Source organism: Ruegeria sp. SAZD011 (assembly GCF_059612545.1).
Window position 1 is genome coordinate 1 of the sequence record NZ_JBXWQU010000036.1, and the last position, 57671, is coordinate 57671.

51 protein-coding genes and 1 tRNA gene (1 of these 52 running past the window's edge) are annotated in these 57671 nt (G+C 62.4%); 29 read left to right on the forward strand and 23 right to left on the reverse strand.

Annotated elements, in window-relative coordinates; translation table 11 throughout:
- From AC2FLM_RS18230 to AC2FLM_RS18245, 4 genes are all read left to right on the forward strand, one after another.
- Positions 1-414: DUF3299 domain-containing protein (locus AC2FLM_RS18230; protein ID WP_496859400.1), on the forward strand; the 414-nt coding region annotated here is incomplete at its 5' end.
- A 616-nt stretch (positions 415-1030) separates the two neighbouring features.
- A complete protein-coding gene (locus AC2FLM_RS18235) occupies positions 1031-2467 on the forward strand; it encodes an FAD-binding oxidoreductase (RefSeq protein ID WP_234221935.1) in 1437 nt (478 codons plus the stop codon).
- A gap of 234 nt (positions 2468-2701) precedes the next feature.
- Positions 2702-6292, forward strand: a complete 3591-nt coding sequence (locus tag AC2FLM_RS18240; RefSeq protein WP_496859401.1) for an adenylate/guanylate cyclase domain-containing protein — start codon at positions 2702-2704, stop codon at positions 6290-6292.
- Positions 6293-6321: 29 nt separating this feature from the next.
- Complete coding sequence (locus AC2FLM_RS18245; protein ID WP_234145665.1) at positions 6322-6579, forward strand: DUF4242 domain-containing protein; 258 nt, start codon at positions 6322-6324, stop codon at positions 6577-6579.
- A 147-nt stretch (positions 6580-6726) separates the two neighbouring features.
- Here AC2FLM_RS18245 and AC2FLM_RS18250 read toward each other — a convergent pair whose 3' ends face one another.
- From AC2FLM_RS18250 to pdxR, 3 genes are all read right to left on the reverse strand, one after another.
- A complete protein-coding gene (locus AC2FLM_RS18250) occupies positions 6727-8226 on the reverse strand; it encodes an aldehyde dehydrogenase (RefSeq protein ID WP_496859402.1) in 1500 nt (499 codons plus the stop codon).
- Positions 8227-8242: 16 nt separating this feature from the next.
- The gene (locus AC2FLM_RS18255) at positions 8243-9415 is read right to left on the reverse strand and encodes an epoxide hydrolase family protein (protein WP_234145663.1); all 1173 of its coding nucleotides are present in this window, start codon (positions 9413-9415) and stop codon (positions 8243-8245) included.
- Positions 9416-9528: 113 nt separating this feature from the next.
- The gene (gene pdxR, locus AC2FLM_RS18260) at positions 9529-10992 is read right to left on the reverse strand and encodes a MocR-like pyridoxine biosynthesis transcription factor PdxR (protein WP_496859403.1); all 1464 of its coding nucleotides are present in this window, start codon (positions 10990-10992) and stop codon (positions 9529-9531) included.
- A gap of 172 nt (positions 10993-11164) precedes the next feature.
- Between pdxR and AC2FLM_RS18265 the strand changes: the two genes are divergently transcribed.
- The 15 genes from AC2FLM_RS18265 to AC2FLM_RS18335 all read left to right on the forward strand — a co-directional run bounded on the left by AC2FLM_RS18265 (position 11165) and on the right by AC2FLM_RS18335 (position 29225).
- The gene (locus AC2FLM_RS18265; RefSeq protein ID WP_496859404.1) at positions 11165-12208 is read left to right on the forward strand and encodes a TRAP transporter substrate-binding protein; all 1044 of its coding nucleotides are present in this window, start codon (positions 11165-11167) and stop codon (positions 12206-12208) included.
- 81 nt (positions 12209-12289) lie between these two features.
- Positions 12290-13579, forward strand: coding sequence for a TRAP transporter large permease (locus AC2FLM_RS18270; protein WP_496859405.1), 1290 nt, complete (start codon positions 12290-12292; stop codon positions 13577-13579).
- Between the two features lie 14 nt (positions 13580-13593).
- Positions 13594-14124: a TRAP transporter small permease gene (locus AC2FLM_RS18275; protein WP_496859406.1), complete on the forward strand. Its 531-nt coding sequence runs from the start codon at positions 13594-13596 to the stop codon at positions 14122-14124.
- Between the two features lie 401 nt (positions 14125-14525).
- A complete protein-coding gene (locus AC2FLM_RS18280; RefSeq protein ID WP_496859407.1) occupies positions 14526-15803 on the forward strand; it encodes an ABC transporter substrate-binding protein in 1278 nt (425 codons plus the stop codon).
- Between the two features lie 74 nt (positions 15804-15877).
- Entirely contained in the window at positions 15878-17002 is a 1125-nt protein-coding gene (locus AC2FLM_RS18285) for an iron-containing alcohol dehydrogenase (protein ID WP_496859433.1), read from the forward strand.
- Positions 17003-17091: 89 nt separating this feature from the next.
- A complete protein-coding gene (locus AC2FLM_RS18290) occupies positions 17092-17928 on the forward strand; it encodes a helix-turn-helix domain-containing protein (RefSeq protein WP_234145656.1) in 837 nt (278 codons plus the stop codon).
- A 124-nt stretch (positions 17929-18052) separates the two neighbouring features.
- The gene (locus AC2FLM_RS18295; RefSeq protein WP_234145655.1) at positions 18053-19066 is read left to right on the forward strand and encodes a branched-chain amino acid ABC transporter permease; all 1014 of its coding nucleotides are present in this window, start codon (positions 18053-18055) and stop codon (positions 19064-19066) included.
- 3 nt (positions 19067-19069) lie between these two features.
- Positions 19070-20155, forward strand: a complete 1086-nt coding sequence (locus tag AC2FLM_RS18300; protein WP_234145654.1) for a branched-chain amino acid ABC transporter permease — start codon at positions 19070-19072, stop codon at positions 20153-20155.
- Positions 20148-20945, forward strand: coding sequence for an ABC transporter ATP-binding protein (locus AC2FLM_RS18305; protein ID WP_496859408.1), 798 nt, complete (start codon positions 20148-20150; stop codon positions 20943-20945). Before AC2FLM_RS18300 ends, AC2FLM_RS18305 begins: the two co-directional genes overlap by 8 nt.
- Positions 20938-22995 carry an ATP-binding cassette domain-containing protein gene (locus tag AC2FLM_RS18310; protein WP_496859409.1) on the forward strand — a complete coding sequence of 686 codons (2058 nt, stop codon included), beginning with the start codon at positions 20938-20940 and terminating at the stop codon, positions 22993-22995. Before AC2FLM_RS18305 ends, AC2FLM_RS18310 begins: the two co-directional genes overlap by 8 nt.
- Before the next feature lie 72 nt (positions 22996-23067).
- Positions 23068-25932: a flotillin family protein gene (locus AC2FLM_RS18315; RefSeq protein WP_496859410.1), complete on the forward strand. Its 2865-nt coding sequence runs from the start codon at positions 23068-23070 to the stop codon at positions 25930-25932.
- Between the two features lie 2 nt (positions 25933-25934).
- A complete protein-coding gene (locus AC2FLM_RS18320) occupies positions 25935-26372 on the forward strand; it encodes an SRPBCC family protein (protein ID WP_234221924.1) in 438 nt (145 codons plus the stop codon).
- Entirely contained in the window at positions 26369-26824 is a 456-nt protein-coding gene (locus AC2FLM_RS18325) for an SRPBCC family protein (protein WP_496859411.1), read from the forward strand. The genes AC2FLM_RS18320 and AC2FLM_RS18325 overlap by 4 nt, the downstream gene beginning before the upstream one ends.
- Positions 26825-26855: 31 nt before the next feature.
- Positions 26856-27704 (forward strand): N-acyl homoserine lactonase family protein, encoded by an 849-nt coding sequence (locus AC2FLM_RS18330; RefSeq protein WP_496859412.1) that lies wholly within the window; start codon positions 26856-26858, stop codon positions 27702-27704.
- Between the two features lie 3 nt (positions 27705-27707).
- Positions 27708-29225 (forward strand): aldehyde dehydrogenase (NADP(+)), encoded by a 1518-nt coding sequence (locus AC2FLM_RS18335; RefSeq protein WP_496859413.1) that lies wholly within the window; start codon positions 27708-27710, stop codon positions 29223-29225.
- Between the two features lie 33 nt (positions 29226-29258).
- On the opposite strand, the gene AC2FLM_RS18340 is transcribed toward AC2FLM_RS18335, so the two are convergent.
- Entirely contained in the window at positions 29259-29585 is a 327-nt protein-coding gene (locus AC2FLM_RS18340) for a DUF1491 family protein (RefSeq protein WP_234221921.1), read from the reverse strand.
- Positions 29586-29643: 58 nt separating this feature from the next.
- Positions 29644-30549 (reverse strand): GTPase Era, encoded by a 906-nt coding sequence (era, locus tag AC2FLM_RS18345; protein WP_496859414.1) that lies wholly within the window; start codon positions 30547-30549, stop codon positions 29644-29646.
- 181 nt (positions 30550-30730) lie between these two features.
- On the opposite strand from era, the gene AC2FLM_RS18350 reads away from it, so the two are divergent.
- Positions 30731-32116, forward strand: a complete 1386-nt coding sequence (locus AC2FLM_RS18350) for a multicopper oxidase family protein (protein WP_496859415.1) — start codon at positions 30731-30733, stop codon at positions 32114-32116.
- A gap of 53 nt (positions 32117-32169) precedes the next feature.
- Here AC2FLM_RS18350 and AC2FLM_RS18355 read toward each other — a convergent pair whose 3' ends face one another.
- The 15 genes from AC2FLM_RS18355 to AC2FLM_RS18425 all read right to left on the reverse strand — a co-directional run bounded on the left by AC2FLM_RS18355 (position 32170) and on the right by AC2FLM_RS18425 (position 46552).
- The gene (locus AC2FLM_RS18355) at positions 32170-33864 is read right to left on the reverse strand and encodes an acyl-CoA dehydrogenase family protein (protein WP_496859416.1); all 1695 of its coding nucleotides are present in this window, start codon (positions 33862-33864) and stop codon (positions 32170-32172) included.
- A 123-nt stretch (positions 33865-33987) separates the two neighbouring features.
- Positions 33988-34551, reverse strand: a complete 564-nt coding sequence (locus tag AC2FLM_RS18360) for a hypothetical protein (RefSeq protein WP_496859417.1) — start codon at positions 34549-34551, stop codon at positions 33988-33990.
- Positions 34552-34559: 8 nt separating this feature from the next.
- Positions 34560-34853, reverse strand: coding sequence for a hypothetical protein (locus AC2FLM_RS18365; RefSeq protein ID WP_234145641.1), 294 nt, complete (start codon positions 34851-34853; stop codon positions 34560-34562).
- Positions 34854-35118: 265 nt separating this feature from the next.
- Positions 35119-35194, reverse strand: a tRNA-Val gene (locus tag AC2FLM_RS18370).
- Positions 35195-35257: 63 nt separating this feature from the next.
- The gene (gene modC / locus AC2FLM_RS18375; protein ID WP_496859418.1) at positions 35258-36337 is read right to left on the reverse strand and encodes a molybdenum ABC transporter ATP-binding protein; all 1080 of its coding nucleotides are present in this window, start codon (positions 36335-36337) and stop codon (positions 35258-35260) included.
- On the reverse strand, positions 36334-37026 hold the full coding sequence (gene modB / locus AC2FLM_RS18380) for a molybdate ABC transporter permease subunit (RefSeq protein ID WP_496859419.1): 693 nt from the start codon (positions 37024-37026) through the stop codon (positions 36334-36336). The genes modC and modB overlap by 4 nt, the downstream gene beginning before the upstream one ends.
- Before the next feature lie 3 nt (positions 37027-37029).
- Positions 37030-37779, reverse strand: a complete 750-nt coding sequence (gene modA / locus AC2FLM_RS18385; protein ID WP_496859420.1) for a molybdate ABC transporter substrate-binding protein — start codon at positions 37777-37779, stop codon at positions 37030-37032.
- Between the two features lie 65 nt (positions 37780-37844).
- Complete coding sequence (locus tag AC2FLM_RS18390) at positions 37845-38216, reverse strand: winged helix-turn-helix domain-containing protein (RefSeq protein ID WP_234167349.1); 372 nt, start codon at positions 38214-38216, stop codon at positions 37845-37847.
- Positions 38217-38297: 81 nt separating this feature from the next.
- Entirely contained in the window at positions 38298-39323 is a 1026-nt protein-coding gene (gene gap, locus AC2FLM_RS18395) for a type I glyceraldehyde-3-phosphate dehydrogenase (protein WP_234145636.1), read from the reverse strand.
- A 147-nt stretch (positions 39324-39470) separates the two neighbouring features.
- A complete protein-coding gene (locus tag AC2FLM_RS18400; RefSeq protein ID WP_496859421.1) occupies positions 39471-40457 on the reverse strand; it encodes an ABC transporter ATP-binding protein in 987 nt (328 codons plus the stop codon).
- Positions 40454-41449 (reverse strand): ABC transporter ATP-binding protein, encoded by a 996-nt coding sequence (locus AC2FLM_RS18405; RefSeq protein WP_234145634.1) that lies wholly within the window; start codon positions 41447-41449, stop codon positions 40454-40456. The genes AC2FLM_RS18400 and AC2FLM_RS18405 overlap by 4 nt, the downstream gene beginning before the upstream one ends.
- Positions 41446-42570 carry an ABC transporter permease gene (locus AC2FLM_RS18410; protein ID WP_234163931.1) on the reverse strand — a complete coding sequence of 375 codons (1125 nt, stop codon included), beginning with the start codon at positions 42568-42570 and terminating at the stop codon, positions 41446-41448. Before AC2FLM_RS18410 ends, AC2FLM_RS18405 begins: the two co-directional genes overlap by 4 nt.
- Positions 42571-42574: 4 nt before the next feature.
- Positions 42575-43579: an ABC transporter permease gene (locus AC2FLM_RS18415; protein WP_496859422.1), complete on the reverse strand. Its 1005-nt coding sequence runs from the start codon at positions 43577-43579 to the stop codon at positions 42575-42577.
- A gap of 61 nt (positions 43580-43640) precedes the next feature.
- Positions 43641-45680: an ABC transporter substrate-binding protein gene (locus tag AC2FLM_RS18420; protein ID WP_496859423.1), complete on the reverse strand. Its 2040-nt coding sequence runs from the start codon at positions 45678-45680 to the stop codon at positions 43641-43643.
- Complete coding sequence (locus AC2FLM_RS18425) at positions 45677-46552, reverse strand: DeoR/GlpR family DNA-binding transcription regulator (protein ID WP_234145632.1); 876 nt, start codon at positions 46550-46552, stop codon at positions 45677-45679. Before AC2FLM_RS18425 ends, AC2FLM_RS18420 begins: the two co-directional genes overlap by 4 nt.
- 236 nt (positions 46553-46788) lie before the next feature.
- On the opposite strand from AC2FLM_RS18425, the gene AC2FLM_RS18430 reads away from it, so the two are divergent.
- A complete protein-coding gene (locus AC2FLM_RS18430; protein ID WP_234221905.1) occupies positions 46789-48156 on the forward strand; it encodes an FAD-dependent oxidoreductase in 1368 nt (455 codons plus the stop codon).
- A gap of 51 nt (positions 48157-48207) precedes the next feature.
- On the opposite strand, the gene AC2FLM_RS18435 is transcribed toward AC2FLM_RS18430, so the two are convergent.
- Positions 48208-49806, reverse strand: a complete 1599-nt coding sequence (locus tag AC2FLM_RS18435) for a phosphoenolpyruvate carboxykinase (RefSeq protein ID WP_234221904.1) — start codon at positions 49804-49806, stop codon at positions 48208-48210.
- 338 nt (positions 49807-50144) lie between these two features.
- On the opposite strand from AC2FLM_RS18435, the gene AC2FLM_RS18440 reads away from it, so the two are divergent.
- Genes AC2FLM_RS18440 through AC2FLM_RS18470 form a run of 7 tightly spaced genes read left to right on the forward strand, consistent with a single transcriptional unit; the run spans position 50145 to position 55546 of the window.
- Positions 50145-50849 carry a response regulator transcription factor gene (locus tag AC2FLM_RS18440; protein ID WP_234221903.1) on the forward strand — a complete coding sequence of 235 codons (705 nt, stop codon included), beginning with the start codon at positions 50145-50147 and terminating at the stop codon, positions 50847-50849.
- A gap of 33 nt (positions 50850-50882) precedes the next feature.
- Positions 50883-52592, forward strand: a complete 1710-nt coding sequence (locus AC2FLM_RS18445; RefSeq protein ID WP_496859424.1) for a sensor N-terminal transmembrane domain-containing protein — start codon at positions 50883-50885, stop codon at positions 52590-52592.
- Positions 52593-52596: 4 nt separating this feature from the next.
- On the forward strand, positions 52597-53067 hold the full coding sequence (locus AC2FLM_RS18450) for an HPr kinase/phosphatase C-terminal domain-containing protein (RefSeq protein ID WP_234221901.1): 471 nt from the start codon (positions 52597-52599) through the stop codon (positions 53065-53067).
- Positions 53064-53945 (forward strand): RNase adapter RapZ, encoded by an 882-nt coding sequence (rapZ, locus tag AC2FLM_RS18455; protein WP_496859425.1) that lies wholly within the window; start codon positions 53064-53066, stop codon positions 53943-53945. The genes AC2FLM_RS18450 and rapZ overlap by 4 nt, the downstream gene beginning before the upstream one ends.
- Complete coding sequence (locus tag AC2FLM_RS18460; RefSeq protein WP_234221899.1) at positions 53942-54334, forward strand: PTS sugar transporter subunit IIA; 393 nt, start codon at positions 53942-53944, stop codon at positions 54332-54334. Before rapZ ends, AC2FLM_RS18460 begins: the two co-directional genes overlap by 4 nt.
- A gap of 16 nt (positions 54335-54350) precedes the next feature.
- Positions 54351-54620, forward strand: a complete 270-nt coding sequence (locus AC2FLM_RS18465) for an HPr family phosphocarrier protein (RefSeq protein ID WP_011046465.1) — start codon at positions 54351-54353, stop codon at positions 54618-54620.
- 41 nt (positions 54621-54661) lie between these two features.
- Positions 54662-55546, forward strand: a complete 885-nt coding sequence (locus AC2FLM_RS18470) for a lysophospholipid acyltransferase family protein (RefSeq protein ID WP_496859426.1) — start codon at positions 54662-54664, stop codon at positions 55544-55546.
- 92 nt (positions 55547-55638) lie between these two features.
- Here the strand turns inward: AC2FLM_RS18470 and AC2FLM_RS18475 are convergent, their stop codons facing one another.
- Entirely contained in the window at positions 55639-56514 is an 876-nt protein-coding gene (locus AC2FLM_RS18475) for a 3-hydroxybutyryl-CoA dehydrogenase (protein ID WP_234140777.1), read from the reverse strand.
- Positions 56515-56682: 168 nt separating this feature from the next.
- On the opposite strand from AC2FLM_RS18475, the gene AC2FLM_RS18480 reads away from it, so the two are divergent.
- Positions 56683-57513, forward strand: coding sequence for a DUF6473 family protein (locus AC2FLM_RS18480; protein WP_496859427.1), 831 nt, complete (start codon positions 56683-56685; stop codon positions 57511-57513).
- A 60-nt stretch (positions 57514-57573) separates the two neighbouring features.
- Here the strand turns inward: AC2FLM_RS18480 and AC2FLM_RS18485 are convergent, their stop codons facing one another.
- Positions 57574-57671, reverse strand: partial view of an electron transfer flavoprotein subunit alpha/FixB family protein gene (locus tag AC2FLM_RS18485; protein WP_496859428.1) — the 3' end only. It continues 832 nt past the right edge of the window; the window shows 98 of its 930 coding nt (coding positions 833-930); the start codon falls outside the window, past its right edge; it ends in the stop codon at positions 57574-57576.

The window sequence follows — 57671 nt, forward strand, 5'->3', positions numbered from 1 at the left end:
AAACAACTGGCCAAGGACGGCCTCGATGTCGACGGGTTGTTCGCCGCGCGCCTCGCGATCATGAAACAACGCGAAGCCGCGGCCTCGGCGGTGAACGAAGACCTCGTTGGCACCAGTGTCCGCCTGCCTGGCTATGTTCTGCCCCTGGAATTCAAGGACCGCAAGGTCGTCGAGTTTCTTCTCGTGCCGACGGTGGGCGCCTGTATCCACACCCCGCCACCCCCCGCCAACCAGATCGTCCATGTGGTGTATCCCGAGGGCATCGAGGTTAGCGGTCTCTTCACCCCGGTATGGATCACCGGGACCATGGTCGCCCAGAGTTCGGTTCAGACGGTTGGCTATGTCGACGGACAGGCTCCGGTTTCTGTCAGCTATTCGATGCAGCCGCTGCTGGTCGAGGATTATAGTGGTTGAGGGTCTACTAGGCTCCGGGCGGTGAACACAAAAGGCAACTGGTTGTGGGGGGCCGACCTGTCCGCCTGGTGCTCCTTCAGGATACCAACGATCCGCGCTTCGCTGAAACGGCTTCTCTTCATCCTCAGTCTCCTCAGTTGGAGAACGGGCTACCCTCGAATCGAGGACATTTCAGGGGAGCAGGTCACCTACCTGCTGCCTCTCTTTATGAATGCGGGACCGGAACGGGGGCAGGTCAGGACACCAGTCCCTTCTTCCGAGGCAATCACGCGCGGTCCGGTGCAGTTTGTCAGGCCCTGGGGGGCTGCTCGGTGCGATGCCATATCGCGAATCTACCGGAACACAGCCCCTGACCGCATCAACGAGCTACCAGTATTAGGTATCGAGTTCCCGCACGACAATCGTCTCGGTTGCAAAGAGGGTACCGGCCCCTCAACGCGGGACGCATCGGATAAACTCTATCTTACAGGAGCTTGCGGGCCGTTTTCCGCGCCGGCTCACCAATCCCGGACCGCGTCGCGTCGAGTGTGACCAACCTGACAGAAGCAGGGGAGAGAACTGTGTTACGTTACGTCAGGGGTGGCTTGCCGTCACCTCGAGGGTGGAGGAAAGTAAGATGACCAAGATCAACACAATGGACAACGGTAGCGTGCCAGTTGACGAGGCTCTGATCGCGGAACTGGAGGCGTCATTGCGGGGTGGCGTTTCGAGGCCCGGGACCCCCGGCTATGAGAACGCCCGGACCATCTGGAACGCGATGGTTGACCGCAATCCGGGGCTGGTCATCCACGCGCGAGGGGCCAGCGATGTGCAGCATGCCGTGAAGTTTGCCCGCAAGCACGACCTCGTGATGTCCATACGGTCCGGCGGTCACCAGATTGCTGGTCATGCGGTTGTGGATGGCGCCTTGCTGCTTGATCTTTCCGGGATGACATCGGTCGGTGTCGATCCCCTTGCCAAGACCGCGCGCGTCGAACCCGGCGCCCTGCTGAGCGACGTCGACAAGGAAACTCAGGCCTATGGCCTGATCCTTCCGGTGGGGATCAACTCGACCACGGGGATTGCCGGTTTGACCTTGGGCGGCGGCTTTGGCTGGACGACGCGCAAGTTCGGCATGACCATCGACAACCTGTTGTCGGCCGAAGTTGTCACGGCAGATGGCGACATCATCACCTGTAGCAACAGCCATAATGCGGATCTCTTCTGGGCGTTGCGGGGGGGCGGCGGCAATTTCGGCGTTGTGACCGCCTTTCATTTCAGACTGCACGCGCTTGGACCCGAGGTGATGTCAGGGCTCATCGTGCACCCGATCTCGGAAGCAATCTCGCTCCTGAATGAACTGCCTGCGATCACGGATACCGCAGATGATGGGCTGACCATATGGACGGTGATGCGCAAGGCGCCCCCGCTGCCCTTCCTCCCCGAAGAGTGGCATGGCAAGGAGGTTCTGATTTTCGCGGCCTGTTATGCAGGGGATATGGCCGAAGGTGAAAAGGCGATGGCGGGCCTGCGTTCTCTGGGCAATCCGATCGTCGATGTCATCGGCCCGCATCCCTTTGTAGGTTGGCAGGCCGCGTTTGATCCGTTGCTGACCCCGGGCGAGCGGAACTATTGGAAAAGTCACGATTTCGCAAGTTTGTCACCCGAGGCGATCGAGGTACTGGTCGCTGCCATTGGCGATCTGCCGGACCCGCAATCCGAAGTGTTCATCGCGCATGTCGGTGGGGCGATGGCACGTGTCGCGCCGGGTGAAACGGCCTATCCGGAACGATCTGCGCATTTCATCATGAACGTGCATACCCGCTGGAGCACTGCGGACAAGGACGATTTCTGCATCGGCTGGGCGCGCAAGCTGTTCGACGACATGCGGCCCTATTCGACGGGCAGTGCCTATGTGAACTTCATGCCAGAGGACGAGGTCGACCGTGTCGACAACGTCTATGGCGCCAACATGCAACGATTGTCCGAGGTCAAGGCCAAGTACGACCCCGACAATTTCTTTCGCTGCAATCACAATATTCGTCCTTCGGAAAACGTCGAGGCAGCAGAATAGCCTGCCCCTTTCCAAGCTCGGCAACTCCGGACGCCGATGCTGCCGGGCTTTCCGGGATTTGGCGTCGACCCACGGGTCGGCGCCGCTTTGGTCCACCCCGGACGCAGAAGACGGGTGCGATCTGCCGGGGCCTCTCTCCGGCGGGCCTTATTTTTTGTCCTGGCGTGTCGGGTGCTGTTGCGGAGGAAACCTGTCGTCTTGATCGGGGATCAGTAAATCAGCATGGTATCTGGCATGGATCTTGAGATCGACAAATGGCTGACCGGTCTGGGCTTGAGCCAGTACATTGATGCGTTTCGCGAGAACGATGTCGACAGTAGGATCGTGCCGCTTCTGACCAACGATGATCTGAAGGAGCTGGGCGTCAGCCTGGGGCATCGAAAACTGATCCTTGCCGCGATCCAGGGACTGTCGAACACATCCGCGACCCCCAAGACCCCTTCTGCTGAGGCAGGAGGTGATACAGGCGCGAGCGAAACCGGGGTCTCAGGCAGCGGTGCCGACACCACCGACAAGCCGACCAGCGTGGCGGCTGCCGAGCGTCGGCACCTGACGGTACTCTTTACGGACCTCGTCGGCTCGACCGAGCTGACCAATCGCCTCGACCCTGAAGACATGCGCGCCCTGCTGCAACGATACCAGGACGCGGTCGCGGGAGCGGCCAGTCGATATGGCGGATATGTTGCCAAATATCTGGGCGACGGGTTGCTGATCTTCTTCGGATGGCCGCGTGCCTACGAAGACCATGCGGTACGCGCGATCAAGGCCGGTCTGGATGCGGTTCAGCGGGTGAGCGAACAGCACACCCCGGACGGGCAGCTCTTGTCCATTCGTATTGGCGTTGCCAGCGGCGAGGTCGTCGTTGGCGATACCATAGGCGAGAACACCTATGAGGAAGGCGCGATGACAGGGCCGACCCTGAACCTTGCCGCGCGCATACAGGAACACGCGCCCCCCAATACCATCGTCTTGCCCGAAGAGGGCACCGAGGCGTCTCTGCACCATATCTTCGAGTTCGAGCGGCTTGGCGAAAAGCATCTGAAGGGTTTCTCTTCACCGCGTGCCCTCTTGCAGGTCAAGGCCGAGCGCAATGCAGAGAGCCGGTTTCGCGCAGCCCATGGCGAAGACCTGTCCAGCATTCTCGTAGGGCGCACGCTTGAAACCGGGATACTCAAACAAGCATGGCAGCACGCGAAGGGTGGCAAGGGCGAAGTCGTCCTGCTCTCGGGTGAAGCCGGGATCGGCAAGTCGCGGATCACCGAAGATTTCCTGTCGGACAGCGCTATTCGCGAACAGGCCGATATCATCCGGCTGAACTGTTCTCCTTACCTGACCGGCAGTCCGTTCCATCCCGTTACCGAACGCATTTCACGGGACGCGGGTATCGCCCCCGACTTCGACGATGACCGGATACTGGAACATGTAAGTGCGATGCTGGAGGCAAGACCGGGACTGGATTGGCAAAAGGTGCTGCCGGTGTTCGCGGCGTTGGTGGCACCACGCAGCAAGGTCGCGCGGGATGTGCTGGCGATGTCGCCGCAAGAGCAACGGGACCTCACCATTCAGACACTGATCAACACGGTGAAGGTCCGGTCCAATGTGCGACCGGTCATCCTGTTTGTCGAGGATGCACATTGGATCGATGCCTCTACCAACGCGCTTCTTGATCGTTTCAAGGAGATTTGCTTTGACCTGCCCCTGATGATCCTGATCACGCATCGGCCGGAATGGTCCCTTGATCGGACCGAGGGCGACGCGCATGTCCAGACGCTCCAGTTGCGCCGGTTCGAAGCGGATCAGGTCGCGGAACTGGTTCGGAACGTCTCGGGGCGGGAACCCGACCGGGAACTGATCGAAATCATCATCGAAAAGACCGACGGTGTGCCGCTTTTTGTCGAGGAACTGACCCGCGCGATCGGGGCCTCTGGCGGCACCGGGAAGCTGTCTGTCCCGTCGTCGCTGAAGGGGGCGCTGATGGCGCGGCTGGATGCGGTTTCGCAGGATGCAAAACAGGTCGCCTTGGCCGGGTCGGTGATCGGTCGTGAATTCGAACCTGCGCTGCTGACCGCCTCGATGGACGACACGCAGATCGACATACCTGCCTGTCTTCAGGAATTGCGCAGATCGGGGCTGATCTTCGAAAGCGGCCACAGTCGCGGGAATTACGTGTTCCGACATGCTCTGATCCGCGATACCGCCTATCAGTCGATGCTTGCCGCGACCCGTCGGCAGCAGCATGCGCGGGTGGCCAAGGCATTGTCGCAATTGCGATATGCAGAGATCGAGCGCCAGCCGGAACTGGTCGCCCGCCATTTCACCGAAGCGGAAGACTGGCCGTCTGCCTTTGAACGGTGGCGATCCGCAACCGAACTGGCATTGGCCCGTTCGGCAAGCCGCGAGGCGATGTCGAACGCCAAAGAAACCCTGAAAGCGGCGCGGCACCTCGGCGGAGACGACACCGAAGAAGTCATCCGGGCAAAGATCCTGATCGGGCGCAGCTATGACAGCGCCGGTCACCTGCCCGATTGCATCGCGATCCTCGAAGAGGCCTGGAACACGTCGCGGGCGATCCGGCATCCCGAGCTTGCCGCCGACGCCGCGAACCACTTCGCAGATACGGCGATGATGGCCAGCGACAAGCATGACAAGGCGATCCTTTTCTGCAACCAGGCACTTCGGGACCTGCCGGAACAGGACGAAAGACGCCGTGTCGGGCTGATGAGCCAACTTGCCCGTGCCTATATGTTCACCGGAGATTTCGAGAAGAGTGGCACATTCGGACGCGAAGCCATGGAACTTGCCGCCCAACTTGGTGACCACAAGGCTCAGTTCTCGGTGATGATGGCGCGCTATGGTTCGCCCTTTGTCGCTCGCAGCAAGATCGAAAAGAACCATTGGCGCGACAACCTCAAGGCCATGCGCCGCGTCGCCGAGAAGCTGGGGAACATTGATCAAGGGCGCGACCGTACGCTGAGCTTGTTTGTGGGCGCCGAGATGGTGGACCGACAGTTGCTGGATCACTCGCTGGAATTGCTGACAGAGATCTCGGAGAAGGAAAATCACCTCCAACTCTATTGGGTGCAGGTGCATGCCCGCGCGATGGTCGCGATCCTGGATGGTGATTTCGAGTTGGCGGAGCGATATGCGAACGAGGCGGTGAAGATCGGTCGCCATACCCACGGCGAACATGTCGAAGGCGTCTTTGGCGTGCAGATGTTCACCATTCGCCGCGAACAAAGCCGGCTTCACGAAGTGGCGCCGGTCATGAAGCGCCTGATGTCGGAAAGACCGGAAGACACGACATGGCAACCCGGCTTCGGGGTCATCGCCGCTGAGCTGGGCTTCACGGATGCGGCAGAGCGCATTCTGAATGACCTCGCCCAAACCGGGTTCGAACTGCCGCATGATGCGATGTATTCGACAACTCTTGCGTATCTTGCGGATATTTGCGTGGCGGTCGGGCAGGAGGAGCATGCCCAGACCGTCTATGACAAGCTTTTGCCCTATGAACAGCTGACGATAACCGCGGGGGCGGCGACGGTTTGCGCCGGGGCCGCCGCGCGACGGCTGGGCAATCTTGCCGCGTTGATGGGCGACTGGAATGCTTCCGACCACATGTTCGAAACCGCCATAGATATCGATACCCGGATGAAGGCACCGCCGTGGATCGCGCACAGCAAGGCCGCCTATTCCGCGGCACTGCGGCGTCGCGGACGAAAAGAGGACATGAAGCGGGCCTTGCAACTAGAGGCGGAAGCGTTGGCAACAGCGCAAAAAATGGGTATGGTTTCCCTCAGGGGCAAGCTTGAAACCTCGGCGATATAAGACCGGATGCCCGTTTTTGGGAGGATTTGATGCCAAGATTCATTATTGAGAGGAATTTTGCCGAAAAGCTGGAAGTCGACGACGAGGCAAAGAAGCACATCAAGTCGATCAACGACGAAGAAGGCGTCGAATGGATCTTTTCGTTCCTGAGCGCAGACAAACGGAAAACCTATTGTCTCTACGAGGCTCCGGACGAGGAGAGCCTGCGCAAAGCGGCGGAAAGGTTGAGCATTCCTGCAGATGTAATCACGCCGGTCGACAGGCTCGACCCCGGTATCTTCGCCTGATCGTTGTCGCGATATCCGCGACATGTGGGAGCCGGGGCCATTTTCAGCCCGGTGCCAGGCATTGCGCGCCAGCAGATCCGGCATGAACCGTGCTGTCTGATTGTCCCCTCTATCCCGCCAGTGGCCGCTGAGCGCAATAACCCCGGCCTAGCCTGATCCGGGCTTTGTCTGAATCCATATCGTCTTTGTCTGAAGGTATTGTTCCAGCGCCTCGGTGCCGTTGTCCCGCGCCATCGACCCTGATTGTTTGTAGCCGCCGAACGGCGTCTTGATGTCTCCCTCGGAGAAACCATTGACCGATACCGTACCGCATGGAAGCGACCGGGCGAAATCTATCGCGCGGTCGATGTCGCGGGTAAAAACGGTGGCATGCAATCCGTAGTCGGTATCCCGTGCAATCGCCAACGCCTCTTCCGGCGTTGCGACAGGCATGATGCCCAGAACCGGACCGAAGATCTCGTCGCGTGCGATCTTCATGCCGGGCGACACGTTCCGGAACACGGTCGGTTCGATGAAATAGCCGGGTAGCTCACTGTTGCCGCCCATGATCTTGTCCGCGCCCTCGTCCACACCGCTCTGGATATAGGACAGTACCGTTTCCTTGTGATCCTTCGTGATCATCGAGCCGATATCCGTCGCTGGGTCCAGCGGATCCCCAAGGGTGAAGGACCGAACGCGCTCTACCATGCGGGCCGTGAACTCTTCTACCAGCGGGGCCGCGATCAACTGGCGCATGTTTGCCGAACAGTTCTGGCCGCCGTTCCAGAAGGCCGACATTGCCGCGTGTTCGATCAACTCGTCGTCGATTGCTGCATCTGCAAGCACGATGAAGGGGCTCTTGCCACCCATCTCCAGCCCCACGCCCTTGAGGTTGCTGTCGCCGGAATACCGCATGAACATGCGGCCCACCTCGGTCGAGCCGGTAAAGGAAACCGTGTCGATGTCGTTGTGCAGGCCGATTGCTGCCCCTGCGGTTTCGCCAAAACCCGGCACGATGTTGATGACGCCATCCGGCACCCCCACCTGCTGCATCAGTTCCGCAAGGCGGATTGCGGTCAGAGGTGTTTGTTCGGCGGGCTTGACCACGGCCGAGCAGCCGACCGCCAGCGCGGGCGCGATTTTCCAGGCTGCCATCACAAGCGGGAAGTTCCACGGCAGCACCGCCCCCGCGACACCAGCGGGTTCACGAGTGATCAGCGCCATGGCCCCCGGTCCGGTGGGAGCAATCTTGCCAAATGTCTTGTCGGCCAGTTCGGCGTACCACTGAAAGAACTTCGGCACCTCGCCACCGATTTCCGCCATGCAATCGTTGATGGTCTTGCCTGTATAAAGGCTTTCCAGAACCGCCAGTTCGTGGACGTGTTCGCGAACCAGTTGTGCGACCTTCAGCAGGACCTGTTTGCGTTCTTCGGGTTCTGCGCGCGACCAGGTGCCCGCGTCAAAAACACGCCGCGCCGCCACCACCGCGCGGTCGATATCGGCGGCCTTGCAATGCGCCACCTCCGCCAGAACCTGACCGGTCGCCGGGTTGGTGGTTTCGAATTTTCCACCATCCGCCGCGTCACAGAAGGTGCCATCGATGAAGGCCCGCCCGTTTGGTGTCAGTTTGCTGGCGATTGCCTGAAATTCGGCATGCGAAAGCGTCATCTGGGTCTCCGTCGGATCAGGTGCGCAGACTGCGCGCAAAAGTGCGAATGTCGTTCAGCAGCATCTCGGGCTCTTCCATCGCGGCGAAATGGCCGCCGCGCGGCATCTCGGTCCATTGGGTGATGTTGTAGATGCGCTCGGCATAGGACCGCGGCGGCCAGCGCAACATCTCGGCCGGAAAAACGGCGCAGCCAGTCGGCACCTCGACCCGCTTGCCCTCGGGCGACAGGATCCGCCCGCCTTCCTCGCGCCGTCCGTAATAGATCCATGAGGCGGTGTTGAACGACCGCGTCACGATATAGATCATGATGTTGGTGAGCAGTTCGTCCTTGCTGTGGGCGTCCTCGATGCGACCCAGGGCCACGTCAGACCAGTCGTGAAACTTCTCGACCAGCCAGGCCGCGATGCCCACTGGGCTGTCCATCATCGCATAGCTGAGCGTCTGGGGACGCGTTGCCTGTTGCGTGCGGTAGCCGTTCTGCATGATCTGATCGGCATCGAATTGTCGGGCCCAGGCGATTTCCTCGGGTGTCCGGGGGCCATCGGGGTGGCGCATGGTCAGAACATTGATGTGGATCGCCCGGCAGGCGGGGGCATGTTCATATCCAAGCCAGGAACAGATTGCGCCGCCCCAGTCTCCTCCCTGAGCAAGATAGCTGTCAAAGCCAAGCCTTTCGGTCATCAGTCGGTTGAGAACGCCGGCCATCCTGCGTGGACCATAGGGGCGCGGCGGGCGGCCGGAAAAGCCGAAGCCCGGCAGCGACGGGGCAACCACGGTAAACGCGTCGTCCACACTGCCACCAAAGCGTTCCGGATGCGCCAGCGGTTCGATCAGGTTCAGGAACTCGGCGACCGAGCCAGGCCAGCCATGGCTGATCATCAGGGGCATCGGGTTTTGGCCGCTTCCGACCTCATGAATGAAATGCAGGTCGATCCCGTCGACCTTGGTCTTGAATTGAGGAAAGGCGTTCAGCCGGGCCTCCTGCGCGCGCCAGTCGAACTCCTCGATCCAATAGTCGCAAAGCTCTTTCATGTAGTCGAGGTTGGTGCCGTAATCCCAACCCCCGTCATCGGGCATTTCGTGCCAGGGGTATTGCGCGACGCGAGATCGTATCTGCGCCAGCACCTCATCAGGAACATGGCATTCAAAGCTGCAAACCGACTTGTCAGTGTCCGAACGATCTTTCAAAACGGAGTCCCCGATCTTCCTGGCCATGAGCCAATCCCTCGCCAGTTAACTGGCTTGGTCGCGCTACGGCGAGAGACAGGTGACGAAATTCGAAGGGACAGATCGCGGTCGGCCTACAATAACTTCTTCACTTCGGCCGCGATGATTTCGACACCGGCGTCCAATTTAGACACCGGAACATAGGCAAAGCCGAGCCGGAAACTGCGGCGGTCATTCATGCTGAGATAATAGTCTTGTCCGCGGTCGACCAGCACGCCCCTGGACCGTAATCGCAGGGCAAGTTCGGAGGCGTCGAACCCTTGTGGCCCCGTCAACCAGAACGAGGTTCCACCCTTGGAATCGGTGCGGCGCAACATGTCCAGGTGCCGAGTGATCGCCCGGTTCATGGCGTGCCAGCGCTTGTTATAGCGCCGCTCGATATTGCGCAGATGGGAATCGTAATGGCCAAGCTGAAAGAACAGCGCCACGATCTCCTGCACGATGGTCGGCGGATGGCGCATCATGACGCCGCGCGCGATGCGGGCTTGGCGGATGATGTCCCGATGCGCCACGATGAAACCAAGACGAATGCCCGGCGACACGGTCTTGGACAGACTACCCACATAGATCACGCGCCCGGTCCGATCCATGGCCCGCATGGACGGTGAGGAGGCGGCGACATAGTTCATTTCCGCCTCGTAATCGTCCTCGATGATCATAAAGTCCTTGGCCACCGCGGCTTCCAATAGCGCCTCGCGCCGCTTCTGGCTCATTGTGACCATGGTGGGAAACTGGTGGCTTGGCGTGGTAAAAACCAACTGGCAGCCCGCGGGGATGGAGTCCGGGACGATGCCGTCGTCATCGACCTCCACACCGATCAACTCGCTTCCCGCTAGCCGAAAGGCGTTGCGGGCACCGAAGAACCCGGGGTCTTCGAGGGCAATCGGCTTGCCGGACCGGGCAAAGATGGTGCCCAGGATGTAGAGCGCGTTTTGCGATCCAAGGGTGATCAGGATCTCGTCGTCATCGGCATATATACCGCGTGTGTTCAGCAACCGCTGGCGCAACTGCTGGATCAGCCTTGGACTGTCGCTTTCGACGGAGTCGCTGGCCCAGACCGGCATCTGCTTGCGGCCAAGCGCCTGACGCGTGCATTCCCGCCAGCCATCGACCGGGAACAGGTCCGGGTCGATCTGGTTGTAGATGAAGGGGTAGGGATATTTGTGCCAGTCCAGCGGATTGACCACGGGCATCAGGTTGCCCGGTTGGAACGTCACCGGACAAGGCACCGCCTGACAGGCGTTCTGGTTTTCCCTGGACTGCGCCTTTTGCAGGGCCGCCGTCTGTGGAGCCACGAAATACCCGGAGCGGTCGCGCGACACCAAGAGTTCGAGGTCGACCAGCCGGTTATAGGCGGCGAACACCGTGTTGCGCGACACGCCCAGTTGTTCGGCCAGGTCCCGGCACGAAGGCAGAGGGCGGTCATGGGCAAGAGATTCAGACGTGATCGCGGCGCTGATCATCTCGCAAATCTGATCCCGCAGGCTCAGGGGCGAGTTCTCGGGCAGCTTCAGGAATTTTGGTGTCGCTGATGCCAATCGCCGTCCTTTCGCCCTGTCACCTTGATCGGTTCGAACCATAGAGCCTGCCGGGACAGCCTGTCAGGTCCTATCCGATCTGTCCCTTTCTTTCAGAGGATCTGTCACTTTCTTTGGGTCGAACCGCCGTGAAAGATGTGCCCAACAACAAAAACTTTCGACGGGAGCGACAATGATGAGACTGAAGACCCTAGGAAAGGTATTCTGCCTGGCCAGTGCCATGGCGCTGACGGCCGGAGGGGCCAGTGCCGAGAAGGTTCTGAAACTGGGAACCGTCGGTTTTATCGGCATGCCAATCGGTGATGCCATCGATCAAGCACTGATCCCGACACTGGCAGAGGTTTCGGGGGGCAAGCTGAAGATCGAACCGCATTACCGCAAGTCGCTTTGCAGCGAGCAGAGCTGCGGCGAGCAGGCCAATCAGGGCCTGTTGGCGCTGTGGACCAGTTCGACAGCGAATTTCGGCAACTTTGGCACCGCCCTGGCCATCTTCGACCTGCCGTATATCTTCAAGAGCATCGAGGACGCCGACCGTATCTCGTCGGAATGGCTGGCCGAACAGCAATGCCAGATTGCGGCCGACGAGGCGGGGCATATCTGCTTGACCGTCTATTCCTCTGGCGGTTTCCGGCAGCTCGGGAATGCCCATGGCCCGGTTCATGTGCCCGGTGACATGGAGGGCATCAAATGGCGCGTCACCAAGAGTCCGATCGAATACACGCTGGTCAAGAACTGGGGGGCGGTGCCGGTGCCCTATGATTGGGCGCAGCTGTACCAGGGGCTGCAAACCGGCGTCGTCTCGGGTCAGTATGTCGCTACACCCTGGCAGCACGTCGCCAAGCTGCACGAGGTCGCGCCCTATTTCACCGAGATCGGTGGGTCATGGTCGGGCAATCAGCTCTCCATCGACAAGCGCCAGTATGACGCGCTGACCGACGAAGAGAAGGGGTGGCTGCATACCGCAGCGAAAGCCTTTGGCCAGAAGGTGCAGGAACTCGACCGTGCCTGGGTCGAGGCGGGCGAGACCGAAATCAAGAAAACCGCCAAGGAATGGTATGTCCCGACGGAAGAGGAACTGACCCAGTGGCGCGCCGGGGCCATCGACGCCTGGCTGAACGCCAAGGGTACATATGATCCCGCCACCGCCCGCCGCGTTCTGGAAGAGCAGGGCATGACCGGCTTTATCGCGCAACTCGAGGAAGCCGGCGCACTCTAGGCGAACCGGCAGGACAAACAGGCAAAGATGGCGCGGAGACCCTTCGCGCCATCAATGTCCAGGGGTGGGTAGGAAAACCGGATGCAAAGCGTATTGCTTCTGATCATTTTGGTTGTGCTGATCATGCTGGGGGCGCCGGTCGGCTTTACCATGATCCTGATCCCCGTGGTCTATATCCTGATCACCGATGCCGCGCCGATGATCCTGATCCCCAGCCAGATGTTCAGCGCCATCGACTCGGTTCCCCTGACAGCGATCCCCTTCTTCATGCTGACGGGCGAGTTGATGACCTCGGCCACCATCACCGACCGGCTTGTGGATTTGAGCCAGCGGATCATCGGGCGAATGCGCGGCAGCATGGCCCAGGCCAATGTACTGGTCAGCATGTTCTTTGCCGGAATGAACGGTTCGGTCGTGGCCGACACGGCGACGGTCGGTTCGCTTCTGGTGCCGGGGATGAAGAAGGCGGGATACCCGCCCGAATTCGCCGCCGCCATCACCGCCGTCAGTTCGACCATCGGCGGTATCATCCCGCCCTCGATCATGATGATCGTGCTGGCCAATGCCGGTGGTATCTCGGTGGGCGCGCTGTTCGCGGGCGGGATCGTTCCGGGGCTGATGATCGGCGGGCTGCTGATGGTGATCAACTATATCATCGCGCGACAAAAGAACTTCGAACGCAGTGACGAGCCGTTCAGCCTGAAGGGCATCGCCATCGCCGGCTACAAATCCTCGTTTGCACTGTTGATCCCGCTGGTGCTGGTCGGTTCGGTCGTGTTCGGCATCGCCGGTGTTGTAGAAGCGGGTGCGTTGACGGCCACCATCGCGCTGTTCGTGGGGCTTTTCATCTATCGCACCATCACCTGGAGCAACTGCAAGAGCGCCTTTGTGCGTGCCTTTCGCAATTCGGCCATGGTGTTCATCATCATCGCCGCCTCTGGCCCGTTCAGCTGGCTGCTCACGTCACTGGGCGCCATCGGCCAGCTGGAACAGTGGTTGCTGGGCTATCCCTATAATCCGCTGGTCTTTGCGCTGGTGCTGGTCCTGTTCATCTGCCTTCTGGGCATGGTGATGGATTCGGCCGCCAACATCATCGTCGTGGGACCTGTTCTGGTCGATGTCATGGTCCAGGCTGGGTATCCCGATGTGCAGGCGGCGCTTGTCGTGGTGGTCGGGTTCCTGATCGGGTCCGTCACCCCGCCGGTGGGTGTTGCCTTCTTTACGGCCGGGGCCATCGCAGAGGTCCGGCTGGAAAAGGTTGCCATCGCAATGCTGCCCTATCTGGCAGCGCTGTTCGCGCTGCTGTTCGTGCTGATCGTGGTGCCGGGCTTTACCATGTATTTACCGCGCGCCCTGGGCTTTGCGGGTTGAGAAAGGAAGAGCCGATGATCGCCGCCATCCGTTTCGTCGACAGCGCCGTCAGAAAGGTTCTGACAGCCTTTTGCGCCGTTTTGCTTTTGGCCATGGTGGCCTTTACCGTCTACTCGGTCGTCATGCGCTATGTCTTCAAGGACCCACCGATCTGGGGAGACCTGCTGACGGTTCTCAGCAATATCTGGCTGGTCTTCTTTGCGCTTGCGCTGACCGTGCGTGACAAGGATCACATCGCGCTTGACCTGATCTACGACTGGTTGCCCGGCAAGGTCGCCTTTGCGATCCGGCAAATCTGGACCGGGATCATCTTCTGCCTTGGGCTTGTCATGATCATCTGGGGCATCGAGGCGGTACAGACAATGGGCGGAAAATATTGGGAAATGTGGTACTTCGCCTGGGAGGATGGCGGCATCGTCTTCAAACCCAATTACATGCCCAAGAAATATGCCGTCGCAATCGTGCCGATCTCGGGCGTTCTCGTCTGCGCGGCGGCAATCGCGTCGATCATCGAGGACAGCTTGCGTCTGCGACGCGGAACCTGAGCGCAGTTCAAGAAGCTGCACCTGGCCGACCAGCACAGCGCACCGCCTGTGACGGTCAGGCGCAACACCTGAATGCGGGGATGCTGTCAAAGTCAGGAGCCGCTGACGCAACGCAGTCGCGTTTTGTCCGATGATGCCGGGTCTAACGACGTTACCAGTTGCGGTCCGGACCCGTTGGGCCGCCCCCGGCTTTCTGACCTGTTCAGGGTGCCATCTCTTCTCGTTTCAGCATCAACTCTCGATATCCGAGGCTCGGGGTTGCCGCCTTTCGGCGGGCAATCCCGGATAATTTGAGACTGTGGGGTACGGCGCGTGATCTCCCGGTATGGTCTCGGCGGGGTGTCTTTCGCAGGCTTTGGCGATGCCGGCAGGGCCGGTCGACAGACAACTGGGAGGACGACATGACAACGAAGACATCCGCGGTGGCCTCCGCGATCCTCGCTGCCGGTGCCTTGTATGGGCAGGTGGTTGTGGCCGATCAGGACCCGATCATGATCGGGTTGCTGGTCACACAGGAAGGGACGTTTGCCAAAGCTGGCTCCGATGGCATTCGCGGATTCGAACTGGCCCTGCGTCAGGCGGATTCCATGGCCGGCGGGCGGGCGATCGAATGGGTGCTTGGGCCGACCGATGGCAAGCCAGACACCGCACTGCGCGCTGCCCGAAAACTGGTCGAAAGCGATGGTGTCGATCTGATCATCGGGCCGCTTTCGGGCTCGGAGGGGATCGCGATGCGCGACTATGCCAAGACCGTGCCGGACATCACCATCATCAACGGCGTGTCCTCGGCTATGGAGACGACCTTTGTCGATCCCGCCCCGAACTTCTTCCGCTTCAACATCCAGGGCGCGCAGGCGGGGTACGGCCTGGGAAGCTACGTGGTCAATGAAAAGGGCTGGACACGGGTTGCCACCGTGGCGGCGGACTATTCCTTTGGCTACACCAACTTCCTTGGCTTCGCGGCTGATTTCTGCCGGGCTGGTGGTGAAATCGCCGAACGGTTCTGGGTACCGCTGGGCAGTTCGGATTTCGGGTCGGTCATTGCCGCCATGCCTGACGATATCGACGCGATCTATCTTGGCGTCGGTGGGACCGATGCGATCAACTTCCTGAACCAGTACGAACAGGCCGGCGCAGAAACCAACCTGATCGGATCGTCGATCATTGCCGACCAGAGCGTGCTGACCGCCAAGGGCAGTGCCAAGGAGGCGCTGATCGGCACACCGGCGGCCGGATGGCAGGCCGCCGATTCCGATCTTCCCGAGTGGCAGGCGTTCGTTGCCGCTTATCAGGGAGCCTGGCCGGAGCACGAGCGCTTCCCGTCTCCGTCGCTCTTCGCCTCGCTCTATTACAACGCGACGGTGGCCACGTTGACCGCACTCGACCAGGTCGAGGGGGATCTGGGCGGCGGCCAGCAGGCTTTCCGCGAGGCTCTGGCGGCGGTCGAGCTCGACTCTCCGCTGGGCCATATCAAGCTGGATGAGAACCGGCAGGCAATCGGCTCGGTCTATATCTCTGAGGTCGTTGAAAACGAGGACGGCACTGGCCTGACATCGCGGATGGTCTCGCGCACCGACAACGTGAACGCCACCTTTGGCCTCTCGACCGAGGAATTCATGACGAAGGTGGGACTGCCGTCCCGCGACACGCCCGATTGCGACGCGCTGCGCGGGAACTAAGCCATCGTGAATTCATACACGGGCGGCGCAGACCGCCCGTGTCGACCCTTTTGCAAGGCTTGTCCGGGATGCAGATGCCGCCGATCCGACCGAGAATACACTTTCTTGACTCAGGTCTCGATGAGGTACTTCAGGCCGAGCTGGAGTTCTTGCGTGTCTTTCGACCGTTGATCGTCACGGATGTGACAGCCAGCGACCCGCGTCTTTTCGAGGAATGCCTTGAGGGCGCAAGCGCGGCGAGCGCTGATCCCGAAAAGGCAAGGCTGGCCGTCCACCGCATCGAGGCGCGGGCCAACATGGGCGATACGCGCGCCATCGCCCGCCGGTTGTTTACCGAAGGACGCGATGGAATTGTCGCATTTGGCGGACGTGACGCGATCGACAGCTGCAAATACGCCGCGCGGGACTTTGCGCGCGTGCGCCCAGAGTTGCGTCGCCGGCTCGAGGATGCCCCGTCGATTCCGCTGATCGTCGTTCCCACCACACCAGCGGACGGCGCCGGTTTGCGACCCGCGGTGCGGATCGGTGATTTCAACGGGCATTTCCAAAGCTGCCGAGACGAAGCCTTTGTACCTTCGGCGCTGATCTGCGATTCCAGGTCCTACAGCGATCTTGACGTCACCGATGCGATCTGCGCGGAATTCGACGTGGTCGTGCATTGCATTGAAACGCTGGCCAGATCCCGGTTGAGCCCTCCGGCCAAAAGCATGGCGATCGACGGTTTGCGGCGGGCCTGGCGACTTCTGAAGCGGCGGGCTGCGGGGGCTAACCCCTCCACCTCGGGAGAGGCGGTGTTTTCGGCAGCGGTGAATGGCGCCTTGGCCGAGGATGGCGGCCTGGGCGCCATCCATGCGCTGGCGCTGGCCATCGAAGAGGATCAGAGCGCACCACACCCGCATGGATATTTCCATGCAGCGGTTTTCAAACCGGTAATGGCCTTCAACGCGCCGGCGATGGACAGGATCATGCCGGATATCGAGGACGCGATGGAGTGTTCAGGCGGTGCCGCTGGGATCGTCGCAACGGTGTCGGAACTGGCCGCAAAGCTGGGGCTGCCGGTCGCGCTGGACGAGTTGGGTCTGGATCGTGCCGCCCGGGCACGGATCGCCTGTGCCGTTTCCGGCGATGTGGCCAACACCACCAATCCAAGGCGCGTGCGCAAGGCTGACTACAAGGCCATTCTGTGCGGGAGCGAGTGAGAAGTCTTTTATCAGAACCACGAATTTCTGGTATGGTTTCGCGGTTGCCGGACTGACGAGGGGGCGTCGCCTAGCTGGGAGGAGAAGGGATGAGCAAGGCTTTGGCTGCTTTTAGGGGCGACTATGGTCGGGTGTTTCTGTTTCAGCTCGACCGGGAGCTTGTCGTGCATGCCCATCGCGAGGGGCATCTTCTTTTTCACATCGACGGCGCACCTGCCGAGATGATCGTAGAGGATCGCGCCTATGACCTGAAATGCGGCAACGGGGTTGCCGTCAATCCATGGCAGCCGCATTTCTTTCGCCCCTGCATTCCGGGCGAGGAAACCATGGTCCTTGTCCTGTATATCGATCAGAAATGGTTTCTTCAGGCCAGCGGTCCCTTGTCACCATCGCTGCGTTATGGTCGTTCCGAGATCGAGGTGGACGATTTCCTGCGCACCGCGAAACACAGCATGGTTCGCGGGATGATGGACCCCAATACCGAAGCCGCCGTGCTGGAGGATATCTTCCGGCAGCTCGCTTGCGGCAGCTACGAGCAGAGCTGGCAGTGGACGCCAGAGGCTGACGGAGTTCCGGGGGGACAGTCCAGGATGATCGATTTCCGAATCCGGAAATCGATCCGGCTGCTCGCCGAGGTGCCGTTCGAGGAAACCTCTCTGGACGAGGTTGCCCGGACAGTCGGGCTTTCGCGTGCGCATTTCTATCGCATGTTCCGCGATCAAATAGGCGTTACGCCAAATGTCTACCTGAACGCGCTGCGGATGGAGAAAGCCATCGACCGGTTGTTGCTGTCCTCTGACACCGTGGCCGAGATCGGACATGACTTGGGCTTCTCCAGCCAGGCCAGTTTTACCCGCTTTTTCACGTCCAACGGTGTCCTGCCGCCCAGCGAGTACCGTCGCGCTGTGGTCTGCGAGATCGCCTGAGGTGCTTTTTGCGACCCCGTGCGCAGTCGTGAGACTGCCGGGTATGCCCACAAGCAGGTACGTTTCCTATCCTTCCTGACAACACGCGCGGGCACATCTGAACCCGCGCATCGGGGAGGATGTCATGAGCGAGTTTGCTCGGAAACAACCGGTCTGGACGGGCCTGGCCGTTCTGGTCGTGCTTTTTGCGATATGGGCAATTTTTGCGCCCTGGCCCGAAGGGTTCGAGGACATATTTGGCCGAAAGAAAGTATTCCTGAACGCCTTGTTCAGCGGCATCACGCTGGGCGCCCTGTACTTCCTGGTCGCATCGGGGTTCACGCTGATATTCGGACTGATGCGCAACGTCAATCTCGCGCATGGCTCGCTGTACCTGCTCGGGGGCTACGTCGGCTATGAGTTCGCGGAATGGACGGGGCTGTGGCTGTTGTCCTTCGTCGTGGTGTTTGTTGTCGTCGGCTGTGTCGGCATTGCCATGCAGTATCTGGTATTCCGCCGGCTCGAAGGGCAGGACCTGCGCCAGACGCTGGTGACCATCGGCATTTCGGTTGTTGCGGCCGATATCATGCTGTGGATCTGGGGCGGACAATCCTATCAGGTCCTGTCGCCGGACTGGTTGAGTGGCCCGATGCAACTGCCGCTCGTCACCGGATACAACCGCGAGGGCGCGCTGGTCTATCTGAAATACCCCAAGGTTCGACTGGCGATCCTGGTGGCTGCGATTGCCATCGGCGTCGGTATCTGGCTGGCCCTGAACCGTACCCGTGTGGGCATGGTGATCCGCGCGGGCGTTGATGATCGTGACATCCTGGGCGCGATGGGCGTGCCGATCGGGCCGGTCTTTCTGGGGGTATTCGCGTTTGGCGCCGGGCTTGCCGGGGTGGCGGGGATCGTCGGTGGTACCTTTCAATCCATCGCGCCCGGAGAGGACACGCGCTTTCTCATGGCCTCGCTGGTCGTGGTGATCGTGGGCGGCATGGGGTCGGTGCAGGGGGCGGCCATCGGCGCGTTGCTGATCGGCTTGGCCGAACAGTTGGGCTCGGTCTACATGCCAACCTATGCGGTGGTGCTGACCTTCCTGATCATGGCGGCTGTACTGGCTTTCCGCCCGCAGGGCCTGATGGGGCGGAGGGGCTGAGCGATGTCATCGAACCTTCGTCCGGATACCCTGGCCAATCCGCAAGCGCCGCGTTGGTGGCTGTGGATTGTCGACCGCGTCGCGGCCGTTCCTGGCCGGTCCTGGGCGGTGCTGCTGATCCTGCTGGTGATGCCACTGGTCGCCAATGATTTCTTCCTGTTCCAGATATTTGGCTGGAGTTTCATCCTGGGCATCGTGGCGCTGTCGCTGATGTTCCTTGCGGGCTATGGCGGCATGGTCAGCCTGATCCAGATGTCGGTGGCCGGGCTTGCGGGTTACATGGTGGCGTTGTTCGGCGAAAGCGGCACCGCAATCAGCCTCGGCCTGCCATGGTGGTTCGTGCTGCCGGTGGCGATCGCAATCGCGACGCTGTTCGGCGCGCTGGTGGGGCTGTTGGCGGTTCGGACCGAGGGCATCTACACCATCATGATCACGCTCGCGATGGCCTCGGCCTTCTACTATTTCACCCGCCAGAACTATACGATCTTCAACGGGTATACCGGTTTCAACCTGGTTCTGCCGCCGGCGCTGTTCGGGGTGGATTGGCGTCAACCTGTCGCCTTCTACTACCTGACCCTTGGCATCGCCGGGCTTTGCTACCTGCTGGTGGCATATGTCTCCCGCGCACCGTTTGGGCTGGCCCTCCAAGGGGTCCGTGACAACCCCCGTCGCATGGCGGCGCTGGGCTTCAATGTCACCGCGCATCGGGTGGCGGCCTATGCGTTCGCGTCAGTTCTGGCCTCGATCGGAGGCATTCTGCTGGTCTGGCAGAATGCCCAGATCGCGCCGGGCACGGCAGGGATCCATGCAACCTTCGACATCCTGATCATCGCCGTGATCGGCGGGCTCAGCCGGCCCAGCGGTCCATTCCTGGGGGCGTTTCTGTTCGTGCTTCTGGCGACTTTCGCGCCCGATCTGCTGCGCGCCATCGGCGCTTCGGGCGAACGCTACAAGATGCTGATCGGCGCGATCTTCCTGATCGTGGTGTTCGCCTCGCCGGATGGAATTCTGGGCCTTTGGGAGCGGTGGAGAGCGCGGATGGCCCGTGACGACATGATGCGCGGCCAGGGGGGGCGAAACAATGAGTGAAACCGGATTGGAACAAGCTGCGGTCGCGGTCAGCAACACAGCTTCGGCCCATGCGCTTGAGTTGAGTGGAGTGTCCAAACTCTTCGGTGCGCTGGCCGCTCTTAGTGAGATCGACCTGGCGATAAAGCCCGGGGAACGCCGGGCCGTTCTGGGGTCGAACGGGGCGGGCAAGACCACGCTGTTCAACTGCATCACCGGAGATTTCCTGCCGAGCAGCGGCCGGATCCGCATGTTCGGCGAGGATGTCACCCAGTTTCCGGCGCAGGAGCGTATCCGCCGGGGATTGCGGAGAACCTATCAGATATCGCTTCTCTTTAACGGGTTGACCGTTAGGGACAATGTTTATCTTGCGTGCCGGGGTGTATCGCGGGGGCGGTATTCGTTCTTGCGGCCAAGGGCAGATGACAGCCTGATGCAAGCCACCGAGGACCTGATTGCCGCGGTGCATTTGAGCGATCTGATCGATACGCCGGTTGCTGTCCTGGCCTATGGCCAGCAGCGTCAGTTGGAGATCGCACTGGCGCTTGCAGGTGCGCCGCGGCTGATCCTGTTCGATGAACCGGCGGCCGGCCTTTCACCGACCGAACGGCGGGATCTGGTCGACATTCTAACCGGCCTGCCGAGGCATATCGGATTCGTCATCATCGAGCATGACATGGACGTGGCGCTGCGCGTGGCCGAGCGGGTCACGATGATGCACAACGGGCGCATCTTCAAGGAAGGGTTGCCCGAAGAGATTGAGAACGATCCCGAGGTACAGGCGCTCTATCTTGGAGGTGGCCATGAGTGACGGACGCAAAGCATCGGCGCCCGCTCTCGAGATCAAGGGACTCAACGTATATTACGGCGCCAGCCACGCCTTGCAGGGCGTGGACCTGGGCCTGAATGGCGGAGTGCTGTCCGTTGTCGGGCGCAACGGCATGGGCAAGACGACCCTTTGCAAGGCGATCATGGGTCTGGAACCCGCCAGTTCGGGTACGATCAGTTTCGGCGGGCAGGTCCTCAATGGCAAGTCACCGGCGGAAATCGCGCGCATGGGGGTCGGTTATGTGCCGCAAGGGCGTAGGCTGTGGCGGTCACTGACGGTGGACGAGCATCTGCGCCTCGTGGCGCGAAGCGGTGGCGCCTGGACCATCGAACGGATCTACGACAGTTTCCCGCGCCTCGCCGAGCGCAAGTCGAATGGTGGCGCACAGCTTTCGGGCGGGGAACAGCAGATGCTGGCAATCGGGCGGGCGTTGTTGCTCAACCCAAGGCTTCTGGTCATGGACGAGCCGACCGAGGGGCTGGCGCCGGTCATCGTCTCGCATGTCGAGGACATGCTGCTGAAGCTCGCCGCCGAGGGTGATATCGACGTTCTGGTAATCGAGCAGAACATCGGCGTAGCCACCAGCGTGGCCGAGACCGTGGCAGTCATGGTCAATGGGCGGGTCAGCCGGATCGTTCCCTCGCGTGATCTGGCGGCCGACCGCGACCTTCAACAACGTCTTCTGGGCGTCGGTCAACATGCCCATGACGAGGATTCGGATGCCGAACCGACCCAAAGCGATATGCAGGTCGGCTCGCTGATCCAGCAATACCAGGCAGCAAGCCATCCGATCCCGCAGATCACACGGTGGTCCTCGATCGAGGGGGCGGGCAACAAGCCCATCGCCCGTGGCACCGAACCCGACCAGCCGGGCATTCTCGTGCTGGGTGCGATGAGCCGGACCGCCACCGAAATACGGACGACCCGCGCGCTGTTGCGGGACGCGGGACACAAGGTCACCACGGTCGATATATCTACAGCGGCCGACCCGGCGTCGTTGGCGGATGTCCCCGCCCATCAGCTTGCGGCCTGGCATCCAAGGGGTGCCGCCGGCATCCATGACGGGGTGACACCCGACCCACGACTTGGCGTCGCCGAGGCGCTGGAGCGTTTCCTGACAGCCCGGCCCGGCGTCGAAGGTGTTCTTGCCATTCTCGACCTTGGCGAGGCGGCGATCATCGTGCCCCGGATCATCGCGACGCTTGGACAGGTGCCGGTTCTGGTGGTCGCACCGGCGGCGTCGAGCGATCTTTTGACCATGGTAACCGGCGGTCGGTTGCTGGTGTTTCCGGCCGATGGCGACGCGGGTCTCACACGCGCGGTTCGCGCCGGAGCCCAGGCCATGGCGGAACTGCTCGCCCCCGTCGTCGCAGGAGACCTTGGGGCGCGCGTGGCTGGCCATGTCGCGCTGATTTCGGGCTTGGCGGGCGGAGCGCGTGCCGCGTCCGTTACGGCGATGCTGGGGCTTAATCACCGCTGTGTCACCTACGCGCCGACACGGGCGGGGGTGGACGAACTCAAACTTGCCATCGCGTCTGGTGTTGTAAAAGCGGTCATCGATCTGGATCAGTCCGATATCGCAGCGCAGATGCTCGGCGGCGTGATTGACACGGTTCCTGACCGGATCGAGGAGCTTTGCACCGCAGATTGCCCATATGTTTCGGTCCTCGGTGGTGGCGACCTGATCTATGCGCATCGGTCGGATGGACCGGGCATATCGATCCGCAAGTCGGTCCGGGCCGAGGCCGAAACCGTCGGGCGGAGCTATGCTGCTGCGCTGAATGCGAGCACCGGCAGGATTACGGTGATTGTACCGGCAGCCCCGCAAGGCAGCCCCGCATTCTGGACAGGCGACGCGTTTGTCTCGGTTTTCGAGGAAAGCGGGCAGCGCAAGCTTGTGCGTTCACCCGGCGCCGCGTCGAGCAGCGAGACAATGCAGTATCTGGCCCGCGCCCTTGACGAGAGGCTGAAGGGTGACACGCCGGGCCGCCGATCCGCGGTCGCCTCCGTCTATGGGGCAAGCGCGCCATGAGCCCGATCATCACCACAAAACAAGACAATGCCGGGGCGGCGACACCGCCCGTACCTCCAGGGAGGATATGAAATGGAAGCCGGACAAATCATCGCTCAGCTAATCCTATGGCTGATCGTTGCGGTCATCGTGATCGCCATCATCTACTGGGTCATGCACTGGCTCTATCGCCGCTCGACCAAGGAAACCGCCTTTGTGCGCACGGGTTTCCTGGGTGAAAAGGTGGTTGTGGATGGTGGTGCCTTCGTCTGGCCGATCATCCACGACATCACGCCCGTCAACATGAACACGCTGGCGCTGCGCATCAGCCGCACCCGGGAAGCGGCGGTGATCTCGCATGATCACGTCCGGGTCGATGTCGAGGCGGACTTCTTTGTCCGTGTTGCGCCGGATCGCGAGTCGGTATCCATCGCGGCAAGCCGGCTGGGTCGCAGAACGCTGAACCGCGAAGAGGTTCAGGGGCTTCTGGAGGGCAAGTTCGAAAGTGCGCTGCGTTCTGTCGTGGCCGAGCTTGATCTGGTCACTTTGCAGGAACAGCGCCATACCGTCGTCAAACGGATCAAGGAAACCGTGCAAGAGGACTTGCGGTTCAACGGGCTTGAGCTGGAAACGGTGGCCATCCTGGACATCGACCAAGCAGGGCTCGAGTTCTTCAATCCCTCCAACAGGTTCGATGCCGAGGGCATGACCGCACTGATCCGCGATATCGAGGAAAAGCGCAGGTTGCGCAACGACATCGAGCAAAGCGCGATGATCCAGATCCGCAACCGCAACCTGGCGGCTGAACGCGAGGCCTTGAATATCGACCGCGAAAGCGAGCACGCGCGGCTGGAACAGGAGCGCGAGATAGAGCTGCGCCGCGCCCTGCAACAGGCCGAGATTGCCCGTGAGCGCGCCGAGCGCGAAACCGAGGCCGAGAATGCCCGGATTGCCGCCCGAGAGGCGACCGAGACGGCCCGGATCGCGACCGAACGCGCCATCCGCAGCCAAGAGATCGACCGGAACCGGCAGATCGACGCGGCCGAAATCGAGGCCCGCGAAGCGACCGAACAGGCGCGACTTGCACAGGACCGCAGCCTGACAGCGTCGCGGATTGCCCACGAGCAAGAGATCAAGGCGCTGGAAATCGCGCGCAGCGAAGCGCTGGAAGCCGCTGAAATCGCCGCGCAGGAAGCGACTGAAAGGCAACGCATCGCCCAGCAGGCCAAGATCAGCGAAATACGGATTAGCGAGGACCAGCGCGTGCGCGCGCTGGAAATCGAACGCAAGCGCCTGGTCGAAGAGGCCGAGATTGCCGCCAACAAGGCCGTCGAGGCGGAACGCATCGCGCAGCGCAAGGCGATAGATGCCGCGCGGATCGAGGCGGACAGCGAAACCCGCAGCAACGAGATCGCGCGCAACCGCGCGGTGGACGAGGCGCGCATTGCTGCCGACGAGGCGCTGGACGCGGCCCGTATCGCACAACGCAAGGCGGTCGAAGCCAAGCGAATTGCGGTCGAAGAAGAGTTGCGAACCCGCGAGATCGAGCGTGAGCAGGCCAATGAACAGGCTGCGCTGATGATGCGCAAGGCGATAGAGGCGGAGCGCATTGCCGTTGAAAAGGCAGTGAAAGCCGAACGGATCCTGGCCACCGCCGAGACCGATCATATGCAAATCGAGCGGAACAAGGCAATCGACGCAGCGCGGGTCGCCGCCGAAGAGGCGCTCGAAGCGGCGCGTATTGCGCAAGCTGCGGAACTGGCCGCACGCCGCATTTCGACCGAAGAGGCAACCCGGACCCGCGAGATCGCCCGAGACGAGACCCTGGATAGCGCCGTCATCGCGCAGCGCGAAACGGTCGAGCGCAAGCGGATCGCCACGGAACTGGCACTGGAACAGGAGCGTATCGCCAGCCAGCAGGAGCGCGAGATCACCAACATCCGCAGCCGCGAAGAGGTCGAGACCGCCGAGATCGTCCGCGAGGTGGAACTGTCGGCCAAGCGCAGCGCCAAGGCCGAAGCCGATGCAAAATGGCGCCGTGCCGAAGTCTCGGCCCGCTCTGTCGTGGAATCGGCCGAGGTCGAACGCGAAAAGACATTGGAGGCCGCGCGGCTGGAACGGCGGCGGGCGCTGGAACAGCTGGAGATCGCTCGTCATCAATCTTTGCGCGAAGCCGAGATTGCAAGCCACGAAGAGATCGAGCGCGCGCGCATCGCGTCGGAACGTGGCCTGGACGAGGCGCGCATTGGTCACGAAACCGAACGCCGGCAACTGGAAATCGGTCGCGAGAAGGCCGTCGAAGCGGCCAATATGGAAAAGGCCATCATCCTGTTCCAGAAATCGCTTGAGGAATCCGCCGCCCGCGCCGAGGCAGAACTGGCCAAGGCCCGTGCCGTCGAGGCATCCGAACAGGTGCTGACCGCCCGGGAAACCGAAGCCGCCCGCCGTAAGAGCAGCATCGACGTTCTCATGGCGGAAAAGGCCGCTCAGGAGGCCCGGCTGGCAGCCGAAGCGGCCAAGATCCGCAGCGCCGTCGAGGCCGAAGCTCAACGCCTGATGAACGAGGCCGAGAATGTCCTGAGCGACCCGGCGCGGATGTCCCTGTTCCGTCGCAAGCTGCTTGAACATGTCGAGGGTATCGTTGCCGCTTCGGTCAAGCCAATGGAAAAGATCAATGATATCAGGATTATGCAGCTGGATGGCATCGGGGCGAACGGCGCCGGCACCGGCAACAGCGGCAGCCCGACCGATGAAGTGATCAATTCGGCTCTGCGCTATCGGGTGCAGGCGCCGCTGGTCGACAGCCTGCTGGCCGATATCGGCATCGACGGCGCCAATATCGCACGTCAGGGCGGGCTTCTGCGCGAGGCCTCGGACCTGAACCGCATCGTGCAGGACGAACGTCGGGAGGCGAAGACGAACAAAGACTCGGGTGACGCCCGGAAGGGCAAGGAATAATCATGCCACGGGTCTTTTATTCGGCGATCCTCAAGGCGCCATCGGACCGTATCTGGCAGGTCTTGCGCGACTTTGGCGGATTGCATCGGTGGCTGCCCGGCGTCGTCCAATGCGCGGTCGAGGATGGCTGCCGGGGCGATCAGGTCGGTGCGGTCCGGCAACTGGTCGTCCGCGACGGTGGCGCGTTTCGTGAACAGCTTGTCGCGCTGTCGGATTACGATCTTACGCTGGCCTACACGATCCTCGAAGCGCCTTTCGCGCTGACGGATCACCTTGCCGAGTTGAGGGTGATCCCCGTAACCGAGGGTGGCGGAAGCTTCGTCGGCTGGTCGGCAGAGTTTAACTGTCCAACGACCAGCCATGACAAAACCAGCCGGTTCATGGTTGACGAGGTGTTCCGGCCCGGTCTGACCGCATTGGAGCGGGGGCTGACAACATGATCCGGGTGATCCGTTCCGCCGCCTATCCGGCTCCGGCCGATCAGGTCTGGCAAATGTTGTGTTCTCTGGGCGATCTGGCGCTTTGGCATCCCGCTGTCCAGTCCAGCCGCTCGGTGGACGCGCCGCGTGCCCGCGTGGGTGCCATCCGCCATGTCGCGACGCGAGACGGGCTGAGCATGGAAGAAGAACTGATCGCTTTCGCGGAGCGTGATCGTCGCCTGGAAATACTGACCCGGACTGCCCCGGTCCCGCTGTCGCTGATGTGGCAGGCTTTGACGGTCTTCGGAGTGACGGCGACCGACGGCGCGGTTCTGCGCTGGGAACTTCGGGCGGACGGGGCGCCGGACTGGTCGGACCGGATCCGGGTCTGGTTCGGCGATGGATACATTCCCGCCGGACTGCATGGTCTGGCCGCCCATCTCTCGGTTCAACACGACAAACCGATCAACTGACATACGAACGATCCATCAAGGAGGACTACCAATGGCGTTGGAAATCAAGGTTCTGGACTATGGCGATATCGAGCTTGAATCGAGCTTCCTGGTGCTCGGTCACGAGTGCGGCCGGGTCAAGCGGGTGCCGGTCTACGGCTTCCTGATCCTGGGTGGCAGCCACCCGGTGCTGGTTGATACCGGCTATCGCGACAATGCGATCATGGAGTCGCTGGGCATGCGCGGCTTGCAGTTTCACGAGAACATGATCGAGAACCAGCTGGCCAAGCATGGTCTGAAACCCGGCGATATTCGCTATATCTGCCACACCCATCTGCATATCGATCACGCAGGCAAGGACGACAAGTTCCCGATGAACACGACGGTCGTGGTGAACCGGCGCGAGATGGAATGTTCGGTCTCGGGGTTGATGCACCCGCAATACCCGATGCCGGACATTCAGCACCTCGTGGAACGTATTCACACCCCCGGTGCGTTGCGGTTCGAGGACCTGGAACTGACCGGCGAGATCGAACTGATCCCTGGCGTGACGCTTGAGGCGGCGAATGCCCATACCGAAGGGTCGATGAATGTGCATGTGCAGACCGCCGAGGGTCGTGCCACGATTTGCGGCGACGTGATCTATGACATCAACACCCAGATCGTCGAGCCCTACCGCCAGACGCAGGATCACGAACCGCAGGTGACCGGCAACCATGCCGGGAGCAAGCGGGCCGAGAAGGCGGCGATCAAGAAGCTGCTGAACAGTTCGGATTTCCTGCTGATGGTACATGACAAGCCAGCCAAGGTGGTCGGCAAACAGATCGCCGGGCGTCTGGACATGCAGGTGCCGGGGCCGGTGGTTTCGAGCCTGCCCAAACGCAACTGGTTCCCGGTCTAAACCGTGGCCCTGCGCGATGACCAGATCGGTGGCCAGCTGATCGGCAGTGGCTGGCTTGCCGGACAGGGCGAGGAGTTCCTGTCTGAACCGGCCAGCGGCGCAGCGCGTCGATTCACCTCTGCGACCTCCGCAGAGGTGGACGGGGCGGCGCGTGCCGCAGAGGACGCATTTGCCGCGTTCGCAGCCACGACCGCGCAGCACCGCGCGCGGTTTCTTGACCGGATCGCCGCCGAGATGAGGGCGCGAGAAGAACGGATCACTGTGATCGCATGCGCGGAAACGGGCCTTCCCGAGGCCCGGATCAGGGCCGAGTTCGCACGCACCACCGGCCAGCTGCGCCTGTTTGCGCAGCATGTTCTGACGCGTGGCTGGCTGGACGAGCGGCACGATCCGGGCTTGCCAACGCGCAACCCGCCTCGCCCCGACCTGCGGTTGATCCAGCGCCCGGTGGGCCCGGTCGCGGTATTCGCGGCGTCGAATTTCCCGCTGGCCTTTTCGGTCGCGGGCGGGGATACGGCCAGTGCTCTGGCCGTCGGGTGCCCGGTGATCGTCAAGGCCCACCAGGCCCATCCGGCGACATCGGAAATTGTCGCCGACGCGGTCGACACCGCCCGCAAGGCCGAGCGACTGCCGCCGGGTACCTTTGCCCTGTTGCAAAGCGCGACGCGTATGACCGGTACGGCGCTCGTCACGCATCCTTTGGTGCGGGCCGTGGGCTTTACCGGTTCGACCGCCGGGGGACGAGCGTTGTTCGATCTTTGTGCGGCGCGCCCGGAGCCCATCCCGTTCTACGGTGAATTGGGATCGGTCAACCCGCTGTTCGTGCTGCGCGGGGCGGGGCTGCGCCGTGGTGCCGAGATCGCGCGCGCTTGGGCCGCATCCCTGACGCAAGGTGCAGGCCAGTTCTGCACCAAGCCTGGTCTCGTGATCTTGCCGGCAGGCGAGATTGCCGAACGGTTCCTGCAAACCGCCGTCGAGGCACTGGCTGAGACACCGTCGCAGTGCATGCTGAGCGATACGATCGCCCAAGGCTTCCGCGTCAGCATTGCCCGGCTCGAAGAGAAATCGGGCGTTGTCACGGGCCATAACACGGTTGCCAAAGAAGGGCGGGATATGGGGCCGGTATTGCTGCGTACGAAGGCCGATGCCTTTTTGGCCGATGTGGAGATGGCCGAAGAGGCGTTCGGGCCGGGTGGGCTTGCAATCACCGTTGCCGATCCTGAGGAAGCCGTGGCTCTGGCCCGGTCGCTCTCGGGCCAACTGACGGCAACGGTTCATGGCGATCCGGAGGACCAGGCCGAGGCGCGTGCGCTGTTCGGCATCCTGGAGCGCAAGGCCGGGCGACTGATCTGGAACGGATTTCCGACCGGTGTCGAGGTTGCCGATGCGATGGTTCACGGCGGGCCCTTCCCGGCCTCGACGAATTTCGGACATACGTCCGTCGGAACGCTGTCGATCCGGCGCTGGCTGCGGCCCGTCTGTTATCAGGATATCCCGTCCGGGCTGACCCCGGTTCGGTGACACGGCCGCCCCGATCGGTGCCGCGAAAACGGGTCAGAGCCCGTCCTGATCCAGCAGATGGCGACCCTCGCGGTCTTCGACCTCGATCACCCAAAGATCGGGGTCGAAGCCACGCTGACGGGTGATCGCTGCATCGACCTCGAACTCCGGCCCGCTGGTCAGAACTGCCCAGGATCGCGCGCCGCTCATCAGATCGTATTCGCGGTGATAGGCCACCGCCTGCCCGTCAAGCGTGTTAAGCTTCACCAGAACTGCGCCGGCTGTGTCGTCGCCATGCGACATGACATAGGCGGGGATATTCATCAGGCGCAGGCGTGCCAGATAGGCATGTACCCAGAAATCCGCCGTCAGCCTCGCCATGCACAGTCCCCTCGGTGGCGTGCGAGATTTTTCGACGAAAAATCTCGGCCCGTTCCGCTCAGTTGCCGTCCTTGAAATCGAGACCCATCTCGGAATAGCGCTCGGCTTCTTCCAGCCAGTTGGGCCGCACCTTGACCTGAAGGAAGAGGTGGATCTTGCGGTCCAGGAACTCTTCCAGCTCGGCCCGTGCCGCCTGTCCCACTGCCTTGACGGTTTCGCCGCGCTTGCCCAGCACGATACCCTTGTGACCGTCGCGCATGACATAGATCACCTGGTCGATCCGGGCCGAGCCGTCCTTGCGCTCTTCCCAGTTCTCTGTCTCGACGGTCAGTTGATAGGGCAGTTCCTGATGCAGGCGCAGGGTCAGTTTCTCGCGGGTGATCTCGGCTGCGATCATCCGCATAGGCAGATCAGCGATCTGATCCTCGGGATAGAGCCAGGGGCTTTCGGGCAGTTCGGCCGCCAGCCATTTGCGCAGGTCGTCGACCCCGTGGCCACGCTCGGCCGAAATCATGAAAGTGCGGGCAAACCCGAACCGCGCGTTCAGCGCCTCGGACAGGCCCAGCAGTTTTTCTGCGGGCACCCGGTCGATCTTGTTGATGGCCAGCGCCACGGTACGGCCCTTGGCGATCTCGGTCAGCCCTTCGAGGATACGTTCGACCCCTTCGGTGATACCGCGATGGGCCTCGACCATCAGCACCACGATATCGGCATCCGCAGCGCCACCCCAGGCGGCGGCAACCATGGCGCGGTCAAGCCGCCGGCGCGGCTGGAACAGGCCCGGCGTGTCGACAAAGACGATCTGTGCATCGCCCTCCATCGCGACGCCACGAATGCGCGTGCGGGTGGTCTGGACCTTGTGGGTGACGATCGACACCTTGGCCCCGACCATGCGGTTCAACAGGGTCGATTTGCCCGCGTTGGGCTCTCCGATCAGGGCGACAAATCCGGCGCGTGTGGTCATGGGCGGGTCCTGGTTGCAAGTCGCATCCTCTACAGGGTTTTGCGCGCGCTCGCCAGAGGGCAAATGCCCTTTAGCGACCAGAGGGCGCATTGCGGGCGGTGCCGTCCCATGTCAGCCTGTGTCTCAGGTCCAGCCAACTGACAGCCCGGCCTCTTTCCCAATTGCAGAAATGAGGTGTCGCATGTTTCGTCGCGATCTGTTGTTTGGAGGCGCCGCCCTGTTGGGGGCCGCCGGCTTGGCGCATCTGGGATCCGCCATGGCCCCACACGGGGTGCAGGAGTTGGTGGTTCAGCAAGCGACCTACCAGCTGCGCCACCAGCGGACGGCGGGCATGGTCAGCCTGTCGTCCGATGCGCCGCCGCCGGTTCTGTACGGGCGGCAGGGGCAAGAGATGCGGTTCACTGTCCGCAACACGCTGGATGAGTACACCGCGATGCATTGGCACGGGCTGAGGATCGCCAACGCGATGGACGGGGTACCCTATCTGACCCAGATGCCGATCGGCCCGGACGAGAGGTTCGCCTATGCCTTCACCCCGCCCGATGCGGGCACCTATTGGTATCACCCGCATTGCATGACCATGGAGCAGATGGCCTATGGCCTGACCGGGGTGATGGTGATCGCCGAGGCCGAGGATCCGGGGTTTGACAGTGAAGAGGTCATAAATCTGCGCGATTTCCGGCTGGACGCGGCGGATGCCTTCCTGCCGGCCTTTACCGCGCGGGGCGCAGCGCGGGGCGGTACCATGGGCAATGTGCAGACCGCCAACTGGCGGCAGGGGCCTGTCTATGATCACAGCGCCGGGTCTTTGGTGCGGCTGCGGGTGGTCAATACCGACACGACGCGGATCTACAAGCTCTATCTCGATGGCGGTATGGCCCGGATCATCGCCTGGGATGGGCACCCGGTCAGCGTCGAACTGCCGGTGCCGCGCGCGGGTGCGCCGCTGTTGCTGGCGCCCGGTCAACGGGTCGATCTGGCGCTGGCTATGCCGGTGGAGGAGGGGCGGCAGGTCGCCCTGATGGCCGATCTGCCCGGCCAGCCGCCCCGGTTGATGGCCGGCCTGCGCGCTGTCGGCTCTGGTCCCGCGCGCGATCTGGCCGAGTTGAAACCGCTGGCACGGAACCCGCTGGCCCAGCCCGACCTCGACCGCGCCGAACTGCACGAGTTTGTCTTTGGCTGGACGCCAGAGGGGAATGCGCCCAATGACGGATTCTGCGGCACGCTGGGCTATACGTTCTGGTCGATCAACCGCACACCCTGGGCTGGTGATGGGGCGACGGGCACGGCGCCACTGGCGGTGCTGGAACGCGGCAAGAGCTATGTTTTACGCCTGCGCAACGAATCGCCCAACCTGCACCCGATCCACCTGCACGGTCTGGTATTCGTGCCGATCGGGTCGAACCGGCGCAGCCTGCCGCCGCTCTGGACCGATACGATGCTGCTGTTGAAGGACGAGGTGATCGACATCGCTCTGGTGGCCGACAATCCGGGCGACTGGGCGTTCCACTGCCATGTGATCGAACATCAAAAGACCGGGCTGACAGGGTTCCTGCGGGTGACCTGAGGCAACGAAAAAGCCCGGCGCTGGGCCGGGCTTTTCAAACTTTTGAAGTTGGCTCAGCCCAGCAGGCGGCGGGCGATCACCTGAGCCTGAATCTCGGCGGCCCCTTCAAAGATGTTCAGGATACGCGCGTCGCAGAGTACGCGGCTGATCTTGTATTCCAGCGCAAAGCCGTTACCGCCATGGATCTGCAAGCCGTTGTCGGCCGCAGCCCAGGCCACGCGGGCGCCCAGCAACTTGGCCATCCCGGCCTCAAGGTCGCAGCGGTGGCCATGGTCCTTTTCCCAGGCGCTGAAATAGGTCAGCTGGCGCGCGATCATGATCTCGACCGCCATCATCGCCAGTTTGTTGGCGACACGCGGGAAGGCAATGAGAGCGCGGCCGAACTGCTTGCGGTCTTGGGCGTATTGCATGGCGATATCGAGCGCCGATTGTGCCACGCCGATGGCGCGGGCGGCGGTCTGGATGCGCGCGCTTTCAAAGGTCTCCATCAGCTGTTTGAAGCCTTTGCCCTCTTCGCCGCCGAGCAGGTTCTCGCCCTTGACGTGGAACCCGTCAAAGCCCAGCTCGTATTCCTTCATGCCGCGATAGCCCAGAACCTCGATCTCGCCTCCGGTCATGCCGGGGGTGGGGAAGGGGTCGACATCGGTGCCCGGCGTCTTTTCGGCCAGGAACATGGAAAGACCACGGTAATCGGTGGTGTTGGGATCGGTGCGCGCCAAGAGCGTCATCACATGGGTGCGCGCGGCATGGGTGATCCAGGTCTTGTTGCCGGTGACCTTGTAATCGCCGTTCTCGTCCTTGACCGCGCGGGTACGCAGGCTGCCAAGGTCGGAACCGGTGTTCGGCTCGGTAAAGACAGCAGTGGGCAGGATCTCGGCGCTGGCGATGCGGGGCAGCCAGCTGGCCTTTTGCTCCTCGGTGCCGCCCGCGATGATCAGCTCGGCGGCGATCTCGGACCGGGTACCCAGCGAGCCGACGCCGATATAGCCGCGGCTGAGTTCCTCGGAGACCACCACCATCGAGGCCTTGGACAGACCAAAGCCACCGAATTCCTCGGGGATGGTCAGGCCGAACACGCCCATCTCGGCCAGTTCCTCGATCACCTCCATCGGGATCAGCTCGTCCTTGAGGTGCCAGTCATGGGCAAAGGGTTCGACCTTTTCCACCGCATAGCGGCGGAACTGGTCGCGGATCATCTCCAGCTCTTCGTCCAGACCCGAGGCGCCGAACATGGTGGCGCCGGCCTGCTCCTGCATCAGCTCGACCAGACGAGTGCGCGCGGCCTGGGTGTTGGCCTGCGCCATCAGGGTCTGCACTTCGGCGGCCTGGAACCCCGACAGGGCGTCCCAGCCCAGGCCCAGATCCTGAAGCCGGACGACCTCGCCCTGGTTCATCGGGATGCCGCCGGCAAGCTGGTGAAGGTATTCACCAAAGGCGATCTGGTGAATCAGCTGTTCGATCTCGCCGAATTTGCCCTCGGCCTGCAACGCTTCGGCCCAGCGCTGCATCTGGCGCAGCGATTGCTGATAGGTGGCCAGCCAGGACAGACCATGCGCGGCTGTCTGGTTTGCATCAAGCAGGGCCCCCGACACGCGGCCGCCTTCGCTCACCATGTCGCGCAGGGTTTCGCGGGCCCGTTCGAACAACGCATCCACCGGGGCAAGAGCCGCGCCGGTCAGGCTGAGAAGGTCGGGCAAAAGAACGGTTTGCGTGGTCATCGTCATCGGGTCCTGTCCGTCATGGGCCATGAATCACATCCTCTCTTGGTCCGTCCGGTCATATCATTTTGCACATGCAGCGCAACAAAAATGCGAGGAAGGCGGGGAAATGGACCGAATATTTCGTGATGATTTCGCGGGTGCAGCGCGGGATCAGAGGTGCCGACCAAAGGCGCGAAACGCATAGAGGAGTGCCAGCATGCCGAAGAACAAACCCGACACATCGCCGATAAGATAGGCGACTGCCTCGACCGGATCGCTGCCAAAGGCAAGATTGGTCAAGCTGGCGATAATCAGAGAGGTCACGATGCCCACACCCATCACGCACAGCCAGCAGGGTGGGCGGATGCGGTTCGGGAACAGGTCGAATCCGAGGGCCCGAAGCAGGTGAAAGCAGGCGGGAACCGTGCCAACTGCTATCGCTATGGCGAACAGACGGCTGGGCAGCAGGATATCCATGCCGCCGACATAGAGAAATGTGGCAATTACCCCGGGCAGCAGGGCCGGGATCGCGCGCCATCCCAGCAGCCAAGCGGAAAGGACGCGGACCCCATGCGGCAGGAACAGCAGGCTGGCCCGGCTCGAATACTCGGGAAAGATCAGGCTCTGGAGGGGCAGTACAAGTTCGAAGGTTAGCAGGATCGCGGCAAAATATGCGCCCGAAACCACGGCCGTTTCGACCCCCAGCTGGCCTAAACTGCCCTCTTTAGTGCCCATGTGCGGGCTCAGCTATCCGGAGAACGGACGACATAGCAGCCCCGGTTCATGGTGCTGCATTGCGAAAGGTATCCCTTGTTGACCAGAGATTTCAGCGCCCGGAAGAAAGTTGGCCGCGACACCGTTTCAAGAAGTGCGTGTTCTATCAAACCGACGGTACGAACCCGGCTGTCATCTTCTGACAGCTCGCTCGCTGCGTAGTAGATGTCTCGCTCGACCGGACTCAGGTCTTGCAGGCCAAGTGTACGTTCCATGCTGTGCAACAATCGGCGCAGTTCCGCCAGCTTCGAGAGGGTCTGCATTCGGGGAAGTGGTCCTGATTTTTCTGAGCGGCTTTTTGCACAGTTTTATAGCACAACAGGCTAGCTGCCAAGTTTTCGAGGGGTATCATATTGACACAAATCTGGATTTCTTTAGAGTAGAACGCCTAATAGGGCTGCGATTAGAGTGAGTGGTGGCAGCCAAAAGGCTCTTTCAAGACATACGCCCGGTGCCGCAAGGCATCGGGCTTTTTTTGATTCTTTGTGGCGTTCCGAGGCCGGCGAACGCGTGTGTCTCATGCTGGGATGGTGGGTGATGAGAGACTCGAACTCCCGACATCTTCGGTGTAAACGAAGCGCTCTACCAACTGAGCTAATCACCCGTGCCGCGCGGGTTTAGCCAAGCGGCGGAACATGCGCAAGGGGCATTCGTCGTTCGCGTGATGTCAGCGGCCGATATCTTCGGGTGCGATGGCGACCGACTTGATGACAGCGTGGCAGGGCGCGCCCGTGGTCAGAGCTAGTGCGGCGGCCGATCGGCGCGTGATGCGGGCCAGAACGGTGCCCGCGCGGGTGGTCACCGAGACCAACGCGCCCGGCCCGTCACCGCTGCGGATCTGCGCCACATGACCGGACAGGATATTGAGTGCCGAAAGCCCCTCGGGGCGCTGCCGGGACAGGATCACGTCCTGTGCCGGGATACGCAGGCGCAGCACCGTGCCCTCGGGCTGCGCGATGCGGGGCAGGAACAGGCGTTCGCCCCCGGACTCAAGCTCGGTCAGGCCGTCGGCGTGATGGGCAATCACCCGCGCTGTCAGGATCGCGCCCGCGGCGCGGGCGCCCAGCGGAGTGACGGCAGGGTCGGCCAACACTTCGGCGGCGCTGCCCTGTCGGATCACGCGCCCGTCCTGTAGCACGATGACGGTCGTGGCCAGCCGGGCGACCTCGGCGGCGGAGTGGCTGACATAGAGGATCGGGATCCGGGTCTCGTCACGCAGCCTTTCCAGATAGGGCAGGATCTCGGCCTTGCGCGCCTCGTCCAGTGCGGCGAGCGGTTCGTCCGCCAGGATAGCGCGCGGATTGGACAGGAGCGCGCGGCCGATCGCGACCCGCTGACGCTCTCCCCCCGACAGGGCACCGGGGCGGCGGTCTAGCAAAGAGCCTATACCCAGCATCTCGATCACCTGTGCCGGAGAGGCAGGCCCGGCCCGGCCCGAGAACCAGCGACCATAGCCCAGGTTCTGCCGCACGGTCAGATGCGGGAACAGGCGGGCGTCCTGAAACACATAACCCATGCGCCGACGATGCGGCGGCAGCCAGGTTCGACTGGCGCTGTCCTGTAAAACTTGGTCCCCCAGCGCGACACGCCCCCGTTCGGGGTTCAAGAGACCCGCCACCGCGTTGATCACCGTGGTCTTGCCGCTGCCCGAGCGCCCGAACAACACGGTCAGGCCAGGCGGCGCTGCAAAGGCTACGTCCAGAGTGAAACCCTGCATCGGATGGCGCAGTTCAACCTCAAGCTTCATGTGCCCGCCACCCTTCTGGCAGCGCGCCGGGCCAGTACCTCTGAGGCCAGGAGTGCCCCCAGCGCCAGCGCGACCGAGATCATCACCAGCCGCGCAGCAGCGCTCTCCCCGCCGGGAACTTGCAAGAAGGCATAGATGGCCGAGGGCACGGTCTGGGTCTGGCCGGGGATGTTCGAGACAAAGGTGATCGTCGCCCCGAACTCTCCCATCGCCTTGGCAAAGCCGAGGATCGCCCCGGCGATCAGGCCGGGCAGGATCAAGGGCAGGGTGACGGTGGCAAAGACCCAGATGCGTGAGGCGCCCAGCGTGGCGGCGGCCTGTTCCAGTTTCGGATCCACCGCCTCGATAGACAGGCGGATGGCGCGTACCATCAGCGGAAAGCCCATCACTGCCGCAGCCAGCGCCGCCCCGGTCCAGTGAAAGGCCAGTGTCAGGCCAACCGAAGCCAGCGCCTGTCCCAGCGCGCCAGTCGGCCCGAAACCGAGCAGCAGCAGATAGCCCGTCACCACCGGGGGCAGGATCAGCGGCAGGTGCACCAGCCCGTTGAGTAGCGTCTTGCCCGGAAACCGCCCGCGCGCCAGCGCATGCGCCACGAGAAGCGCCAGCGGAAGCGACAGCGCCGTCGCCCAGGTCGAGACCTTCAGCGACAGGGCCACTGCCTGCCATTCATCGGGGCCGAGCCACGCCATGGGTCAATCCTCCACCGGCAGGAAGCCATGCCGGACAAAGACCGCCTGCGCCTCGGCGTCAAACAGATGCACAAGGAAGGAACGCGCCGCGGCATTCTCTTGCCCCGCGACCAATGCGGCTGGATAGAGGATCGGCGGATGGCTGTCGGTGGCAAAGGTCATCAGTTGAGTGACCCGCGGGTCGGCGCGCGCATCGGTGGCATAGACGATGCCAAAGGGCACGGCGCCGGTGGCCACCAGCGCCAGCGCGGCGCGGGCGTTGTCGGTCTGGACAACGCGCGTCGAAAGCTGCTCCCACAGGCCCAACTGGGACAATGCCGCTTTGCCGTATTGCCCTGCCGGTACTGCGTCGACCAGTGCCATGGCGATCCGCCCTGTCCCGGCGGCCAGATCGTCAAGTGGGTCCGACGACGTGTGTTCCGCCGGGGCGACCAAGACCACCCGGTTCGACACCAGGTCGCGCCGGCTGGTGGGATCGATCCGGCCCTGATCAGCCAGCCAGTCCATCCAGCCGGGATTGGCCGAGACGAATACCTGCGCCGGGGCACCCAGCCCGATCTGCCGCGCCAGAACCGAGGACCCCGCAAAAGAGAGGGTAACGCTGTTGCCTGTCGCCGCCTCGAAACTGGCGGCGATCTCGTCCAGCGCGGTTTTCAGGCTGGCGGCCGCAAAGACGGTAACCTGTTCCGCGCACGCAGGTCCGGCAAGCAGCAGGGCGCAAAGCAGGGCACGAAAGAACAGGGTAAATGGCAAGCGAGGCTCCGGCAGGCGATATGTCTGGACGGAAATATCGCTATGGGCGCCAGCGGGTGCAAGGGCTAACTGCCGGTCTCGTCCTTTCGTAGCAGGGATTGCAGCTGCTTTGCATGTGGGGCGCCCGCGTTGTGGCAGGCGGTTTCGAACCGGCGATAGGCGGCCAGAACCTCCTGTCCGGTCGGGGTCAGGGTGGCGCTGCCACCTTGGGCGCCGCCTCGGGCGCGCGTCACCACCGGGTCACGGAACATGGCGTTCATCGTCTCGACCAATTGCCAAGCCCGCTTGTAACTCATCCCCATCGCGCGCCCCGCCGCCGCGATCGAACCAGTCTGCGCGATATGGTCCAGCAACGCCGCCTTGCCCGGGCCAATCATGCCGGTTTCGCCAAAAACGAGGCGCAGTTTGTAGACGGGGGGCGGGCGCGTGTCGCTCATGGCCCGAGTCTGGCGCGTCATCCGCGCGGGTGCAAGAGAGGCCGGGCCCGGAGGAGAGGGAACAGGGCCCGGCCAGATGGCTCAACCCGCAAGCCGTTGGGGGGCGATCAGCAATGTGCCGATCCGGCGCCCGGTATCCAGCATCCGGTTGGAAAAGCCCCATTCGTTGTCATACCAGCTGACCACCCGCACCAGCCCGTCGGCGGTGACGCTGGTCTGGGCAGCGGCAAAGCACGAGGAGTGGCTGTCGTGGTTGAAATCGACCGAGACCAGCGGATCCTCTTCATAGGCGAGGATACCGGACAGCGGCCCCTCGGCGGCGGCACGGATGGCGGCGTTCACCGCCTCGCGGGTGGCCGGGCGTTCGGGCACAAAGCTCAGGTCGACCAGCGAGACATTCGGCGTGGGCACCCGGATCGCCGAGCCTTCGAGCCGGCCCTTGAGATGCGGCAGCACCTCGGAAATGGCGCGTGCCGCGCCGGTCGAGGTGGGGATCATCGAGACCGAGGCCGCCCGCGCGCGATAGAGATCGCGATGCGCGGTGTCATGGGTCGGCTGGTCGCCGGTATAGGCGTGAATGGTGGTCATGTAGCCGGTCTTGATGCCAAAGGCGCGGTCCAGCACCATCGCCATCGGCGCCAGGCAATTGGTGGTGCACGAGGCATTGGACACGATCAGATCGTCAGCGGTCAGCGTATTGTCGTTGACGCCAAAGACCACGGTACGGTCCGCTTCCTTGCCGGGGGCCGAGATCAGCACCCGTTTCGACCCGTTCTCAAGATGCCGCGCGGCCTGTTCGCGCGCAGTGAACAGCCCGGTGCATTCATAGGCAATATCGACATCGGACCAGGGCAGATCCTCGGGGTTTCGGATCGCTGTCAGGCGGATGCTGTTGCGGCCCACGATCATGCGGTCGCCCTCGACCAGCACTCGTGCACGCAGACGGCCATGCACGCTGTCGTATTTCAGCAGATGCGCCAGGGTCTCGGGGCTGGCAAGGTCGTTGATCGCCACCACCTCGATATCCTCGGCGCCGCTTTCCACCAGAGCCCGCAGCACCCCGCGCCCGATCCGGCCAAAGCCGTTGATTGCAACTTTCAGAGTCATGCCGTCCTCCATCCATGCGCCCGCTTGGTTCGGTCGGGAATCTGTTAGCGCTAACGGAGTGAAAAAGCAACCGCGTTCTGAGGCAAGTGGCAATACCGCCTGTCCTGTGCAGGCGGTGCTGGATATCAAAGAGCGGAAAATCGCAGACTATAGAAGCTCTTGCCAGCGATGGCAGGCAACCGCGTGGCCGCCCTCTGTTTGCAACACGGGTTCGCGGGTCTTGCACAGGTCCGTCGCATGAGGGCAGCGGGTGTGGAACTTGCACCCCGGCGGCTGGTTGGTGGGAGAGGGGATCTCACCCTCAAGCTTTTGCGCACGGTCCCGGTCATCGGGGTCGAGCGACGGGATCGCCGAAAACAGCGCCTTGGTATAGGGGTGGCGTGGTGCTGCGAACAGCTTGCGGGTCGGCGCGCTTTCCACGATCCGGCCCAGATACATCACCGCCACATGGTCACAGCTATGGGCCACCACGCTCAGGTCGTGGCTGATGAACATGTAGGTCAGGCCCAACTCAGACTGGAGGTTTTTCAGCAGGTTCAGGATATCGGCCTGGATCGACACATCCAGCGCGGCGACGGATTCGTCGGCCACCACGAAACGCGGCCCCGACACCAGCGCGCGCGCGATCGAGATCCGCTGCCGCTGTCCGCCCGAGAAGGCATGCGGAAAGCGGCGCAGATGTTCCAGGTTCAACCGGCATTTCGCGGCAATCTCGCGCACGCGGGCATCAGTTTCCTCGCGCGAGGCGGTCAGCCCCATCACCTCAAGCGGTTCGGCGATGATGTCGCGCACTGTCATGCGCGGGCTGAGCGCAGCGTATGGGTCCTGAAAGATCAGTTGCGCGCGTTTGCGGTAATCCTTCAACTCACCGCCGGAGAGGGTGGCGAGGTCGTAACGCACCTCGTCATCGTGATAGGTTGCATGGCCGCCGGTGATCGGCACCGCGTTGAGCAGCGCCCGGCCCAGCGTGGTCTTGCCCGAGCCGCTTTCGCCCACCACGCCAAAGAACGACCCGCGCGGAATGCCGATGGAAATCCCGTCCACCGCCTTGAGCGTCTTCTTGTTGAAGAGACGCCCGCCGACGGGAAAGCCCACCGTCAGATCGCGGGTTTCGATCAGCAGTTCCTCGGTCATGCGGCGGTGTCCTGATGGCAGAGATGACAGGCGGTGCGGTGATCCGGGCCGGTATCGGCCCAGCCCGGCACCGCAGTGCGGCAGATATCGCCGATGATCCGGGTGCAGCGGGTGTGGAACACGCAGCCCTCGGGCCGTTCCAGCGGCGAGGGGATGTCGCCCGGCACCGGCATCAAGGGTTTGTCCAGATCGTCCAGTTGCGGCAGCGCGTCGATCAATCCACGGGTATAGGGGTGGCGCGGGTTGCGGATCACCTCGCGCACCGGGCCCTGTTCGACCATGCGGCCCAGATACATCACCGCCACCTTGTCGGCGGTCTGCGCCACCACGCCCAGGTCATGGGTGATAAAGATGATGCCCATGCCGAACTCGGCCACCAGATCCTTCATCAGGTCGATCACCTGCGCCTGGATGGTCACATCCAGCGCCGTGGTCGGTTCATCCGCGATCAGAAGTTTCGGTCGGGTGGAAAGCGCCATGGCGATCATCGCGCGCTGGCGCATGCCGCCCGACAGCTCGAACGCATATTGGTTGAACCGGCTGGCCGCGTCCGAGATGCCGACGCGGTCGAGCATCTCGATCGACAGATCCCGCGCGGCGCGCTTGCTCAGATCGGTGTGGATCAGCAGCTGTTCAACCATCTGGCTGCCGATGGTCATCGCTGGCGCAAAGCTGGCCATCGGTTCCTGAAATATCATGCTGACAGCGCCGCCGCGCACGATCTCCATGTCCCGCGGGCGCTTCAGCGACATCACATCCACTGGCCCGCTGTCCAGGTGCAGGGTGATCCGGGTGGCGGGGTCATAGACGGCATTGGCGGCGTTCAGCTTCATCAGCGCCTTGGCGGTCACCGATTTGCCCGAACCGCTTTCGCCCACCAGCCCCATCACCTCGCCCGGGGCAAGCGAGAACGACACATCCTCAACTGCGGTGATCAGCCCCTCGTCGGTGCGGAATTGCAGCGTCAGGTTCTCGACGTCGATCAGGCTCATTTGCGGCTCTCCGAATAGGGATCGGCCGCGTCGCGCAGCCCGTCGCCGACAAAGACAAAGGCCATGACCAGCGCGATGAAGAACAGGACCGGGATGAAATACCACTGATAGTTCAGCAGCACGTCGGCCTTGGTCACGTTCTGCAACATCACGCCCAGGCTGTTGACCGGGTCCTTGAGGCCAAGCCCGATGAAGCTGAGCGCCGTTTCGCTGAGCACGACATAAGGAAACGAGATCACCAGATCGACGATGATGTAGCTGGTGAAACTGGGCAGCAGGTGGCGCCGGATGATGTGGCTGGGCGAGGCTCCGCACAGCTGGGCTGCCAGCACGTATTCCTGATTGCGCTCTGTCAAGAGATGGGTGCGCACCCGCCGCGCCAGCGTCGGCCAGCCCACCAGCCCAAGGATCAGGGTAATGACAAAAAACCGCGTCTCGGCCGACCATTCCGGCGGGATGAATGCGGCGATGGCCATGAAGAGCGGGATCGAGGGTATGGTGCGGACCGCATCCGTCACCATCTGGATCACGCTGTCCACCATGCCGCCGTAATAGCCCGCGATCCCGCCGATGGCGAGCGCCAACACGAAAGAGATCAGCACCCCTAGCGTTCCGACCTGAAGCGAGGTCCAGACCGCGTGCAGGGTGCGGCTGAAGATATCCTTGCCCGCGCTGTCGGTGCCGAACAGGTGGACATAGCCCTGATCCATGCCGAACAGGTGGATGTTGCCGGGGATAAAGCCAAAGAGCTTGTAGCTATCGCCCTGAACAAAGAACTGCACATAGCGCCGCTCATCCTCGTTCACCTTTTCCACCCAGCGGAAATTGGTGGCAAGCGAGCGTTCACGGGTGACCGTATGCAGGAAGGGGCGCAGCGAACAGCCGTTCTTGTCGCAGAACTTAGGTACCTGCGGCGCGCCGTTCAGATAATCCTTGTCGCGTCCCGCGACCGTGGGGTCATAGGGTGACAGGAAGGGGGCAAAGAGGCCCGACAAGATCAGCACCACCAGCACGGTGGCCGCCACCATGGCGGCGCGCTGTTTCTTGAAACGTGCCCAGATCAACTGCCGCTGCGAGGCGGTGAAATAGGCTTCCTTGGCGGTCTGGCTTGGGGCTGTCATCGGATCACCTCAGGATGCTCTTGCGCACGCGCGGGTCGATCACCGCCAGCAGGATGTCGGTGGCAAAGTTCAACGTCACGATCGAGGCGGTCAGAAGGAAAATGATGGCACCCGCCAGTTGCTGGTCGTTCGAGCGCGCCAGGGCTTCGAGCAGCAGCGATCCGGCCTCGGTCAGGGTCAGGATCAGCGCCACGATGGGCAGTTCGTTGAAGATACGGTTGAGGTCAAAGCCAAGGCTGTTGACAATCGGCCCCAGCGCGTGCCGCGCTGGATAGCGCCACAACAGGCGCCGGCCATAAAGCCCACGCGCGGCGGCGGCGGTGACGTATAGCTTGCCAATCTCGTCCGACATCAGTGCCCGCACCGTTTGCAGGGCAAAGGCGGTGGCCGACCAACCCAGGATAAACACAGGCAGCCAGGCATGTTTCAGCAGGTCCAGCACCCGGTCAACGGACCAGGGCGCCTCCTTGTATTCGGGCGAAAACAGGCCCGTCAGCGTCTCGCCGAAATAGACGGTCGAGATCAGCATCACCATCAGCGCCAGCAGGAAGTTCGGCATCGCCAGCCCCAGATAGCTGACTACGCGCAGCGAGTTGTTCAGGTACGGATTGCGCGAGGCGGCCGAGATGATGCCGACCGGAATGGCGATCATATAGGCCACGAACAGCGCGCCGAGACATATCCAGAGCGAGATCCAGAACTTGTCGCCCAAGAGTTGCGCGATATCGACGCGCAGGATGCAGCTATCGCCGAAATCGCCCTTGAACGCGCCGGCCAGCCAGCTGGTCCAGCGGGTCAGGAACGGTTGATCCAGCCCCAGCCGGGCGCGCTCGGCCGCGATATCGGCCAGCGTGATGGCCGAGCCTTGGGTGTTCTTGTAGGCGAGGTAACGCTCGGCACAGTCGCCGGGAACCAGCTCCATCAGCGAAAAGACGATCAGCGACACGATCACCAGAGTGACCAATGCCATGACCGCCCGTGTGGCGGCGAAGCGCGCGAAATGAAGCATCGAGACCTCGTTGAAGGGAAGGGGGAAACGGGCAGCCGCGCCGCCCGTTTCCAAGGCGTCCTTATTCGCTCAGCCACCACTGGGCGGGGCGATAGGGATAGGTCCGATAGAACTCGTAGGACTGCGTCTTGAACTCGGGGAAGTTCTTGAGCTTGTTCGAGTGATAGACCGGGGCCGGGGCGTTGATGGTGCCGATGAACAGGACCTGGCCGGTCATGATCTCGACCATTTTCTGCGCGGCGGCAATCGAGGCTTCGGTGCCCGGTGCACTCGACTGGTAGGTGTCCAGTTCGCCTTTCAACTCGGCCACCCATGCGGGGGGTTCCACCCCGGCGGATCCGTTCGAGCTGATCCACTCGGCCCAGAGCATGCCGGTGCGCACGTCGAAATAGCCGTCAAACGGCGGCACCCAAATCTCGCCATCGCCCAGGATCGAACCGGCAGGCTGGCCCTTGCCCCACATCATCACGTCCAGCGTATTGGCCGATTGCGAAGAGCGGTATTCGTCCGAGGTAACTTCCTTGATGGTGGTGGTCACGCCCACATCGGTCCAGTTCTGCGCGATCAGTTCCACCAACTGCGAGGAACTGGCCTGGGTCGAGAACTGCCAGTCCAGAACGAACGGGTCGCCATTGGGCAGATCGCGGTCGCCATCGCCGTCCTTGTCGACCAGGCCGACCTCGTCCAGCAGGGCGCGGGCGCGGTCGGGATCAAACGCGATCTCGTGGTTCGACCATTTCTCGTCGATGAAATCGGGGCGCGGTGAGAAGCCGATATACTGGGTCGGCGTGCCCAAACCAAAGGCGACGACCTCGTTCAGCTGATCGCGGTCGATGGCCACCGACATGGCGGTACGGAACCGCACATCGTTGAAGACGGCGCGCTTGCCCAGATCCTCGGAGGTGACGTTGAAGGTCAGCGTCGCGCTGGCGATGCCGGGTTTCACGTCGACGGTGTAGTTGCCCTTTTCCTGGCCTTCCAGCAGAACCGGCGCCTGGGTCAGGTTGACCGCCTGCGACTTGTAATCCACCTCGCCGTTCAACAGTTTCAGCGTGCGGACTTCTTCGTCGCCCACATAGGTCTCGTCCATTTCCGAGATATAGGGCAGTTGGTTGCCCGTCGTGTCCACCTGGAAGAAATAGGGGTTGGCGACATAGTGCCGGCCCTCGGTGGTTTCCTTCACCAGGATATGGCTTTCCAGCGTCGGCATGGTGTCCTTGGGCAGCCCGGCCAGCTTGTCGCCCGCCGTCAGCATGGGCGAGGGCGTGTCCATCCAGTCCGAGTTGCCGTAATAGGCCTTGATCAGCTCATAGCCGTTTTCATAGCCGAGCGCCTGTGCATTGGCGTCCGCGTTGGCATCCAGCGCCGGGTGGAACTGGCCAAAGAAATGCCTGGGCTGGAAGGGCTGCACATAGGTGAACGAGAAGGTCTCGATCAGGCCCGGCTTGGGCGCTTCCAGCGTGAACCGGACGGTGGTGTCATCGACAGCCTCGACCTTCATCGGCTTGCCACCGGCCAGGGCATAGTCCTTGGGCTCGGCCATGACATTGGTGTCCATCATCAGGTTGTCATACCAGAACACCACGTCGGCGGCGGTAAAGGGCGCGCCGTCCGACCATTTGTGACCCGCGCGCAGATGCACCGTCAGCTGGGTGAAATCATCGTTCCATTCCCAGGACTTGGCGACATTCGGTACCACGGTTTGCAGGTCGTCGGAATAGCGGAACAGGTTCACATGGCGCACCGAAAGGAAATCCGAGGTGCCGGATTCGGTGGCGTTCGACAGCGCGTCGAACTGACCGCCATACTGGCCGATCCCGTCATAGGGAGCGACAACCAGCGGCTCGGAGGGCAGGCGTTCGGCCAACGGCGGCAGAGCGGGGTTGCCCTTGATGCGGGCGTTCAGGTCGCCAATCGCAGGGTTTTCGGCAAAATCCAAGGTGCAGCCGGCAGCAGACTGGAACTCGGCCAGGTCGTATTGCTGCGGAAAGGTGCCCGAGGCGACACCCATCGGGTCGGCAACGGTCACGGCGGGACAGGCGGCAAGCGCAGCACCGGGCAGGGCCAGGGCGGCGACGCCGGAGAGAAGAATGCGTTTCATGAGACCTCCGTCGGAATGGTTAGCGTTTTGTGGTTTGTGTTTGAGTGCCCCTTGTCCCGGGGCGGCGGTGTCCGGGTCGTGATACGGCCCGATTTTGCTGCGAGGTGCGTAGCCACCCCGCAACGGTCGAGAGCGTCTTGCAGCGCATCCGGCGGTGCGGCGTCGGTCACCAGGTCGGTAACCGCCTCCAGCGGTGCGGCGATACAGGGGGCAAGGGCGGTGAACTTGCGGAAATCGGCGGCCACGATCACCCGGCTGGCATTGCCCAATAGCGCGCGGGTCAGATCGGCCTCGCGCGGATTGGCGGCAAGCACACCCAGTTCCGGCGATAGCGCATCGGCGCCGATCACCAAAGCGTCAAAGGCGAATTGGCGGGCAAACTCCTCGGTGGCACGGCCAAAACACCCCCGTTCCGAGCGCGACACCTCGCCCCCGGCAAGAAACACGCGGCTGCCATTGTGTTCTGCCAGCGACGCGACGGTCGAGATCGAATTGGTGACCACGGTCAGGTCGCGCCGCTCGCGCAGCTGTTCGGCGACATAGGTTGTGGTCGAACCGACATTGATGAACAGGGTCATGCCGTCTCGGATCAGTTCCAGCACACCCTTGGCGATGCGGGTCTTTTCCTTGGGTTGCTGCTCCAGCGCGCCGGAGTACATCGGTGCGTCCTGCGAGCCACGCAGGTAGGTGCCGCCATGCACCCGTTCGACCTTGCTCTGCTTGGCCAGGGTTTTGACCAGGCGGCGGACCGTCTCTTCTGAGACGTCCATCACCTGCGCGATCTGGGCGTTGCGCGCGGATCCGCCGAGGCGGGCGAGAACGTCGAGAAGCTCGTGGCCCCGATGGGGGAGTTTGGGGTCTGCATCGGACATGGGGAATGAAACACACAAATGCCGTCATTAATCCACAAAAAACAAACACGTGTAACAGGCGTATGACTTACGGGTGTTATTTCTGTTAACTCTGAGTGTTTTTTGCGGGCAGTTCGCCCGGCCGGCAAAGAAAACGTCGCAAATGGAAGAGAATCGGTCGCGCCGGCGACGAGAACCTGTCTCGGTTGGGCGAAAGCTGCGGCGAGCGTTCAACAGATTCTCGACAAGGGGCACATATGGCCAGACGCATCTCCGAACCGGCGCGCGAAATCGACATCGTACATGAAACCGATGTGCTGGTGGTGGGCTCGGGGCCGGGTGGCCTTCCTGCCGCCCTGGCAGCTGCACGGGCTGGCGCCGAGGTCACGCTGGTCGAACGGTTCGGCTGTTTCGGTGGCAACCTGACCGTCGTCGGGGTCGAGGGGATGCACTGGTATCGCCATGAACAGACCATCGAATCCAACGGCATCGCCCGCGAGTTCGAGGAGAAGGCCAAGGAAATGGGGGCCGCCGTGCCCGAAAGCCAGTCGCTGAGCCACGAGATCGACAGCGAGGGGTTCAAGCTGGTCGCCGACCGGATGGTGCTGGACGAGCCCAATATCCGCCCCATGCTGCACCGCTTCTTTGTGGCGCCCCTGATGGAGGGCGACACGATCATCGGCATCGTCACCGAATCGAAATCCGGGCGCGAGGCGATCCTGGCCAAGCGGGTGATCGACGCCACCGGCGATGCCGACGTCGTGGCCCGCGCCGGAGCGCCCGTTTACAAGACGCCTGCCGAACAGATGATGGCGGCCTCGGTCATGTTTCATCTGGCCGGAGTGGACAAGCAGCGGTTCATGGACGGGATCAAGGCTGATCCGCAGACCTACAAGGACTGGGGCGGCGGCGAGTGGAATATCGAGACCTCGGGGAAAGAGGATGACATGTTCTCGCCCTTCCTCAAGAAGCCTTTCCAGCAGGCGATCCGCGACGGGCTGATCCCGCCGCATCTGAACACCATCTCGGGCACCTGGGGCGCGGTGCATGACACCGGCGAACTTACCTATATGAACCTCATCCATCTCGATGGATGCGACGGCACCGACCCCGACAGCCTGACCACTTACGAGATCGAGGGCCGCCGCCAGACCATGCTGGCCATCGAGGCGCTGCGCCGCTATACGCCCGGATGCGAGAATATTCGCCTGCGCAATTTCGGCATGTCGATCGGTATCCGCGATACCCGCAAGGTCGATTGCCTTTACAACATGACCGAGACGGATGTGCGCGAACAGGGCCGGTTCGAGGATTCCATCGGTATCTTCCCCGAGTTCATTGATGGCTACGGCATCCTGATCCTGCCCACCACGGGGCGCTATTTCCAGATGCCCTATCGCAACCTGCTGCCGCGCAAGGTGAAAAACCTGCTGGTCGCGGGGCGCATCACCGGCGGTGACCGGATCAGCCATGCGGCCACCCGGAACATGGCCTGCTGCGCGGTGACGGGACAGGGGGCCGGCATCGCGGCGGCGCTGTCGGTGAAATCGAACCGCCCGCTGGACGAAATCGACCCGCTGCTGATCCAGCAGGAACTGGAGCGTCAGGGCGGGCGGCACCACTGAACGAAAAAGGCCCCGCCGTATAGCGGGGCCTTTGATCTGGTTTCCGACGGATCAGCCGATGGCGACGGCCTTCACGTCCTCGTCGATATAGGGGACATACTGTTCGAAATTGTCGGCGAACATCTGCACCAGCTTGGCCGCCTGCTTGTCAAAGGCACCCTGATCGTCCCAGGTGCGGCGCGGATCCAGCAGAACCTCGGCCACGCCCGGCACCGACACCGGCACGTCAAAGCCGAAATTGGCGTCCTTGCGGAACTCGGCATTGTTGAGCGAGCCATTGAGCGCGGCGGTCAGCAGGGCGCGGGTGGCCTTGATCGGCATCCGGCTGCCAACGCCATAGGCGCCGCCGGTCCAGCCGGTGTTGACCAGCCAGCAGGTCGCTCCGTGACGGGCGATCTTGTCGCGCAGCAGGTTGCCATAGACCTCGGGGCGGCGCGGCATGAAGGGCGCGCCAAAGCAGGTCGAGAAGGTCGGCTGCGGCTCGGTCACGCCCCGCTCGGTTCCGGCCACTTTCGAGGTGAAGCCCGACAGGAAGTGATACATCGCCTGTGCCGGGGTCAGCCGCGCGATCGGCGGCAGCACGCCAAAGGCGTCGCAGGTCAGCATGATGATGTTCTTGGGATGCCCGCCCAGGGCCGAGGCCGAGGCGTTCGAGATGTATTCCAGCGGATAGGCGCACCGCATGTTGGCCGTCAGGCTGTCATCGTCGAAATCCAGTTCTTTGGTCTCTTCATCGAACACCATGTTCTCGATCACGGTGCCAAACTTGGTGGTGGTGGCGTAGATTTCCGGCTCGGCCTCGGGGTTGAGGTTGATGGTCTTGGCATAGCAGCCGCCTTCGAAGTTGAAGGTGCCGCGATCCGACCAGCCATGTTCGTCATCGCCGATCAGCACGCGCGCCGGATCGGCCGACAGCGTCGTCTTGCCGGTGCCGCTGAGGCCAAAGAAGACGGCGGTGTCGACCGGGTTGCCGACCGCGTGGTTGGCCGAGCAGTGCATCGGCATCACGCCTTTTTCCGGCAGCATGTAGTTCAGCAGGGTGAACACCGATTTCTTGTTCTCGCCCGCATATTCGGTGCCGCCGATCAGAATCAGCTTGCGGTCGAAGTTCATCGCGATCACGGTCTCGCTGCGGCAGCCATGCTTGGCCGGATCGGCCTGGAAGCTGGGGCAGTTGATGACGGTGAAATCGGCCACGAACTCGTTCAGATCCTCGCGCGCCGGGCGGCGCAGCAGGTGGCGGATGAACAGGTTGTGCCAGGCCAGTTCGGTGACCATGCGCACGTTGATCGAATAGGCCGGGTCGGCGCCGCCGACCAGATCCTGTACGAAGTAATCCTTGCCCTTCATATGGGCCAGCATGTCGTCATACAGCGCGTCGAACCCTTCGGGGGTCATCTCGGCATTGTTGTCCCACCAGATGCTGTCGGCAACGCTGGCGGTCTTGACCACGTGCTTGTCCTTGGGCGAGCGACCGGTGAACTTGCCGGTGGTGACAAGGAAGGCGCCGCCATTGCCCAGCGTTCCCTCGCCCCGCTTCAGCGCCGCTTCGATCAGCGCCGGTTCCATGAAGTTGTAATAGACATTGCCCAGACCCTCGATGCCCTGATCCTCGAGGCGGAATTGCGGGTTAACCCGTCCAGATGTCATGCGTTTTTTCTCCGTGTGTCGGCGCGCGACCCGCGTGGGCCTGCTGGCGCCCTTGGGGCTTGGATCCGGCAAATCGGCCGGTGAGCGGGGTCTTAACATGACGCTTTGGGACATGAACAGGACGCTTTGGCGCAGTTAGCGCAACCAAATCACAGTTTAGCGCAACCATGAAATCGACGCCAATTCTTAGGGCTCGAATTCAGATCACGTTAGGATTTTTTTGCACCAATTGTGGACAGCGAAACGGCGATTCGCAGTTTCAGATTGATTCGCAAAGCTAAAAGAGCGATGAATGAGGAAAAAATAAGGCAGAAGCGAGCAGTATAGGGGCACTCAAAATGTCAAAGATTGCTTTGGTTGATGATGACAGGAACATCCTGACATCCGTTTCGATGACTCTCGAGGCAGAGGGATTCGAGGTCGAAACCTATAACGATGGTCAAGCGGCCCTTGACGCGTTCAACAAGAAATTGCCGGACATGGCTGTGCTCGATATCAAGATGCCGCGCATGGACGGGATGGACCTGTTGCAGCGGTTGCGCCAGAAAACCCAGATGCCGGTCATCTTTCTGACGTCGAAGGATGACGAGATCGACGAGGTTCTGGGCCTGCGCATGGGCGCCGACGACTACGTCAAGAAACCGTTCTCGCAGCGCCTGCTGGTAGAGCGGATTCGCGCGCTGTTGCGGCGGCAGGAAGCGGTCGCGGGAGATGCCGCCGGCACCACCACAAGCGAGACCAAGGTGATGGAACGCGGTCATCTGCGGATGGACCCGCTGCGTCATGCGGTCAGTTGGAAAGGGGTGGATGTGTCGCTGACCGTCACCGAGTTCCTGCTGTTGCAGGCGCTGGCCCAGCGTCCCGGCTTCGTCAAGAGCCGCGACCAGTTGATGGACGTGGCCTATGACGATCAGGTCTATGTGGACGACCGGACCATCGACAGCCATATCAAACGCCTGCGCAAGAAGATGCGCAGCGCCGATCCGGATTTTGCAGCGATTGAGACGCTCTACGGGATCGGTTACAGATATAACGAAGAATAACCGCCCGGGATCGGGCGCCTCGAGGGGGAGCGCGTGCGCGACACCGGCACCTCAGAAAGCGATCGCAGCGGTGACGTTGTGCTGGGCGACGACTGGGTCGCCCCGCAAAGCACCGTGTCCAGAGAGTTGCGGGTCAAGCGGGCCCGGCGCAGCCTGTTTTCGCTGCGTGGCTCGCCGCTGACACGCAAGATCATCACCTTCAACCTGATCGCACTGATCATTCTGGTTGCCGGAATCCTCTATCTCAATGATGCGCGTGACGGGCTGGTGGTGCAGCGCGCCGGTGCGCTGGTCGGCGAGACGCAGCTGGTCGCCGATGTGTTCGAGGCGCAGATCACCGGAAGCGCCCCGGTGAACCTGGCTACCGGGGACGGGGTGGATGTGGCCGCGACGCTCGAGGGTCTCAGCCTGCGCCGCGGCGCCGAGGTCTTCGTGTTCGACGCGGCGCGCAACATGGTCGGGCAAGGCAAGGGCATCGAGGTCAATCCCGGTCTTCAGGCGCTGTTCGAGGATAAGGGCGGTAGCACCATCATAACCGATGCGCTCAGCGGTTTGTGGCGAGGGGTGTCCTCGGTCTTTGCCGGTGCGCCCAACAGCACGGCGCCGTCGCTCGAGACGCAAATCGCACTGCTCCTGCCCGGCGCGCTTGAGGGAGAGACCCGTGTCGAAACGGTTCTGAACACCGCAGGCGGCACCGTGATCGCGGCGGCGACGCCGATCTTGCAGGCTGGAACACCCATCGGGGCCGTCGCGATGGCGAGCCCGGCGGGTGAAATCGACGCGCTGGCCCGCCGTGACCGCGAGCGGGTCTTGCAGATGTTCGTGGTCGCGCTGCTGGTCTCGGTGGGGTTGAGCCTTGTTCTCGCCTCGACGATTGCGAACCCGCTGGCCGACCTGGCGGAGGCTGCCGAACTGGGGCGCGACCGCAACTCTCGGCGGATGAACCCCGGTCGCATTCGTATCCCCGATTTGTCGGCTCGCCCCGACGAGATCGGCAGGCTCAGCCGGGCGCTGCGCGGCATGGTCTCGGCGCTGTATAACCGGATCGAGGGCAATGAACAGTTCGCCGCCGACGTGGCGCACGAGATCAAGAACCCGCTTGCCAGCCTGCAATCGGCGGTGGGAACCCTGCGCATGGTCCGGCGCGAGGATCAGCGCGACAAGCTGCTCTCGGTCATCGAACATGACGTGCGCCGGCTGGACCGGTTGGTCAGCGACATCTCGAACGCCTCGCGGCTCGACGCCGAACTGGTCAAGGAAGAGGAGCAATCCTTCAATCTTCTGACCATGCTCGACAATCTCAACCAGTATCTGGGCGAGGACGCGCGTTCCAAGGGCATCGACTATATCACCGACATGCCGCCCGACCCGATCATGATCCAGGGGCTCGAGGCGCGGCTGGCGCAGGTTTTCGTCAACCTGATCACCAATGCGATCTCTTTCTGCGAGGACGGGGACGCGATCCGCGTCTGGGCGCGCCACCGTGCCAATCGCGTGCTGATCGTGGTTGAGGATACCGGGCCGGGCATCCCGGACGAGGCGCTGTCGAAGATTTTCAAACGGTTCTATTCACAGCGCCCCGAGGAGCATTTCGGCAACAATTCCGGCCTTGGGCTTGCGATCTCGAAACAGATTGTCGAGGCGCATGGCGGCGTGATCTGGGCCGAGAACATCCGCCCGACCGAGGCGGACGTCACCTCGGATCCGCTTGGTGCCCGCTTTGTCGTGGGTTTGCCGATCTGAGCCCGTGGAACCTGCTGCCCTCCTCGGCCTGAAGGATCGTGACCAGGCCGTGGTCCATGCCAGCTGTGTCGCGGTCGCCGGGTGTGGGCTGCTGATCACGGGCGCTTCGGGGGCGGGGAAATCGGCCCTGGCGCTCGAGATGATGGCGCTGGGTGCGTGCCTTGTTTCGGATGACCGGGTCTCGCTTGGCGCCACACAACAAGGGATACTGGCCGATGCGCCCGATACCATAAGGGGCTTGATCGAGGCGCGCGGACTTGGCCTTTTGCAGGCCGAAACGGTCGGCCCGGTCCGACTTACCCATGTGCTGGATCTGGACCGGCCTGAACCGCAGAGATTGCCCGAATTTCGCGAAATATTTCTGTTGAGGCATTCGCTTCCCTTGCTTTTTCGACCGGATGTCCCCCATTTAGCAGCATCGTTGATCCAACTTCTCAAGGCGGGGCGTGCAGCCCCCGAAGCGCTATTTCCATGAGCGAGACATCTCAGGTCGTTTTTGTGACAGGGCCGTCCGGCGCGGGGCGCTCCACGGCGATCAATGTACTTGAGGATCTCGGCTTCGAGGCGATCGACAACCTGCCCATGGGCCTGTTGATGCGCCTGCTCGACGGGCCGGCGTTGCGTCGCCCGCTGGCGCTGGGCCTCGATGCGCGCAACCGGGACTTCTCGACCGAGGGATTTCTTGATCTTTCCAAGAGGTTAAGTGGCCTTGACGGTTTTCAGGTGACCACCCTCTATCTGGATTGCAGCGCCGACGTCTTGCTGCGCCGGTTCTCGGAAACGCGGCGCCGCCATCCGATGTCGCCGGGTTCCAGCCCTTTGGCGGGGGTCGAGCGTGAGCTGGAACTGTTGCGGCCCATTCGTGAGGCGGCCGATACGCTGATCGACACCACAGCCCTGAATGTCCACCAGCTGCGCAGAGAGGTCGAACGGTGGTTCGCCCCCTCGGACGGCAGCATGCTGGCCATCTCGGTCGAGAGCTTTTCGTTCAAGCGGGGCCTGCCGCGGGGCTTGGACATGGTGTTCGACTGCCGGTTTCTGGCCAATCCCTATTGGCAGCCCGCGTTGCGTGCGTCGAATGGACGTGACCCGGCCGTGGCCTCTTTCGTACATGCCGATCCTCAGTATCTGCCGTTTTTCGAACGGGTCACCGAGTTGCTGCGATCCCTGCTGCCGGCCTTTCGGCACGAAGGAAAGACGCATCTGAGCGTCGGATTCGGGTGTACCGGGGGGCAACACAGGTCGGTCGCATTGGCCGAGGCGGTGGCAAAGGCCCTTGCGGATGGGGGCGAGCAGGTGTCAATTAGGCATCGCGAAATGGAACGGCGCAAGCCGGATGTGAGGCCGGATTGATCGGAATAGTGATCGTTGCACATGGGGGGTTGGCCCGGGAATATCTGGCCGCCGTCGAACATGTGGTCGGGCATCAGCCGGGCCTGGTCGCGATCGCGATCGAGGCAGATCATGACCGGGACGAGAAGCAGCAGGAAATTCTTGCAGCCGCAAATGCTGTCGATGCCGGGGATGGCGTCGTGGTCGTGACCGATCTTTTTGGTGGCTCGCCCTCCAATCTCAGCCTGCGTGCTTGCGCGCCCGCCGATCGGCGTATTCTATATGGCGCCAACCTGCCGATGCTGATCAAGCTTGCAAAAAGCCGGCACTTGCCGGTGGGGGATGCAGTACGGGCGGCGATGGAGGCAGGGCGCAAGTATATCAACACACAGAACGTGACACTGGATTGAGCCTGGACGGAACTGAATGGCGCAACGAACATTGAAGATCATCAACGAAAAGGGCCTCCATGCCCGGGCATCGGCCAAGCTGGTCGAGGTCGTCGAAGGCTTCGACGCGACCGCTGAAGTGTCGCGCGACGGACTGTCCGCATCGGGTGACAGTATCATGGGGCTTTTGATGTTGGCAGCCGCGCGCGGAACCACTATTGACGTCGAGACCTCCGGCCCGGACGCGGATGCCCTGGCGGATGCGCTCGAGGCGTTGGTGAACGACAAGTTCGGCGAGGGTTTCTGACCCCGTCGTGCGCGACCTGAAGAACGGAACAAGACCAAGTGGTGGAAACCGCGCAGAACAGCAAGACAGGATCGGCGGCGCAACCGTCCACCCCGCCGGGCGAGGTCTATGACCGCCGCACCCTGACCTATGCCAATTCCTTTGACGATCGCTGGACCTCGACCTGGATTCGGACGATCGAGTGGATGACGGGCAAACTGACCATCCTGCGCATGGTCAACCGGTTCGAAAAGACCAACGAACAATATCGCGGTCAGAAGTTCTGGGGCGGCGCGCTCAAGACGATGGGTATCGACCTGTTGACGCCCGCCGAACAGATCGCCCGCATTCCCAGGGAGGGGCCGGTCGTGGTGGTCGCCAACCATCCGCACGGGATGGTCGATGGCATGATCCTGGCCGAACTGATCGGCCGGGTCCGGCAGGACTACCGCATCCTCACCCGCTCGGTCCTGACCGGGCTCGACGAGGCGGCAACCAGCTTCATGATCCCGGTGCCGTTCCCCCATGACCCCGAGGCCCAGCGCAAGATGGTCGAGATGCGGGCCAATGCGATGGCACATCTCAAGGCCGGAGGCGTGGTGGCCCTGTTCCCGTCGGGCGTGGTGATGTCCTCGGACAGCTGGTGGGGGCCGCCGGTCGAACGGGAATGGAACGTGTTCACCGCCCAGATGATCCGCCGGTCCGGCGCGCGCGTGGTACCGATCTATTTCCCCGGTCGCAACTCGCGCGCCTATCAGATTGCCTGTCAGGTCTCGCCGATCCTGCGGCAGGGTCTCCTGTTGCATGAAATCGTCCGTTCCTGCAAGAAACCGCAGGCGCCGGTGATTGGCGCGCCGATCCCGGATCAGGACATGGAGATGCTGGGCCGTGACCCGCGCGGCTTCATGGCCTGGCTGCGCCAGCACACGCTATCGCTCAAGGGATAGCACACGGCCCTTCTTTCACTTTGCTTCAAATACTCCGGGGGAGTCGCCCGGAACGGGCGGCGGGGGCAGCGCCCCCTTGACTCTTTCCCGCTTCAGCGTGTCGGAACCGGTATCTCGCCGCGATAGTCGTAGAACCCGCGCTGGGTCTTGCGGCCCAGCCACCCGGCCTCGACATATTTGGTCAGCAAGGGGCAGGGACGATACTTGGTGTCGGCCAGCCCGTCATGCAGCACATTCATGATCGCCAGGCAGGTGTCCAGCCCGATGAAATCGGCCAGTTCCAGAGGCCCCATCGGGTGATTGGCGCCCAGTTTCATCGACTCGTCGATGGAGCGGACATTGCCCACCCCTTCGTAAAGGGTATAGACCGCCTCGTTGATCATCGGCATCAGGATACGGTTCACGATGAAGGCGGGGAAATCCTCTGCGCTGGCTGCGGTCTTGCCCAGCTTGTCGACCACCGCCTTGCAGGCGGCAAAGGTCTCCTCGTCGGTGGCGATACCCCGGATCAGTTCCACCAGCTGCATCACCGGCACCGGGTTCATGAAATGAAACCCCATGAAACGCTCGGGCCGGTCGGTCCGGCTGGCCAGGCGGGTGATTGAAATTGACGAGGTGTTCGAGGTCAGGATGGTATGAGGCAACAGGTGCGGCTGCAAATCCTCAAAGATCGCCTGTTTCACGGCCTCGCGTTCGGTCGCGGCTTCGATCACCAGGTCGGTCTGTCCCAGATCGCCCAGCGTCAGCGTGGTCGAGATGCGCGCCATCGCCGCTTCCATATCGGCTTCGCTGATCTTGCCGCGCCCGGCCTGCCGGGCCAGGTTGCCACGCACGGTAGACAGCGCGGCGTCCAGTGCCTGCTGGCTGATATCGGTGAGCAGCACGTCATATCCCGCCAGCGCCATCACATGAGCGATCCCGTTGCCCATCTGGCCTGCGCCGATCACTCCGACCTTCTGAATATCCATTACCGTATCTGCCCTTCATGTGAGGTTGTCGCGACCTTATCGGCAGGGCGGGGGGCGCGGCAAGAGGGGCTGACCGGGACAATTCGCTTCAAATCCGCGCATTAGGCGAATCGCAACGGTTGCGGCGGCAAAGTGACCATTGGGTGAAAATCGAAAATGGTGGGAGCCATGAGTTATGAATTGCCGGGCGCGGGGGCGTCCGATGCCGTAACCTGTCGCTATGGTGTGTCGAAACTGCGTTTTCGCGGTCCCGAGCGGGACCTGAACGCACCTTATGTGGCCTGTATCGGCAGCACCGAAACATTCGGACGTTTCGTGTCCGATCCCTATCCCGCGCTTCTGGAACGGCGGCTGGGAGAAACCTGTGTCAATCTCGGAAGCATCAACAGCGGGCTCGATGCGATCCTGTTAGACCCGGAACTGGCACGGCTGGCCCGGGCGGCCGAGTTCTGCATATTGCAGGTGCCCGGCGCGCAGAATCTGTCAAACCGCCTCTACCGGGTGCATCCTCGTCGCAACGACCGGTTTCTCGAAGCCTCGCCCATGTTGAGTGCGCTGTATGACGAGGTGGATTTTACCGAATTCCACTTCAACAAGCACATGCTGGGTCGTCTTAACGAGATCTCGGAGGAGCGGTTCGGGGTTGTCCGTGCCGAACTTCAACAAGCGTGGCAAGCGCGGATGCGCAGCGCCATAGATGCGTTGGGGGATGGTGTGGTCCTGCTCTGGCTGCGCTATCGCCACCAGCGGCCTGACGATCCCGCCGAGGCTCTGGGCCCTGAGCCGCTGATGGTCTCGCCCGATATGGTTGCAGCCCTGGCGCCACGGGTCCGCTCGACCGTCGAGGTGCCAGTACAGATGGCGGGTCAGTCCGATGAATTGGACGACATGATCTTTGGCATGCTTCAGGAACCGGCAGCAGAGCATACCATCGGGCCGGTCATGCATCGCGTCATCGCCGATCGCATCTATCGCGCGCTTCAGGACATCGATACGTGAAAAGGCCCGCCACCGGGCGGGCCTTTGCAGATTTTTCGTCGAAAAATCTTGTCCCCGGCTTCAGCCGAGCTTGTCTGTCAGTTCCGGCACGGCCTGGAACAGGTCGGCCACCAGGCCAAAGTCGGCGACCTGGAAGATCGGCGCTTCTTCATCCTTGT

Coding starts and splice junctions, on each gene's coding strand:
- AC2FLM_RS18475 (WP_234140777.1), bottom strand. CDS start 56,514: ATGGATATTCAGAAGGTCGGAGTGATCGGCGCAGGCCAGATGGGCAAC.
- AC2FLM_RS18340 (WP_234221921.1), bottom strand. CDS start 29,585: ATGGCGAGGCTGACGGCGGATTTCTGGGTACATGCCTATCTGGCACGC.
- AC2FLM_RS18480 (WP_496859427.1), top strand. CDS start 56,683: ATGAGTTATGAATTGCCGGGCGCGGGGGCGTCCGATGCCGTAACCTGT.
- AC2FLM_RS18365 (WP_234145641.1), bottom strand. CDS start 34,853: ATGCAGACCCTCTCGAAGCTGGCGGAACTGCGCCGATTGTTGCACAGC.
- AC2FLM_RS18270 (WP_496859405.1), top strand. CDS start 12,290: ATGCAAAGCGTATTGCTTCTGATCATTTTGGTTGTGCTGATCATGCTG.
- AC2FLM_RS18280 (WP_496859407.1), top strand. CDS start 14,526: ATGACAACGAAGACATCCGCGGTGGCCTCCGCGATCCTCGCTGCCGGT.
- AC2FLM_RS18430 (WP_234221905.1), top strand. CDS start 46,789: ATGGCCAGACGCATCTCCGAACCGGCGCGCGAAATCGACATCGTACAT.
- AC2FLM_RS18320 (WP_234221924.1), top strand. CDS start 25,935: ATGCCACGGGTCTTTTATTCGGCGATCCTCAAGGCGCCATCGGACCGT.
- AC2FLM_RS18285 (WP_496859433.1), top strand. CDS start 15,878: ATGCCGCCGATCCGACCGAGAATACACTTTCTTGACTCAGGTCTCGAT.
- AC2FLM_RS18310 (WP_496859409.1), top strand. CDS start 20,938: ATGAGTGACGGACGCAAAGCATCGGCGCCCGCTCTCGAGATCAAGGGA.
- AC2FLM_RS18265 (WP_496859404.1), top strand. CDS start 11,165: ATGATGAGACTGAAGACCCTAGGAAAGGTATTCTGCCTGGCCAGTGCC.
- modB (WP_496859419.1), bottom strand. CDS start 37,026: ATGGCGTGGCTCGGCCCCGATGAATGGCAGGCAGTGGCCCTGTCGCTG.
- AC2FLM_RS18300 (WP_234145654.1), top strand. CDS start 19,070: ATGTCATCGAACCTTCGTCCGGATACCCTGGCCAATCCGCAAGCGCCG.
- AC2FLM_RS18390 (WP_234167349.1), bottom strand. CDS start 38,216: ATGAGCGACACGCGCCCGCCCCCCGTCTACAAACTGCGCCTCGTTTTT.
- AC2FLM_RS18330 (WP_496859412.1), top strand. CDS start 26,856: ATGGCGTTGGAAATCAAGGTTCTGGACTATGGCGATATCGAGCTTGAA.
- AC2FLM_RS18425 (WP_234145632.1), bottom strand. CDS start 46,552: ATGTCCGATGCAGACCCCAAACTCCCCCATCGGGGCCACGAGCTTCTC.
- AC2FLM_RS18305 (WP_496859408.1), top strand. CDS start 20,148: ATGAGTGAAACCGGATTGGAACAAGCTGCGGTCGCGGTCAGCAACACA.
- AC2FLM_RS18235 (WP_234221935.1), top strand. CDS start 1,031: ATGACCAAGATCAACACAATGGACAACGGTAGCGTGCCAGTTGACGAG.
- AC2FLM_RS18465 (WP_011046465.1), top strand. CDS start 54,351: ATGGCGCAACGAACATTGAAGATCATCAACGAAAAGGGCCTCCATGCC.
- AC2FLM_RS18240 (WP_496859401.1), top strand. CDS start 2,702: ATGGATCTTGAGATCGACAAATGGCTGACCGGTCTGGGCTTGAGCCAG.
- AC2FLM_RS18325 (WP_496859411.1), top strand. CDS start 26,369: ATGATCCGGGTGATCCGTTCCGCCGCCTATCCGGCTCCGGCCGATCAG.
- modC (WP_496859418.1), bottom strand. CDS start 36,337: ATGAAGCTTGAGGTTGAACTGCGCCATCCGATGCAGGGTTTCACTCTG.
- AC2FLM_RS18350 (WP_496859415.1), top strand. CDS start 30,731: ATGTTTCGTCGCGATCTGTTGTTTGGAGGCGCCGCCCTGTTGGGGGCC.
- AC2FLM_RS18405 (WP_234145634.1), bottom strand. CDS start 41,449: ATGAGCCTGATCGACGTCGAGAACCTGACGCTGCAATTCCGCACCGAC.
- AC2FLM_RS18440 (WP_234221903.1), top strand. CDS start 50,145: ATGTCAAAGATTGCTTTGGTTGATGATGACAGGAACATCCTGACATCC.
- AC2FLM_RS18290 (WP_234145656.1), top strand. CDS start 17,092: ATGAGCAAGGCTTTGGCTGCTTTTAGGGGCGACTATGGTCGGGTGTTT.
- AC2FLM_RS18360 (WP_496859417.1), bottom strand. CDS start 34,551: ATGGGCACTAAAGAGGGCAGTTTAGGCCAGCTGGGGGTCGAAACGGCC.
- AC2FLM_RS18420 (WP_496859423.1), bottom strand. CDS start 45,680: ATGAAACGCATTCTTCTCTCCGGCGTCGCCGCCCTGGCCCTGCCCGGT.
- rapZ (WP_496859425.1), top strand. CDS start 53,064: ATGAGCGAGACATCTCAGGTCGTTTTTGTGACAGGGCCGTCCGGCGCG.
- AC2FLM_RS18435 (WP_234221904.1), bottom strand. CDS start 49,806: ATGACATCTGGACGGGTTAACCCGCAATTCCGCCTCGAGGATCAGGGC.
- AC2FLM_RS18275 (WP_496859406.1), top strand. CDS start 13,594: ATGATCGCCGCCATCCGTTTCGTCGACAGCGCCGTCAGAAAGGTTCTG.
- AC2FLM_RS18315 (WP_496859410.1), top strand. CDS start 23,068: ATGGAAGCCGGACAAATCATCGCTCAGCTAATCCTATGGCTGATCGTT.
- AC2FLM_RS18355 (WP_496859416.1), bottom strand. CDS start 33,864: ATGGCCCATGACGGACAGGACCCGATGACGATGACCACGCAAACCGTT.
- AC2FLM_RS18250 (WP_496859402.1), bottom strand. CDS start 8,226: ATGACGCTTTCGCATGCCGAATTTCAGGCAATCGCCAGCAAACTGACA.
- AC2FLM_RS18245 (WP_234145665.1), top strand. CDS start 6,322: ATGCCAAGATTCATTATTGAGAGGAATTTTGCCGAAAAGCTGGAAGTC.
- AC2FLM_RS18410 (WP_234163931.1), bottom strand. CDS start 42,570: ATGACAGCCCCAAGCCAGACCGCCAAGGAAGCCTATTTCACCGCCTCG.
- AC2FLM_RS18295 (WP_234145655.1), top strand. CDS start 18,053: ATGAGCGAGTTTGCTCGGAAACAACCGGTCTGGACGGGCCTGGCCGTT.
- AC2FLM_RS18400 (WP_496859421.1), bottom strand. CDS start 40,457: ATGACCGAGGAACTGCTGATCGAAACCCGCGATCTGACGGTGGGCTTT.
- era (WP_496859414.1), bottom strand. CDS start 30,549: ATGACCACACGCGCCGGATTTGTCGCCCTGATCGGAGAGCCCAACGCG.
- gap (WP_234145636.1), bottom strand. CDS start 39,323: ATGACTCTGAAAGTTGCAATCAACGGCTTTGGCCGGATCGGGCGCGGG.
- AC2FLM_RS18415 (WP_496859422.1), bottom strand. CDS start 43,579: ATGCTTCATTTCGCGCGCTTCGCCGCCACACGGGCGGTCATGGCATTG.